Origin of the sequence: Streptomyces sp. NPDC001717, assembly GCF_042892775.1 — a bacterium.
Taxonomy (GTDB): Bacteria; Actinomycetota; Actinomycetes; order Streptomycetales; family Streptomycetaceae; genus Streptomyces.
The window spans coordinates 169394-211625 of sequence record NZ_JBIAUK010000014.1 but is presented as its reverse complement, the minus strand read 5'-3'; the positions used below and the strand labels follow the sequence as shown (position 1 = coordinate 211625).

Here is a 42232-nt window from a genome sequence, read left to right as displayed (position 1 = left end):
TGGCACGCTGTTGAGTTCTCAAGGAACGGACGCTTCCTTTGTACTCACCCTCTCGGGCTTTCCTCCGGGCTTCTGTTCTGCTGTCTTGCGTTTCCGACTCTATCAGACTCTTTTGTGTCCGACTTCCTCGGTGCTTTCCAGGTTCTTCGCTTTCACGCTTTCCCTTTCCGGCGGTTCCGACTCTATCAGACTCTTTTCCGTGTCGTTTCCGACTGGATTGGAATTCCGATGGCCTTCGGAGGGCCTTTCCCTTTCGGGTGGATCAGACTTTATCAGGTCTCCCTGGTCTTGATTCCCACCCGCCCGCACGACGCGACCGGACACACATGTGTGCCCGGTTGTCTCGCGGGGTGGAGACGTAAACGTACTGGAGCGGGGCCCCCGGATGCAAATCCGGTTGCCCCGCTCCGGTGACGTCGCTACGGCGAGGGTCAGACCTCGACGACGACGGGGAGGATCATCGGGCGGCGGCGGTAGCTGTCCGAGACCCACTTGCCCATCGTGCGGCGGATGAGCTGCTGGATCTGGTGCGGCTCGGCCACTCCGTCGGAGGCCGCGCGGGCGATGGCCTCTTCGATCTTGGTGACCACCGGGGCGAAGGCGGAGTCCTCGATACCGGAGCCGCGGGCCTGGATGTTCGGGCCGCTCACGACCTTGCCCGTGGTGCTGTCCACCACGACGTAGACCGAGATGATGCCCTCGTCGCCGAGGATCTTGCGGTCCTTGAGGTGGACCTCCGTGACGTCGCCGACCGAGAGGCCGTCCACGTACACGTAGCCGGCCTGGACCTTGCCGGAGATCCGGGCCTTGCCGTCGATCAGGTCGACGACCACGCCGTCCTCGGCGATGACGATGCGGTCCTTCGGGACACCCGTCATGGCACCGAGCTCGGCGTTGGCGCGCAGGTGGCGCCATTCGCCGTGGACCGGCATCAGGTTCCGCGGCTTGCAGATGTTGTAGAAGTACAGCAGCTCGCCGGCGGAGGCGTGGCCCGAGACGTGGACCTTGGCGTTGCCCTTGTGGACGACGTTGGCGCCCCAGCGGGTCAGGCCGTTGATCACGCGGTAGACCGCGTTCTCGTTGCCCGGGATCAGGGACGACGCGAGGATGACCGTGTCACCCGGGACGATGCGGATCTGGTGGTCCCGGTTCGCCATGCGGGACAGGGCCGCCATCGGCTCGCCCTGGGAACCCGTGCAGACCAGGACGACCTCGTGGGCCGGCAGGTCGTCGAGGGTCTTCACGTCCACGACGAGACCGGCGGGGACCCGCAGGTAACCGAGGTCGCGGGCGATGCCCATGTTGCGGACCATCGAACGGCCGACGAACGCGACCCGGCGGCCGTACTCGTGAGCGGCGTCGAGGATCTGCTGGATGCGGTGCACGTGGCTGGCGAAGCTGGCCACGATGATCCGGTTGTGGGCGTTCGCGAAGACGTTCCGCAGGACGTTGGAGATCTCGCGCTCGGGCGGTACGAAGCCCGGGACCTCGGCGTTCGTCGAGTCGGAGAGGAGGAGGTCGATGCCCTCCTCGCTCAGACGCGCGAAGGCGTGCAGGTCGGTGAGGCGCCTGTCCAGCGGGAGCTGGTCCATCTTGAAGTCGCCGGTGGCGACGACCATGCCCGCGGGCGTGCGGATCGCGACGGCCAGGGCGTCCGGGATGGAGTGGTTGACCGCGATGAACTCGCAGTCGAAGGGGCCGAGGGCCTCGCGCTCGCCTTCCTTCACCTCGAGGGTGTAGGGGCGGATGCGGTGCTCCTGGAGCTTCGCCTCGATGAGGGCCAGCGTCAGCTTGGAGCCGATCAGCGGGATGTCCGGCTTCTCGCGGAGGAGGTACGGGACGGCGCCGATGTGGTCTTCGTGACCGTGCGTGAGGACGATGCCCTCGATGTCGTCGAGGCGATCCCGGATGGACGTGAAGTCCGGAAGGATCAGGTCGATGCCGGGCTGCTCCTCCTCGGGGAAGAGCACGCCGCAGTCGACGATCAGCAGGCGGCCGTCGAACTCGAAGACGGTCATGTTCCGGCCGATCTCACCGAGACCGCCCAGGGGGGTGACCCGGAGGCCGCCCTTGGGGAGCTTCGGCGGCGGGCCCAGTTCAGGGTGCGGATGGCTCAAAAGTTTCTCCTTCACCACACACGCCACGTACCCCTTAAGGCACGTGGCGCGCATGTCATTCGTGCACTTGCTGTTGTGTGTTTTGGTCTTGCCTATTCAGTTGTGAAGTCTGTTGTCAGAGCTGTACCCCGCCCGCGGCAAGATCGATCTTGAGCTGAGCAGTCTCTTCGTCGGTCAGCCCGATCAGCGGGAGTCGCAGCGGGCCGGCGGGCAGGCCCTGCAGGGCCAGTGCGGCCTTCGTGGTCATCACGCCCTGGGTGCGGAACATGCCGGTGAAGATCGGGAGCAGCTTCTGGTGGATCTCGGCGGCCTTCTGGACGTCCCCGCCCAGGTGGGCCTCCAGCATGGCGCGCAGGTCGGGGCTGACCACGTGGCCGACCACGGAGACGAAGCCGACCGCACCCACCGACAGGAGGGGCAGGTTCAGCATGTCGTCGCCCGAGTACCAGGCCAGGCCGCTCCGCGCGATGGCCCAGCTCGCCTTGCCGAGGTCGCCCTTGGCGTCCTTGTTGGCCACGATACGGGGGTGCTCGGCCAGTCGGACGAGGGTTTCCGTCTCGATCGGGACACCGCTGCGGCCGGGGATGTCGTAGAGCATGACCGGCAGCTCGGTGGCGTCGGCGATCGCCGTGAAGTGCCGGAAGAGGCCCTCCTGCGGCGGCTTGCTGTAGTACGGGGTGACGGCGAGCAGGCCGTGGGCGCCCGTGCGCTCGGCCTGGCGGGCCAGTTCCAGGGTGTGGCGGGTGTCGTTGGTGCCGATGCCGGCGACCACGTGGGCGCGGTCTCCGACGGCTTCGAGGACGGCTCGTACGAGGTCGTTTTTCTCCGCGTCGGTGGTGGTCGGCGACTCACCGGTGGTGCCGTTGATGATCAGGCCGTCGTTGCCTGCGTCCACCAAGTGGACGGCGAGCTGCTGCGCGCCGTCGAGGTCGAGGTCGCCATTCGCCGTAAACGGCGTGATCATGGCGGTGAGGACCCGCCCGAAGGGGGTCTGCGGAGTCGAGATCGGAGCCATGGGTAACACGCTACTCGCTGCCACGCTCGCGGTGTCCCCTCGGGGGACGTCAACAGGGTGTTGGAGCCCGGCACTGCCTGCTCGGGGGTTCAGGCAGTGCCGGATCCGTTTGATCAGCCTAGATGAACTTTCCGAAACGTCGCAATACGGACACTTCGGACTTGCCGCAGCACATCTGTGCGTGCGGCTCGAAGCAGACCTTACGGGGCAACCCGGCCGTTGTCGTTGAAGGCCGCGTACGTGAGCGGCATGAGCTTCGCCCAGTGCCGCTCCATCTTCTCGCCGACCATCTCGATCTCCCTCTGCGGGAAGGACGGCACCGTGGCCAGCTCGTGCTGGGTGCGCAGGCCGAGGAAGTGCATCAGCGAGCGGGCGTTGCAGGTGGCGTACATCGACGAGAAGAGACCCACCGGCAGGACCGAACGGGCCACCTCGCGGGCGACACCGGCGGCCAGCATCTCCCGGTACGCCTCGTAGGCATGGACGTACGAGTCCTCCATGACCCGGGCGGTCAGCTCCTGCTGCGCCTCGGTGCCCTCGACGAAGACGTACCTGCCCGGGCGACCCTCCTGGACGAGCTTGCGCTCGGAGTCCGGGACGTAGAAGACGGGCTCCAGCTCCCTGTAGCGGCCCGATTCCTCGTTGTAGGACCAGCCCACCCGGTGACGCATGAACTCTCGGAAGACGAAGATCGGGGCGCTGATGAAGAAGGTCATCGAGTTGTGCTCGAAGGGGCTGCCGTGGCGGTCGCGCATCAGGTAGTTGACGAGGCCCTTGGAGCGCTCCGGGTCCTTCTGCAGCTCGTCGAGGGACTGTTCGCCGGCGGTGGAGACCCGGGCGGCCCACAGCACGTCGGAGTCGGCGGCGGAGTGCTTCACCAGCTCCACCGTCACATCGCTGCGGAAGCTGGGTTTCAGGTCTGAAGCGGGGGTCTCGCTCACCGGGGTCCTTCCGAACGCGCATTCCTGGGGCGCGCCCAACTCTATGTCGGAGCCCGTCGACGCCCGCGCAAGCGCGGACGCGGGCCGGACACCCGGACAGCTGACGCGGCGACACCAAATCCGGTGAATGTCCCGAAATCCGGCACCGATTGACCGGCTCGTACGTCTATCCAGGAGAACCCGCAGAACGCCCGCCACCCACTGTCGAGGAGATGCCCCTGATGTTTCGCCGGCGCGAACCCGTCCCGTTCGCCTTCGTCGCCGAGGCCGACCGTTTCCGCAGCAACGTCACTCCGCCGCCGCGCGAGAGTCTGAGCAAGAGCCAGTTGGCCGCCCGTAGTCTGGTCGGTCTGACCGTGGTGGCGGGGCTCGTCGGCTCGCTGCTCTTCGGCATGCCGGCACTCCAGCCGAGCAAGGCTCCCGAGAAGTCGCAGCAGTCGGAGGCGTCCGAAGGGCGGTAGCCTCACGGGCACAGCCCAACCGAACGTGCATGTGAGTGAGGTCCAGCCGTGCCCCTGCCCTTCCTGACGGCCGACGGCGTGTCCGATGCGGACGACGACGACGCGGTACTGGCCCATGTCGACCACGACCGCTGGCGGCGGCCCTACCGGCCGGGCCCCTGGCGGGTGGCCATCTCCGCCGTGCTGCTCCTGCTGTCCGCCTTCATGCTGCTGGCCACGATGATCGTCGCCTTCGCCGGCGCGTGGGCCGGGGCGGGCGTGTGCCTGCTCGCCGCCCTCTCGGTGGTCGGTTCGGCGCTGCGGATGCTTCAGGTGGGCGTGTGGGTGAGCCGTGCGGGGCTGCGCCGGGTGGGGTTCCTCGGGAGCCGCACCCTCGCGTGGAGCGAGATCGTCGAGCTGCGTACGGTGCAGCAGCCCGTGCGCTGGCTCGGGCTGCCGAGGACCGTGCAGGGGCAGGCCCTGACGGCGACCGTGCGCGACGGTGCGGAGCCGCCGGCGCTGCTGACCGACCACAGCGCCGATTTCCTGTCGCGCTCCGAGGCCTTCGACCGGGCCGCCGACACGGTCGGGGCCTGGGCCGAGGAGTACCGGCCCGTGGCCGCGTGACCTCGGAGGCGTCGTAGGCCTCGTTGGCCGCGCCTCGTTGGCCGCGTGTTTCGAACTCGGACGGGAAGCCCGTACAGGTCAGACCTGTACGGGCTTCTTGTCGTGCAGGGCGATGGCGCGCTGCATCGCCGTGCGGGCGCGCGGGGTGTCGCGGGCGTCGCGGTAGGCGACGGCGAGCCGGAACCAGTTGCGCCAGTCCCCCGGCTCGTCCTCGGTCTCGGCCTTGCGGCGTGCGAAGACCTCGTCGGCGGAATCACGCAGGATCCGGCCGTACTGGTCCCGTTCGAGTTCGTCGACGGGCAGGCCGCCCTCGGCCTCCAGCTCGATCGCGAGCTGGTTGGCCTTGGTGACGAACTGCGTGTTCTTCCAGAGGAACCAGACGCCGATGACCGGCAGGATCAACACGGCCGCCCCGAGGGTGACGGTGATCCAGGTGCCGTGCCGGATCAGCATCAGGCCCCGGCTGCCGGCCAGGACGAAGTAGACGACCAGAACGGCGGCCGTGAGGAAGTACGTGATCTTCGCGCGCATCGTGAAATCAGTCCGGTCAGCCCAGGTCGAGGAAGTTTTCCAGGCCGAAGGTGAGGCCCGGGGTCTGCGTCACGCGGCGCGCGCCGAGCAGGATGCCCGGCATGAAGCTGCTGTGGTGCAGGGAGTCGTGACGGATGGTCAGGGTCTCGCCCTCGCTGCCGAGGAGCACCTCCTGGTGGGCCAGCAGGCCCCGCAGGCGGACGGCGTGCACCGGTACCCCGTCGACGTCCGCGCCGCGCGCGCCGTCGAGGGCGGTGGCGGTGGCGTCGGGCTGGGCGCCGAGGCCGGCCTCGGCGCGGGCGGCCGCGATGAGCTGCGCCGTACGGGTCGCGGTGCCGGAGGGGGCGTCGACCTTGTTCGGGTGGTGCAGCTCGACGACCTCGACGGATTCGAAGTAGCGGGCGGCCTGGGCGGCGAACTTCATGGTGAGGACGGCACCGATGGAGAAGTTCGGGGCGATGAGCACACCGGTCGCCGGGGAGCCGGCGAGCCAGGTGTTCAGCTGGGCGAGACGGTCCTCGGTCCAGCCGGTGGTGCCCACCACCGCGTGGATGCCGTGGCGGACGAGGAAGTCCAGGTTCCCCATGACCGAGGCCGGGGTGGTCAGCTCGACGGCGACCTGGGCGCCGGCGTCCGCCAGCGTCTCCAGCTTGTCGCCGCGGCCGAGGGCGGCCACCAGCTCCATGTCGTCGGCGGCCTCGACCGCCTTGACCGCTTCGGAGCCGATCCGGCCCTGAGCCCCGAGGACCGCCACGCGCAGCTTGCTCATATTGCTTCCCTTGCATCCGTACGAAACTAGGCGACCGCTTCGTCGAGGCGCGCCGCCTGCTTCTCCTTCAGGGGGCCGATCACCGCGAGCGAGGGCCGCTGGGCCAGTACATCCTGTGCGACCGAACGGACGTCGTCCGGGGTCACCGCGGCGATGCGGGCCAGCATGTCGTCGACCGACATCTGGTCGCCCCAGCACAGCTCGCTCTTGCCGATGCGGTTCATGATCGCGCCGGTGTCCTCCAGGCCGAGGACGGTCGAGCCCGAGAGCTGCCCTATCGCCCGCTTGATCTCGTCGTCGGCGAGGCCCTCGGAGGCCACCTTGTCGAGCTCGTCGCGGCAGATCCGCAGTACGTCGTGGACCTGGTTGGGGCGGCAGCCCGCGTACACGCCGAAGAGGCCCGTGTCGGCGAAGCCCGAGGTGTACGAGTACACGCTGTAGGCCAGGCCGCGCTTCTCCCGCACCTCCTGGAAGAGGCGGGAGGACATGCCGCCGCCGAGTGCCGTGTTCAGCACGCCGAGCGCCCAGCGGCGCTCGTCGGTGCGGGCGAGACCCGGCATGCCGAGGACCACGTGGGCCTGCTCGGTCTTGCGGCCGACCAGGTCGACGCGGCCCGCGGTGCGGATGCGCTTGGTGCCGCCGCGCGGGCCGATCGGCTCGGCGTCGGTGTGCTTCAGCGCGCCGGCCTGCTCGAAGGCCGCGCGGACCTGACGCACGACCTTGTTGTGGTCGACGTTGCCGGCCGCGGCGACCACCAGGTGGCGGGGGTCGTAGTGCTTCTTGTAGAAGCGGCGGATCCGGTCGGCGCCGAGGGCGTTGATCGTGTCGACGGTGCCGAGCACGGGGCGGCCCAGGGGGGTGTCCCCGTACATGGTGTGCGCGAACAGGTCGTGCACGCAGTCGCCCGGGTCGTCCTCGGTCATCGCGATCTCTTCGAGGATCACGCCGCGCTCGGCGTCGACGTCCTCCTCGCGGATCAGCGAGCCGGTGAGCATGTCGCAGACGACGTCGATCGCCAGCGGCAGGTCGGTGTCGAGCACCCGTGCGTAGTAGCAGGTGTACTCCTTCGCCGTGAAGGCGTTCATCTCGCCGCCGACCGCGTCGATCGCGGAGGAGATGTCGAGGGCGCTGCGTCGTCGCGTGCCCTTGAAGAGGAGGTGCTCCAGGTAGTGCGTGCTGCCGGCCAGCGACGGGGTCTCGTCGCGGGAGCCCACGTGGGCCCAGATGCCGAAGGTGGCGGAGCGGACCGAGGGCAGCGTCTCGGTGACGACGCGCAGGCCGCCGGGGAGGACGGTGCGTCGGACGGTGCCGATGCCGTTGCTGCCCTTGAGGAGGGTTTGGGTACGGGCGACGGCCCGCCCCTCCGAAGAGGGGCGGGCCGTCACACGGGAACTACGCGACATCACTTGTCGGAGTCGTCCTTGTCGGCCTCGTCGCCGGCGGCCTCGCCGTCGATCACGGGGATCAGGGAGAGCTTGCCGCGCTGGTCGATCTCGGCGATCTCCACCTGGACCTTGGTGCCGACCGCGAGCACGTCCTCGACGTTCTCCACGCGCTTGCCACCGGCGAGCTTGCGGATCTGCGAGATGTGCAGCAGGCCGTCCTTGCCCGGGAGCAGGGACACGAACGCACCGAAGGTGGTGGTCTTGACGACCGTACCCAGGTAGCGCTCGCCGACCTCCGGCATGGTCGGGTTGGCGATGCCGTTGATCGTGGCGCGGGCGGCCTCGGCGGCCGGGCCGTCGGCGGCACCGATGTAGATGGTGCCGTCGTCCTCGATCGTGATCTCGGCGCCGGTGTCCTCCTGGATCTGGTTGATCATCTTGCCCTTGGGGCCGATGACCTCACCGATCTTGTCCACCGGGATCTTGACGGTGATGATCCGCGGGGCGTTCGGGGACATCTCGTCCGGCGTGTCGATCGCTTCCATCATCACGTCGAGGATGTGGAGGCGGGCGTCGCGGGCCTGCTTGAGGGCCGCGGCCAGGACGGAGGCCGGGATGCCGTCCAGCTTGGTGTCGAGCTGGAGGGCGGTGACGAACTCCTTGGTGCCGGCGACCTTGAAGTCCATGTCGCCGAAGGCGTCCTCCGCACCGAGGATGTCGGTGAGGGCGACGTAGTGGGTCTTGCCGTCGATCTCCTGGGAGATCAGGCCCATGGCGATACCGGCGACGGGGGCCTTGAGCGGCACACCGGCGTTCAGCAGCGACATGGTGGAGGCGCAGACCGAGCCCATGGACGTCGAACCGTTGGAGCCGAGGGCCTCGGACACCTGGCGGATCGCGTAGGGGAACTCCTCGCGGGTCGGCAGGACCGGCACGATCGCGCGCTCGGCGAGCGCGCCGTGGCCGATCTCGCGGCGCTTCGGCGAACCGACGCGGCCGGTCTCGCCGACGGAGTACGGCGGGAAGTTGTAGTTGTGCATGTAGCGCTTGCGGGTCACCGGGGAGAGGGTGTCCAGCTGCTGCTCCATGCGGAGCATGTTGAGGGTGGTGACGCCCAGGATCTGGGTCTCGCCACGCTCGAACAGCGCCGAGCCGTGCACGCGCGGGATGGCCTCGACCTCGGCGGCGAGGGTACGGATGTCCGTGATCCCGCGGCCGTCGATGCGGACCTTGTCCTTGATGACGCGCTCGCGCACCAGGGCCTTGGTCAGGCTGCGGTAGGCGGCGGAGATCTCCTTCTCGCGACCCTCGAAGGCCGGGAGGAGCTTCTCGGCGGCGATCTCCTTGACGCGGTCCAGCTCGGCCTCGCGGTCCTGCTTGCCCGCGATGGTCAGCGCCTGGGAGAGCTCGCCCTTGACGGCGGCCGCGAGGGCCTCGTACACGTCGTCCTGGTAGTCCAGGAAGACCGGGAACTCGCCCTCGGGCTTGGCGGCCTTGGCGGCCAGGTCGGCCTGGGCCTTGCAGAGGACCTTGATGAACGGCTTCGCGGCCTCGAGGCCCGCGGCGACGATCTCCTCGGTCGGCGCCTCGGCGCCGCCCTTGACGAGGGCGATGGTCTGCTCGGTGGCCTCGGCCTCGACCATCATGATCGCGACGTCGCCGTCCTCGAGGGTGCGACCGGCGACGACCATGTCGAAGACGGCGTCCTCGAGCTCGGTGTGCGTCGGGAAGGCAACCCACTGGCCGCGGATCAGCGCGACGCGGACGCCGCCGATCGGGCCGGAGAAGGGCAGGCCGGCCAGCTGCGTGGACGCGGACGCGGCGTTGATCGCGATGACGTCGTACAGGTGGTCGGGGTTGAGCGCCATGACCGTGGCGACGACCTGGATCTCGTTGCGCAGGCCCTTCTTGAAGGAGGGGCGCAGCGGGCGGTCGATCAGGCGACAGGTGAGGATCGCGTCCTCGGAGGGGCGGCCCTCACGGCGGAAGAACGAGCCGGGGATCTTGCCGGCCGCGTACTGGCGCTCCTCGACGTCCACCGTCAGGGGGAAGAAGTCGAGCTGGTCCTTGGGCTTCTTCGACGCGGTGGTCGCGGAAAGCACCATCGTGTCGTCGTCCAGGTAGGCAACGGCGGAGCCGGCGGCCTGGCGGGCCAGACGGCCCGTCTCGAAGCGGATGGTGCGGGTGCCGAAGGAACCGTTGTCGATCACGGCTTCGGCGTAGTGGGTCTCGTTCTCCACTAGCGTTTTCTCCATTTTCGTCGTCTCCGTCCGCCGCCCGTGTGGCGGTGGACGGTTGCGGAGAAGCGCGCCTGGCCTGAGGCCGGTCTTCGATCGAAGCACCCGGGTCCGGCGCCCGTGCGGGCATTCCGGGTGCCACTACCGAGGACCGGCGGCGTAGGGAGGGCGCTCCTCCTCTTCAGTTGTGCGCGTCTTCGTCAGGCGCGCACGGCGTCCGTTCCAGACTACAAAGGGTCCGGTCCGGTGCGCACGTACAGCAAAGGGAGCGGCCCCCGGAAGTGGGAACCGCTCCCTCCACGACGCTTTACTTGGCGCCGGCCGCACCGCGGCGGATGCCGAGGCGCTCGACCAGCGTACGGAAGCGCTGGATGTCCTTCTTGGCCAGGTACTGCAGCAGGCGGCGACGCTGGCCGACCAGGATCAGCAGACCACGACGGGAGTGGTGGTCGTGCTTGTGGGCCTTGAGGTGCTCGGTCAGGTCCGAGATGCGGCGGGACAGCATGGCGACCTGGACCTCGGGGGAGCCGGTGTCGCCCTCCTTGGCACCAAACTCTGCGATGATCTGCTTCTTCGTAGCGGCGTCGAGCGGCACGCGTACTCCTCGTATGGGTCTTCGTAGCCACCGAGTGCCCCAGGTCTGAATCTCTGGGGAGCTTCCGTAACTCGGGAGGCGGGGCTCGCTGAGCGCAGTCCACAGACCCTCTCGTCGAGGAATCCGGGGGACGCGTACACAAACGGCCGTCACACAGCGTACCAGGCTGCCGGGTCGCGACGTCTCAGCTGGTGAGAGAGCGGGCCCGGGAGTAGACGTCCAGCACGGCCAGGGCCAGGGGGACCAGGCTGAGCAGGACCGCCGCCTCGGTGAGGTCGAGCAGCCTTCCCCAGAAGGGTGACAGGCCCTTGCGGGGGATGACAAGCGCAATTCCCGCGAGGAGGGCCGCGCCGCCCGCGACCGCGGCGGTCAGCCAGATCGTACGGATGGCCATGCCGCTGTGGTCCTGCTTGGCCAGGGCTTCGAGGAGCTCGACCGGCGGGTGCAGGGCCAGGCCCAGGATCAGCAGCGCGATGGCGATCAGGCCGGCGGCCAGGGCGCAGACCACCTGCGAGGTGTAGCGGAAGAGCCGGGCGCGCAGCAGCATGGCGAGGCCGGTGGCGAGTGCCAGCAGGCGGCCCCAGGTGTTGTCGGAGAAACCGAGGACGGCGGCGGAGCCGACGGCGACCGCGGCGCAGCCGGCGACGAGACCGAGCAGCATCTCGTGGCCGCGGCGGGCTTGGGCGGCGATGGCCTCGGCGTCGAGCGGGGCGCCCTGGTCGGAGCCGTCGGCGGCGGACTGGTCACCGTACGGCTCGGTGTCGTAGCGGTCCGGGGTCCCCGCGTAGTCGACGTACTCGTCGGTGGCGCTCTGCGGCGCGGCGTAGCCGATGGGCAGCCGGGCGACGCGGGCGGAGAGGCTGGGCAGGAAGGCGACGAGGCCGATGGCGACGGGGGCGCAGGCGGCCGCGGTGTAGGTGGCGGAGGCCTCGGTGGCGATGGCGGCGAAGGTGGCGAGGGTGCCGGTGGCGGCCACGAAGGTGGCCGCGACGAAGGGGGCGTCCCCGCTGGGGGTGAGCGCGACGAGGGCGACCGAGGCGACGAGGACGCAGACGCAGCCGAGGAGGAACTGGAGGCGGCCGGGTCCCTCACCGGCGGCGGGGGCGATGATCCCGGAGCCGGCGATCAGCAGGAGCGGGAGGGAGCTGAGGCCGAGCGCGACGGCGGAGCCCCGGTCGCGGTAGACGCGTGCGCGGACCCCGGCCAGGGCGGTGAGCAGGAGGCCGACGGCGCCGGCGATGATGCCGGGCAGTCCGTGCATGTCGTGGCGGATCGGGTCGGCGTACCAGAGGACGAAGCCCAGCATCACGAGGAGCACGCCGGCACCGGCCAGGCCCGCGCCGCGCAGCATGTCGTCGCTCCAGCGGTGCCGGTCGCGCACGACGGCGGAGGCGACGGCGTCGGAGACGTCGTCGAAGACGGCCGGCGGCAGGGACTCGGCGAAGGGGCGCAGGCTGAGCACCTCGCCGTCGAGGACCTGCTGGGCGGCGAGGGTCCGCGCGCCGTCGAGGACGGTGCCGGAGCGTCGCACGAGGTGGAAGCCGGTGGGGGCGCCCACGGGCTGGGTCTGACCGGTGAGGCGCAGCAGTTCGGGGTAGACGTCGGCGACGGCGATGTCCTCGGGGAGGGCGACGTCGATGCGGCTGTCCGGGGCCACGACGGTGACCCTGCAGAAGCCCGTCGTTGCGGCCGTACTCACCTGTGTGACCCCCGTTGTCGGTGCCCGCGTCGGCGGACGATTCGCGGATGCGTATGCCGGGCCCCGTACGGGCGGTCTCCGCGGGTCGGCCCGCGGCCGCCGGCGCGGTCCGTCGCGCGGCGGGGCGTCGCAGCTCGTACTCGTACGGTACGTGCGCGACGGGACGACGCAGCGAGGTGCCCGTGCCGGGCGTCGCGGGCCGACCCGCGGGGATCGCCCGGACAGGGCCCAGGCGGGCCACCCTACCGGGCATATGGCGGACTGTCGGCAAGTAGGATCACGGTCGCGCGGAGGAGACCCCCTCCACGCCCGGGACTTGGGGGCGCCGGTTGCGGCGTCCCGTCCGTTTTCGAGGGGATGCTCCGGTGAGCCAGATCGTCGTCAAACGCCCGCCGCGGTCCCTGCCGCCCGAAGTCCCGTCGGACGAGCTGAGGCTGGAGGCCCCTCCGGAACTCCCGCGCGGTCAGCAAGAGGGCATGCTGATGCAGGTCCTGCCGATGCTGGGCATGGGCTCGTCGGTCGTGTTCTTCTTCATGACCCCGAATCCGATCATGCGGATCATGGGCACGCTGATGCTGGTGTCCACCCTGGGCATGATCGTCGCCCAGTTGGTGCGCTACCGGCGCGGTACGCAGGGGCAAATGGCCGATGTGCGCCGGGACTACCTGAAGTACCTCGCGCAGACCCGCCGTCAGGTGCGTCGCACCGCGCGGACCCAGCGTGACGCGCAGTTGTACCTGCACCCGGCTCCCGAGCAGCTGTGGTCGGTGGTGGCGGAGGGCTCCCGGCTGTGGGAACGGCGGGTCGGGGACGCGGACTTCGGGCAGGCCCGGCTCGGACTCGGCGCGCAGCGGCTGGCGACGCCGCTGGTGGCGCCGGACACCGCCCCGGTGGACGAGCTGGAGCCGTTGACGGCGGGCGCGATGCAGCGCTTCCTGAAGGTGCACTCCTCGCTGGACGGGCTGCCGGTGGCGGTCTCGATCCGGGCCTTCTACCACGTGACGGTGTCCGGTGAGCCGGAGTCGGCGCGCGGTACGGCGCGGGCGCTGGTGGCGCAGCTGGCGACGTTGCACTCCCCCGAGGACCTGGTGGTGGCCGTGGTGGCGTCCCCGGGTGCGGTGCCGGCGTGGGACTGGACGAAGTGGCTGCCGCACACGCAGGTGCCGGGTCAGGTCGACGGGGCCGGTACGAAGCGGTTGTTCGGCGACGACCTCGCCGAGTTGGAGGGGTTGCTGGGGTCCCGGCTGGAGGGGCGGCCGCGGTTCAGCCGCGAGGTGTCCCCGGTGCTGGACCAGCCGCACCTGGTGGTGGTGCTGGACGGCGGGATGGTGCCGCCGGATTCGGTGTTCGCCGCGGCCGAGGGCCTTCAGGGCGTGACCATCGTCGAGGTGGTCCCCGGCGATCTGGACGAGTTGCGCGGCGGGCTGTCGGTCGTGGTGCGGCCGGGCCGGCTGCGACTGGAATCGGGCGGCGGGGTCGCCTACGAAGGCGTCCCGGACACCCTGTCGCTGCCGGCTGCGGAGGCCCTGGCCCGGCAGCTCGCGCCGATGCGCACCGGTGGCGGGGACGAGGACGAGCCGCTGTTGGCGAACCTGGACTTCACCGACCTGCTGAACCTGGGCGACGCCGCCTCCGTCGACGTGGCGCGGACCTGGCGGCCGCGGTCGGCCGGTGAACGGCTGCGCGTGCCGATCGGTGTCGGCGAGGACGGCGCCCCGGTCATGCTGGACCTGAAGGAGGCGGCGCAGGAGGGCATGGGCCCGCACGGCCTGTGCGTGGGCGCCACCGGTTCCGGCAAGTCGGAGCTGCTGCGCACGCTGGTGCTGGGTCTGGCCGTCACGCACACCTCGGAGACGCTGAACTTCGTACTGGCCGACTTCAAGGGTGGTGCGACCTTCACGGGCATGGGGCAGATGCCGCACGTGGCGGCGGTCATCACCAACCTGGCGGACGACCTCACGCTCGTGGACCGCATGGGCGACTCGATCCGCGGTGAGCTGCAGCGCCGGCAGGAACTGCTGCGCGCGGCGGGCAACTACGCGAACATCCACGACTACGAGAAGGCCCGTGCGGCCGGCGCGCCGCTGGAGCCGTTGGCCTCGCTGGTGCTGGTGATCGACGAGTTCAGCGAGCTGCTGACGGCGAAGCCCGACTTCATCGACATGTTCATCCAGATCGGCCGCATCGGCCGTTCGCTGGGCGTGCACCTGCTGCTGGCCTCGCAGCGGCTGGAGGAGGGCAAGCTGCGCGGCCTGGACACGTACCTGTCGTACCGGATCGGTCTGCGGACCTTCTCGGCGGCGGAGTCGCGGACCGCGATCGGTGTGCCGGACGCCTACCACCTGCCGTCGGTGCCCGGTTCGGGCTACCTGAAGTTCGGTACGGACGAGATGACGCGTTTCAAGGCGGCGTACGTCTCGGGCACCTATCGTTCGGGCGGGCCGGACCTGTCGGTGGGCCTGTTCCCGGTGGAGCGGCGGCCCGCGCTGTTCACGGCGGCTCCGGTGCCGGTGGTGTACGCGGCCCCGGACCCGGCGTACCTGGCGGCGCAGTCCTCGCGGGAGGACGACGCCCTCGCGGACACGGTGCTGGACGTGATCGTGGGCCGGCTGGAGGGTCAGGGCGTGCCGGCGCACCAGGTGTGGCTGCCGCCGCTCGACCAGGCGCCGCCGCTGGACCAGCTGCTGCCGGCGCTCGCGCCGAGCGCGGAGCGCGGGCTGCACGCGGACGGGTACACGCGCCCGGGCGGGCTGGTCGTCCCGCTGGGCCTCATCGACAAGCCGTTCGAGCAGCGGCGCGAGGTGCTGTACCGGGACTTCTCGGGTGCGGCGGGCCACATGATGGTGGTCGGCGGTCCGCAGTCGGGCAAGTCGACGCTGATGCGGACGCTGATCTCCTCGTTCGCGCTCACGCACACCCCGCGCGAAGTGCAGTTCTACGGACTGGACTTCGGTGGTGGCAGCCTGTCGGCGGTCGCCGAGCTGCCGCACGTGGGTGGGATCGCCTCGCGTCTGGATCCGGAGCGGGTGCGGCGCACGGTCTCGGAGGTGGCGGGCATCCTCAACCGCCGCGAGGAGTTCTTCCGCTCCAACAACATCGACTCGATCACCACCTACCGGCGTCGGCGCGCGGCGGGTGACCTGCCGGGCGAGGCGTGGGGCGACGTCTTCCTCGTCATCGACGGCTGGGGCAACTTCCGGGGCGAGTACGAGGGCCTGGAGCAGGTCGTCAACGACATCGCGGCTCGTGGTCTGGGCTACGGCATCCACGTGGTGATCACCGCGGCGCGGTACATGGAGGTGCGGGCCGCGCTCAAGGACCAGATGCTGAGCCGGCTGGAGCTGCGGCTCGGCGACGTCATGGACTCCGAGTTCGACCGGAAGGTCGCGGCGAACGTCCCCGCGGGGATGCCGGGCCGCGGTCAGGTGGCGGAGAAGCTGCACTTCCTGGGTGCGCTGCCGCGGATCGACGGCTCGCACGACGCGGGCGACCTGTCGGAGGCCACCGCGGCCTTCGTGGAGGCCGTCAAGCAGAACTGGACGGGGCCCGCGGCTCCCGGCGTACGGCTGCTGCCGCGGCTGCTCCACGCCGACCAGCTGCCCAAGGGCGGGGAGCACCCGGGCCGCGGGATCGCGATCGGCATCGACGAGACCGATCTGGAGCCGGTGTTCGTCGACTTCGAGTCCGACCCCTTCCTGCTGGTGTTCGGTGAGAGCGAGTCGGGCAAGACGAACCTGCTGCGGCTCATCGCGCGGCAGATCGCCGAGCGCTACACCCCCGACCAGGCCCGTCTGGTCGTGGGCGACTACCGGCGGGGCCTGCTGGGGGCGCTGCCGGAGGAGCATCTGCTGGAGTACGCGCCGATGGCGAGCTCCCTGCAGATGCACATGGAGGCGCTGGGCGGGGTGTTCTCGCGCCGGCAGCCGCCGACCGACGTCACTCCGCAGCAGTTGCGGGACCGCAGCTGGTGGACGGGTCCGGACGTCTTCATCATCATCGACGACTTCGATCTGGTGGCCACGAGCCAGGGCAATCCGCTGGCGCCGCTGGTGGAGTTCCTGCCCTTCGCCCGGGACACGGGCGTGCGCTTCGTCATCGCGCGCAACTCGGCGGGTGCCTCGCGCTCCCTGTACGACCCGTTCATGCAGCGGATCAAGGAGCTCGGCGCGCAGGGCGTCCTGCTGTCCGGCGACCCGTCCGAGGGCGACCTGGTCGGCAACGTCCGGCCGCGTCCGATGCCTCCGGGCCGGGCCTTCTACGCCTCGCGCCGGCGGGGCACGTCGCTGGTGCAGCTCGGGCGGATGCCGGGCATGTGAGCCGGTGATGTGGGGAAACCCGTCCCCTCGGGCGGCGCAGCGCCGATAATCGGCGGTGAAGACCGCGCCACCGAGGGGAAAGGCCGCACATGGGCACCCAGCAGGAGAAGGACGAGCTGTACGCGCTCGACATCAGCGGCGTGGAGTGGGAGGGCCCGCCCGGGACCAGCCCGGACGAGGAGCGGGTCGAGATCGCCCGGTTGCCCGAGGGCGCGGTGGCCATGCGGTCCTCGCTGGACCGGGAGACGGTGCTGCGGTACACGGCGGCCGAGTGGGAGGCCTTCGTACTGGGCGCCCGGGACGGCGAGTTCGACCTGGACCGCCATCACCCCTGAGCGGCCGCGGACATGCGGAAGGGGCGCACCCCGGGCGGGCGCGCCCCTTCTCGCACACCTGGCTCAGAAGGCCTCGGTGAACAGGCGCGAGGCCTTGACGTCGGTGGCGCGGTAGTCGTCCTTGCCGCGCTCGATGGTCTGGGCGACCTGCTCGAGCTGGTTCTTCATGTGCTCGGCCTGGCCCTTGTACTTGGCCTGGAGCTGGACGTAGGCGGCGTGGGCCTCACCGTCCCAGGTGTCCGTGACGACCTTGAGCGCCTGGTCCATAGCGGCCAGGTCGTCGACGATCTTCTTCGAGACCGTGCGGATGCGGTTGGCCATCTGCTGGACGGACTCGTATGTGACCTTGGTGTGGCCGTCAGTGGCAGCCATGTTCTTCTCCTTAGCGCTGAGCGGGGCTTACCGGAATACGACGTGCGTCAGATCGAGTTGAGGCCCGAGGTGTTGCCGCCCGCGTTGGACTGGACGGCGTTGAAGGCCGCTCGCACGTCGTCGTCCTGGGCGTTGCTCAGGTTCTTGGTCTGGGCGACCGCGTTGTGCAGCACGCCGAGCAGCCGACGGATCTGGTCGTGGTCCTCGTTCACCACCGTCTGGGCGTTGACGAACCCCTGGGCACCCACACCGGTCCAGCCCGCGCTCACGGTGGCGAGGATGTCGGCCAGCTCACGGGCCTGGGTGGTGACGGCATCGGCCGTTTCGGAGATCTTGTTCTTGGCCTGGACGATGGGATCGTCTGCAAGTCCGAAATTGTTGCTCATCCGAAGCTCCTCACTTCTCAATTCGCCGGCAGGAACGGCGGATTACGTGGCGGAGCGGACACTTCCGGCGCGGATTTCGGCCACACGCTCTGGAGATCCCCCTCCGCTTCACGAGAATCCCCCGATCACAGTCGTGAAGCCTGTTGTCACTCTAGTCAGTTCGGCTGCCCTGCCCAACACCAGCGGTCCGCTTCTGTTGATGAACCGTGACCGTTCACTGCAAACGGCGTCTGCGGTTCCTTGTGTCCCGTGCGACGGTCGCGGTGCCCGCGATGACGGCGATGAGGACGGCGCCGATGCCGAGAGCGTACGTGCCCAGGCGCTCCTGGCGCTCCTGCGGCGTCTCGGCCGGCGGCAGCTCGGCCGCCTCCGGGGCGGCGGCGGGCGGTGGTCCGGGGTCGGGGACGGGGGCCTTGGGCGGCTCTCGGTCCTGGGTGAGGGCGCGCACCGGGTCGACGACGCCCCAACCGACATAGTCGTCACGTCCCTTGACGGAACGTTCGGCGGTGTTCTGGATCTGCCAGACGATCTGCTGCACGCTCCAGTCCTCGTGCTTGGCGCGCAGCAGGGCCGCGACCCCGGCGACGTACGGGGCGGAGAAGCTGGTGCCGTTGTCGATGCACTGGCCGAAGCCGGGGACGGTGGAGACCATGTCGACGCCGGGGGCCGCGACGCCGATGAAGTCGCCGGGCTGGGAGAAGGCGGAGCGCTCGTTGTTGCGGTCGGAGGCGCCGACGGCGAGCACGTCGGGGAAGGCGGCCGGGTAGGTCTTGCGCTTCTCGCCGCTCATGCCGTCGTTGCCGGCGGAGGCCACGACGACGACCTTGGCGTCGATGGCCCGCTTGACCGCCTTGCCGAGCTCGGAGTCGGGGGGCATCGGGACGTCGGTGTCCTGCGAGATGTTGATGACCTGGGCGCCCTTGGCCACGGCGTGGTCGATGGCCTGGCTCAGGGACAGGGCGTCGCCCTTGCCCTGACCGTCGTTCTGCCGGATCGGGATGATCGTGGCCTCCGGGGCCAGGCCGACGAAACCGGTGCCCTCCTGCTTGCGGGCCGCGATCAGTCCGGCGACCTTGGTGCCGTGGCCGACGGTGTCGGTGGTGCCGTTGCCCTTCGGGTCGAGGAAGTCCTTGCCGGCGCCGGCGTCGACGGCGTCGGCGAGTTGCGGGTTCGCCTTGTCCACTCCGGTGTCGATGACGGCGACCCGGACGCTGTTGCCTTTCTTGTCCTTGCCCTTGGTCTGCGCCCAGAGCTCGTCGAGGAGCAGGCGCTGCAGGGCCCAGGGGCGGTCGGCGATCTGCTTCTTCATGGGGAAGGTGCACTCGCCGGATCCGTCGAGGCGGAAGGCGTACGGAGGGTGGGGCGCGGCCGCGGCCGGCGTGGCGCAGGCGCCGAGGAGGACGAGGGAGGCGGTGAGGAGTCGCGCGCGGCGGTCACGGATGTGACGGCGACTGCGGCTGCGGGGCTGGGGCTTCGGCGGCATCGACGGTCTCCTCACGAACCCTGCGGCTGGCGGGCGGAGTTGGTGTCCAGGCGCGGCCCCTTGGAGAGGAACTCCGACCATGCGATGGGCACCAGGGACGGGGTCACGCTCCCGTAGCCGAGCCGGATCTGTGCCTGGCTGGCCTCGGGGCGGACGTCCGTGGAGCCCTTCGCCTGCGGGTCGGCGGCGCCGATCTTCGACGTCTCGCTGTCGCTGTCGCCGTTGGCCTGCACGGCGTAGCGCAGGCCGGTGTCGGTGACGAGGAAGAGGGTGCCGCCCGCGGTGGTCTGCTTGCCCTGGACCTGGGTGTAGAGCAGTCCGGAGCCGGGGGTGACGTAGGAGCTGGTGCCGCTGGCCGTGATGTCGACGGGGAACGCGGTGCCCGCCCACGTGCTCAGGGTCTGGGCGCCCTGGGCGTCGACGGAGTGCAGGACGTTGCAGACGGTGTCGCGGCCGCCGTGGGCGGAGCCCGCCGGCTGGCCGCCCGCGGCCTGGGCCGTGTCGTTGATCCGCTCGGACTTCTTCTGCGGCCACTTGGCGTCGTTCGAGAACCAGGTCGCCTCCGGGTGCAGCGTCTGCAGGTCGACCTCGCGGGCCTTGCCGTGCATGTTGAGGCCGTCGGTGGCGGGGGCCGAGATCAGCAGCCACGCGACGAACTCGGAGACCGGCGCGACCTTCCCCGGCAGCACCACGTAGTTCTGGGTGCCCGCGCCGGTCTGTGCCGTGAGCACCATGCCGACCTTGTTGTCGGCGGCGCCCAGGCCCTTGACGTCGGCGTTGGTCGCGGCCTTCGCGGGCAGCTGCGGGAAGGCCAGGTCGTCGCCGGAGTTGAGGGTGGCCAGCCACTGCTCGGTGACCTGCTGCGGGGTCGCACTGGTACCGACCAGGGCGTTGGTCATCGTCCCGGCGGCAGGAGTCCCCTCCGGGAACTTGTACTTCGTGCCCGAACCGTCGACGAGGTAGCGCTCCTTGCCCGCGCCGGTGCTCTGCACGTACAGCACCTGGGCGTCGGTGAGCTTGCGCTGGTCGTCCATGCGGGCGGCCTCGCGGTCGGCGAGGACGAAGGTCGCCGTCTGCACGCCCTTGCCGTTGCCGCCCGGCTGCTGGCAGACGGCCCACCGCTTGGCCTTGCCGGCGTCGTCCTTGGAGGGAAGCCGGTCGGGGGCGTAGGGGATGCCGATGATGGGTCCGCGCGGAACCTTGCCGCCGTCGAGGACGCTGTCGGCGACGGTGACGACCTTGCCGGACTTGGCCGGTTCGAGCAGGAGTCGGGCCGATGCGAGGTTCAGCACCGGGTGCAGCCTCTTCTGCTCCTTGCCGTCCACCTTCGTCGTCAGGACCACGTACCGCGTCGTCGACTCCTTGCCGACGATGACCTGGACCCCGGGAGCGTCCCACCCCTTGGGGGCGGTCGGCTTGAACATGCCCCACGCGCCGAAGCCCGCGATCACCAGCGCCCCCGTGATCAGCCCCGGCAGCACGGCGCGCAGCGGGCGCGGTGCGCCCTCCTCGGTTCCCGTGGCGGAAGGCTGGAGGAACGCGGCCACCGTGCGCCGCTTCGCAAAGGTGTACGCGTTGAGCTCATCACGTCGTGATGCCATGACCGCTTGCTTCTCCCCGCACGGCCCGGCCGGTGAGACTCCCCCAGCTACCGCTGGGCGGTGCCCCCGTCCCCGGGCCTCGATAGTCGGACCGGGCACCTACTATGCCTCTTGACGGACCGTATGCAGGGGCCGGGTAGGGTGAGGCAGCCGCTCGGCGCCTTCCGGACCGCAGCATTCAGGATCATCGGGGCATCAGGGCTCGTTGGGGTGGATTGGGGAGATTCCGGTGGTCGGGCGGCAGGTGCCGCGCAGGGCCGGAATTCATGGGGCCCGGCCCCGGAAAGGGGAGCTGCGCGAGTGATGGCCACCGCGACGCGGCCACGGACTGGCACGGACGCACCCGTACGGGGCGCAGTGGCGCCGCATCCGAAGTCGAGCCCCGGCCGCTTCGGCCCGTTCCGACTGCAACAGCTCGTACTCCTCCAGGCCGCCGCGGCCGCCCTGCTGGTGGCGTGGGTGGTGGATCCGGTGCTGCTGGTCCCCGCCGGTGTCCTCGCGCTCGCCCTGGTGGTGCTCGCGGTCGTACGCCGTCACCAGCGGTCCCTGCCGGAGTGGCTCGGCGGCGCCCTCGCGCTGCGCGCGCGCAAGCGGCGCTCCGCTTCCCTGGCGGTGCCCGCCGGTACCGAGCCCGGCCTGGCGCCGCTCGTCGAGGCGGATCCGGCGCTGCGGACGCTCGCCTTCGGCGACCGCGACCGGCGGCCCGTCGGGATGGTCGGCGACGGCACCTTCCTGACCGCGGTCGTCCAGGTGGACACGGACGCCACCGCGCTGCGGCCCGACCGGTCGGAGCGGCCGCTGCCGCTGGGACTCGTGCGGGACATCCTCGAAGTGGACGGCATCCGGCTGGAGTCCGCGCAGCTGGTGCAGCACACCCAGCCGGCCCCCGCCCCGCACCTGCCGGCCCAGTCGATGGCCACGCGCAACTACGCCCCGCTGCAGGCCCGTACCGGCACGCCGGCGGTGCGCCTGACGTGGATCGCCCTCAAACTCGATCCGGAGCTGTGCCCCGAGGCGGTCACCGCGCGCGGCGGTGGGCTGGCGGGCGCGCAGCGGTGCGTGGTGCGGGCGGCGGACCAGTTGGCGAGCCGGCTGACCGGCGCCGGGTTCAAGGCCACCGTGCTGACCGAGCAGGAGTTGACGGCGGCGCTGGCCACCTCCTCGTGCGCGAACCCGATGGCGATCACCCAGGCGGGCCGGTCCGCCAGTACGGGGCGGCGCACCGAGGAGACCCCGCGGACCTGGCGCTGCGACGACCGGCGGCACACGACGTACTGGATCGCGCGCTGGCCGCTGCTGGGCGGCTCGGGGGCGGCACTGCCGCAGTTCGTGGCGCTGCTGACCTCGCTGCCCGCGCTGGCGACCAACTTCAGCCTCACGATGTCCTCCGCCGAGCGACAGGGCGTCACCCTGACGGGACACGTTCGGGTGACGGGGCGCAGTGACGAGGAACTGGTGGCGGCGCGGCGCGAGTTGGAGCGGACGGCGCGCGGTGTGAAGGCCGGGCTCGTGCGTCTCGACCGGGAACAGGTGCCGGGGCTGTTGGCTTCGCTTCCGCTGGGAGGGGCCCGATGAGGGGTGGCTTCGGGCTGGTCGGCCCGCGCCGGGAGCGGCACGTGGTGTCGGCCTCGGATCTGGACGCGCTGGCGCTGCCGGTCGGGGACGACGGGGTCGTCATCGGCGTGGACGCCGAGGGCAGGCCGGCGGTGCTCGGCATCAACCGGCCGACGCCGTACGAGGTGACGCTGATCGGCGGTCTGTGGACGGCGCAGGTGCTGGCGCTGCGCGCGGCGGCCACGGGTGCGCGGGTCGCGGTGGAGACCGGGCGCGCGCAGGTGTGGTCCGGGTTGGCCCAGGCGGCGGGTGGCGGGCAGCAGTGCGTGACCCTGCACGAGGTGGGCCGGGTCCCGCCGCAGGGCGCGTCCGCGGGCAGCCCGGTGCTGGTGATCCGCGACTGCGGGATGCGGCCGCCGCGCGGGCGCGTGGTGGCCGGGCCCTGGCAGTCGGTGCTGACCCTGCTGCCGTATCTGAGCCCGACGGCGCCGCGACTGCTGCAGCAGTCCGCGCTGGTGGGCGTGCAGCGGGTGTCGCCGGACGAGGCGGAGCAGGTCGGGAGGCTGATGAACCTGTCACGGCGGGCGGTGGATTCGCTGCCGACGCTGGGTGACGGGGTGACGCTGTGGTGCACGCCACGGGACCGGCAGTTCGTCATGACCCAGGGGACGGAAGCGGAGACGGGCCTGCTGGGGACGGCCCGGCGCATCGACTGACGGTCGACTGACCATCGACCGGGCCCGGTTGGCCTTCGGCCGACCGGGGAGGGTGGCGCCCCGCCCCGCGCACGGGCGCGCGGGGCGGGGTAGACGGGGGCGGACACGGGCGGCGGGCCGCGATTAGGCTGGGCGCGGGCGCGCGTCGAGGTGGGCGCCGGACCAGTGTTCGACAGACCAGGAGGACCAGTGAGCGGCGATCGGAACGAGAGGCGCGGCGGGACGTGGGACGTCCCGACGGACGATCAGTCCGACGCGGAGCCCGAGATGACGGGCGAGTTCACCATCGACTACACCCCGCCCGCCTGGTACACGCAGGGCGCGAGCCCGGCCGCGGTGCCGGGGCTGCCCGAGGGCAGCGGCTTCGAGCCCCACCGCCCGTCGGAGCTCGACTCGCCCCGGACGATGCGGGTGGGCCCGCCGGCCCAGCGGCCGTCGCCGGACGGGACGGCCGGACCGTCGGCTGCTCCTGTCGGCACGCCTCCGGCGCCGGAGGCCCCCACCGCCCCGTCGGAGGCCCTCCCGCCCTACCCGGCCCCGGCCTTCCCCACGGGCGGCGCACCCGCCGCTGCCCCGGCGTTCCCCGCGGGCGGCGCACCCGCCGAAATCCCGGCCTTCCCCTCGAACCCGACCGGCGGCACGCCCGACGGGGCGCCCGCCTTCCCGTCCAACCCGACCGGCGGCGCACCCGTCGCGGCGCCCGCGTTCCCCCCGAACCCGACCGGCGGCATGCCCGACTCCGCGCCGCCGTACCCGGCGCCGGCGTTCCCCTCGAACCCCGTGGCCGGCGCGCCCGGGTCCGACATGACCCCGCCCCACCCGGCGCCGCCGTCCCCCCCGGTCTCCGGCGAACCCGGCCCGGACGCGGCCCCGCCCTACCCCGTACCGGCGTTCCCTTCGGCTCCCGTCGGCGGCGCGCCCGCGCTCGACGCGGTCCCGCCGTACCCGGCGCCCGCGTCGGCCCCGGTCGCCGACGCACCCGGACGGGACGCGGCCCCGGCCCTCCCCGCGCCGGCGCCGTCGTCGACCCCCGTCGGCGGTACGCCCGCGCTCGACGCCGCCCCCTCGTCCGGCCCCGGCGGGGACATGCCCGCCCCCGCCGCCCTGGCACTGCCTCCGGCGGTCGACGCCGGTGTCGCGCCGTTCACTCCCCCGGGCGAGCCGCTTCCGCCGTTCCCCGTTCCGGCGCCGGGCCTTCCGGCGGCTCCCGTCGGCGCTGCTCCCTCGCCCGACGCTCCCACCGCCCCGGCCGAGGCGCTCCCGCCGTTCCCGGCCCCGGCACCGGCGCTGCCGCCGGCGGGCGGCTTCGCGGTCTCGCCCGACGCGCCCACCGCGCCCACCGAAGCGCTCAGCGGGCGCCACGACACCCCGGCCGACGGGGTTCCCGTACTGTCGGCCGCTCCCGGGGACGGCCCGGCCGGTGAACTGCCGCCGCAGCCCCCCGCCTTCGGCGCCGAGGACGGTGGATATTCCTTCGCCCCGCCGCAGCCCCAGCCGCCTCAGGCACCGCAGCCCCAGCCCCAGGCTCAGCCCCAGGCCCCCGCACCGCAGCCGACCCCGCAGTACGACCCCCGCTCCGGCGGCCAGTGGCCCGCGCCGCAGCACCAGTTGCCGCCGCAGCCGCAGGACCCCCGCTACGCCTCCGGTCCGACCACCGGCGGGGCGCCGCTCGGCTACACCGCCGCCGTCGAGCTGTCGTCCGACCGGCTGCTGCGCAACAAGCAGAAGCCGAAGAGCAACAACAACGCCGCCGCCGGGGGCCGTTTCCGCTTCGGCGGCAAGGCGGCCGAAGCAGAGCGTCGGCGCAAGCTGGAGCTGATCCGCACCCCGGTGATGTCCTGCTACCGCATCGCCGTCATCAGCCTCAAGGGCGGCGTCGGCAAGACCACGACCACCACCGCCCTCGGCGCCACCCTCGCCACCGAGCGCCAGGACAAGATCCTGGCCATCGACGCGAACCCCGACGCCGGCACCCTCGGGCGCCGCGTCCGCCGCGAGACCGGCGCCACGATCCGGGACCTGGTCCAGGCGATCCCGTACCTGAACTCGTACATGGACATCCGCCGGTTCACCTCGCAGGCGCCCTCCGGTCTGGAGATCATCGCCAACGACGTCGACCCGGCCGTCTCGACGACCTTCAACGACGAGGACTACCGCCGCGTCATCGAGACGCTGGGCCGCCAGTACCCGATCATCCTGACCGACTCGGGCACCGGGCTCCTCTACTCCGCCATGCGCGGGGTCCTGGACCTGGCCGATCAGCTGATCATCATCTCGACCCCGTCGGTGGACGGCGCGAGCAGCGCCAGCACCACCCTCGACTGGCTCTCCGCCCACGGTTACGCCGATCTCGTCTCGCGCTCCATCACCGTCATCTCGGGGGTCCGGGAAACGGCCAAGATGATCAAGATCGAGGACATCGTCCAGCACTTCGAGACCCGCTGCCGCGGGGTCGTCGTGGTGCCGTTCGACGAGCACCTCGCGGCCGGCGCGGAAGTCGACCTCGACATGATGCGACCCAAGACGCGCGAGGCGTACTTCAACCTCTCCGCGCTCGTGGCGGAGGACTTCGTACGGGCCCAGCAGCAGACGGCCCACGGCCACTGGGGTGCCCAGCAGCCGCACCAGCCCCAGCCGCACCAGCAGCCCCCGTACGGCCGGCCTCAGGGCCAGCCCCAGTACCAGCAGCAGCCGCCGCAGCCGCAGCCCCAGCCGCCCTACGGCCGGCCCTACCCGCAGCCCGGCCAGCCCTGGCAGCAGCCCCCGGCGCCGCAGCAGCCGCACCCGCCGCAGAACCCCCAGCAGCAACAGCCCCCGCGCGACCCGCGCCTCGGCTGAGAACGACCGAGGGCCCGTACCACCACCGGTACGGGCCCTCGGTCGTCGTTGTCAGCGCTTCAGCGCGTCAGGTCGTACGCGTCCGTCAGCACCCGCGCCCGCTTCACGTCGTCCGCGATCGCCTCCAGCAGCCCGTCGAGCGACTCGAACTTCGCCATCCCGCGCACGTACGCGAGGAAGTCCACCGCCACGTGCATCCCGTACAGGTCCAGGCCGATCCGGTCGATCGCGTACGCCTCCACGGTCCGCTCGGTCGCGTCGAACTGCACGTTCGTCCCCACCGAGATCGCCGCGGGCATCCGCTCGCCGGCCGCCGTCAGCCAGCCCGCGTACACCCCGTCCGCCGGGATCGCGGTGTGCGGTGCCGTCTCGACGTTCGCCGTCGGGTAGCCGAGCTCGCGTCCGCGCTGCGCACCGCGCACCACCACGCCCTCGACCCGGTGCGGGCGGCCCAGGATCTCGGCCGCACCGTCCATGTCGCCCTCGGCGACGAGCCTGCGCGCCAGCGTCGAGGAGAACGGCACGCCGCCGCCCGCCTCGCCCCGCTCGACCAGGTCCACGACCTCGACCGTGTAGTCGTAGGTGGAGCCCAGCTCGCGCAGGAAGTCGACGTTCCCGGCGGCCCGGTGGCCGAAGCGGAAGTTCGGTCCCTCGATCACGGCCCGGGCGTGCAGCTTGTCGACGAGCACCTTCACGATGAAGTCGGCCGGGGACAGCTGCGAGAACTCCGCCGTGAACGGCAGGATCAGCAGCGCGTCGACGCCCAGCCCCGCCATCAGTTCGGCGCGCCGGTCGTAGGGGGCCAGGATCGGCGGGTGGCTGCCGGGGCGGACGACCTCGCTCGGGTGCGGGTCGAAGGTGACCACGACCGACGGGACGCCGAGCTCGCGCGCCTTCGCCACGGCCTGTCCGATGATCAGCTGATGACCTCGGTGCACGCCGTCGTAGGAGCCGATGGTGACGACGCTGCGTCCCCAGTCCTGGGGGATGTCCTCCAAGCCACGCCAGCGCTGCACTGTGACCGCTCCTCGCCCGAACCCGTTTAGGCCTTGTATTTGAATGCCGATTACAGGTCTAAGACTGCCATGCCGTCGCCCGGTGCCGAGCATCGGCGTCTGAGTGCGACAACTGCCGTGTCAGATCGTCACGTCACATCCTGCGCGGCCCGGCTGAGTGTCTCCACCGTCCGCCGCGCGCTCGGCCCCAGCAGGGCCGCCGCCTCGGCTCGCGCCTCCGCCAGCCAGCGGGCGACGAGCGCCCCGAACGCCGGTGCGGTCCGGGCCAGCTCCACCGTCCGCCGCTCGAAGACCGCCGCCCCGCCGGGGGCCCGCAGCAGCTGCCGCCCGGTCCGGCGCAGCAACTCCCGCGTACGGTCCTCCGGGCGGGTGGCGGCCCCCGCCGCGAGGGAGCCGAGGAAGGCGTCGAGCACCAGCGGGTCGGTCTCCTCGCGCAGCAGTACGTCGGCCAGCTCGCGCCGCAGCGCGTACGCGGGCTCCTCCCCACCCGGCGCGGCCAGTACGGCGGCCAGCTCGCACCGCACCCCGGCCGGCGAGCCGCGCAGCAGGTCCAGCACCAGCGGGCGGACGACGGGTCCGGCGGTCGGGCCCTGTTCCAGGCGCAGGCCCACGAAGGCGGCGGCGTGCGGTGCGTCCTCGGGGCGGCGCGCCAGGTGCTCCCGTACGAGCTCGGCGGCGCGGCGGGCCAGCCCCGGCGTGGTCAGCGCGGCCAGGGCCCGCACCACCTCCCCGTCGGCGCGGGCCCGCAGGGCGGCGAACACCGCGTCCGGGTCGGGCAGCACCGGAAGGGCCGCGACCAGCGCGGAGGCGGGCAGCCGGGTGCCGTGCTCCGGGTCCCGGAAGCAGGCGAGGGCGTCGGGCAGGTAGCGGCCGCGGGTCTGCGGATCGCGGAGCAGGGTGGCCAGCGCGCTGCCGTGCAGGGCGGCGTCGGCCGGGCGGGCGAGCAGCGCCTGGGCGGCGTAGCGCAGCAGCTCGCGGTCGGCGGGGGTGCGGACGTGGGGGGCGGTGGCGAGCCCGTACGCGGCGGCCGCGACCCGGCGCCCGGGCCGTTCGTCGTGGGCCCAGCGGTCCACGGCCCGGCACATGGCGGAGGGCTCCTCCTCGGCGAGCACGGCGAGGAGCTCGTCGGCACGGGGGTGCGCGGCGGCGACGAGCTGCTCGGTCAGGTCGTCGACGGCGAGCCGGCGGTGGGTGTGCAGCAGGGCCTGCGCCGCGCCGGCGACGGTGGCGCCGGGGCGGCCGCGCAGGCGGCGGCCGTCGCCGAACCAGGCGCAGAGCAGCGGCTGCACGGTCTGGGGGTCGCGGGCGAGGCGGCGGGCGGCGGCGTCGAGGTAGCGGTCGCCGGGGACCGCCTCGGCGGGGTCTGCGGGCAGCAGGCGGCGCAGCAGGTCGAGCCGCTCGGGCTCGGGCAGCCGCAGCCGGTTCCAGAACCACCCGCCGAACTCGCCGGGCCCGGTGCGGGCGACGTGCTCGGCGAGGGCGTGCAGGACGGGGAGGTACGGGTGGGCGTCGGCGGCGGTCAGGAGGGTCTCCCGGAGCAGCCGGGCCGCCCACCAGGCGGGGTCGGTTCCGTTCGGCGACGTCTCCGCGAAGGTGTTCAGGGCTTGGACCAGGCGGGTGAGCTCGGTGCGGAGACCGTCCGGGGGAAGCTTGCGCAGGGCCTCCAGGACGGGGCCGATGCGGTGCCGGGGCACGGGCGGGCCGGATGCGGAGGGGGCGTGGACGAGCGAGCGGACGGCCGCCGGGACGTCCAGGTGGCAGGCCTGGAGCCAGTCCGACAGCTCCTCGTGGGCGAACCGGTACCCGGGCCCGGCGGGCACCAGCAGTCCCTCGGTGAGCACGGCGGAGGCCCAGCCGGTGCGCCACGGGAACAGCTCCTCGAACGAGGCCCGGTCCAGCTGTCCCTGCCCGGGCCCCAGGCAGCGGCGGGCGGCCTCGTGCACCCGGCCGGCCACGCGGGCCGCGAGCCGCCTGACCCCGGGGCCGTGGACTCCGCCGTCGCGGCCGGGCGGCCCACCGGCCGCGGCGGCGATCCGGACGGCCGCCCGCAGGGCCACCAGGTCCAGGTGGGCGGCGAAGACCTCGTCGCGGCCGGGTCGCCCGGCGGTCACCTCGGCGGCGCGGACGCCGGCGAGGAGGCGCAGGGTGAGCGGGTGGCGGGCATCGGCCTCCCGGACCGCTTCGGCCGGGAGGCCGAGACGGGCCCGGGCGGCCTCGGCCTCGGCGGGGGTGAGGTCGCCGAGCGGGAGTGCGGCCGGCAGGCGGCGGGCCGGGCGGGCGGGCGTGTGCAGTACCTCGGGCGGGTAGAGCGCGCCGGCCCGCTCCCAGTACTCGGGCCGCGCCGCCACCACGAGGCGGGTGCCGGTGCCCCGGAGCCAGGCGGCGGTCGCCTCGGTCCAGGGGGCGAGGCGGTGCGTGAGTTCGGGCGGCATCTCCTCGGGCGCGTCGAGCACGACGAGCAGCCCCCGTCCCGCGGCCGCGGCGGCGCGCGCCACGTCCTCGGCGATGCCGGGTGGCTGCGCCGCCCGGGCAGGCTCGGGGGCCCTGCCAAGGCCGCCGGTCTGCGCCGCCCGGGCTGTTCCCGGAGCCCCGCCGGGGCCGCTCGGGTGCGCTGCCCGGGCCACCTCCGGGGTTCCGCCGGGCGTCGTGATGATGCGGGCCGCGGCCTCCAGCGCACGCGTGACGGCCGTGGACAGGTCGGGGTCCTGGGCGTGGAGGTCCGCGCCGCGGAGCCAGAGGGTCGGGGACGGGTGGGGGCCTCGGGAGCGGCGCGCCGCGAGGGCGGCCAGGGCCGTGGTGCGGCCCGTGCCCGGGTGTCCGATCAGGGCCAGGACCGGTGCGTCGGCCGTCGTGAAGGCGTCCAGGTCGGCCGCGACGGCCGGTCGGTCGACGGTCTCTTCGAGCGGGAGGGCGCAGCCCAGGGTGGTGCCCGTCAGTTCCAGGGCTCCGGCCAGGTTCAGGTCCGCGCCGTACGCCGGTACCGTCGCCGCGTTGCGGTCCAGCAGCTCGGCCAGGGTGGGGTCGGCCGCGGCCGCCGCGCGCAGCGGCACCGCGCCGCCGCCCGCCAGGACCGCCAGCACCGCTCCGGTCTCGGCGTCGATGACGGGCCCCCCACAGGCCTCCCCGCCCATGCGCAGGGCGTCCCGCCCGTCGGTGCCGATCGCCAGGTCCACGCTCAGGGCGTCCGCCCCCAGCACCCGTGCCTGGCGCCAGCCTCGCGCGGGCACCCGTACGTACGTGCCCTGCGGGATCGCCTCGCGGATCGTCACCGGCAGGGGCCGTACGGGGAGCCCGTCCGCCCGTACGAGCGCCACGTCGGCCCGCGGCAGGGCCGTGACGTCGGCCAGGCAGCTCCACCCGGCCGGTCCGTGCAGGAGCACCCTGGTCAGCCCGTCGACGGCCTCGTGGCTGGTGACCACCGTGCCGCGGTCGTCGGCGACGAACCCGCTGCCGCGCGGCTGCCCGGCCGGATCACAGATCGTGACGAGCTCCGCCATGGCCGCACCACTCCCCCGCAACTGCCCTTTGTCACGAACGGTAGGCAGGTGAAGATCAGCACGAAAAGCACGCGAGGCGAAAGCGCCCCCTTACGCTCCCTCCATTCACTCCGAGCGCCTGCTCGGACGGGTGAATAGCGGGGTCCGGGTGGATAGAGACCTACCCGAGGGGGGTCGTGGAGCGGTGAGCGTCGGATGATCGGCGCTCACCGCTCCACGTCAGACGAAGCGTCAGACGAAGACCGCGAGGGACTTGGCCTTGCCGCCCTTGCTCTCCACGAGCCCGAGCAGCGTTCCCTCCGGTCCGAAGACCGCGACGGTCTGGCCGGCCGCGTAGGCGTCCGGCATCTCGATCCGCACGCCGTTGGCGAGCAGCGAGGCGCGCCGGGCGTCCAGGTCCCAGCGCGGGAAGGCCGCGGCGGCGGCCTCGCCGATCGGCATGACGGTCAGCTCCTCCTGGAGCTGGTCCAGCGTCCGCGCCCGGTCGAGCTTGTACGGGCCGACGCGGGTGCGCCGCAGCGCGGTCAGGTGGCCGCCGACGCCGAGGTCGGCGCCGAGGTCCCGGGCCAGGGCACGGATGTACGTACCGCTGGAGCAGACGACGGAGACGACGAGGTCGACGACCTTGGTGCCGTCCTCGGCCTCGGCCTCGCGCATGTCGTACACCTGGAAGGAGGAGATCGTGACCGGTCGGGCCGGGATCTCGAAGTCCTCGCCGTCGCGGGCCCGCTTGTAGGACCGCACGCCCTTGATCTTGATGGCGCTGACCTTGGACGGGACCTGCATGATCTCGCCGGTGAGCTTGGCGATGCCCGCGTCCACGCCGTCCCGGGTGACCCCGGAGGCGTCCGCGGAGGAGGTGATCTCGCCCTCGGCGTCGTCCGTCAGGGTGTTCTGGCCCAGACGGATCGTCCCGAGGTACTCCTTCTCGGTGAGCGCGAGGTGGCCGAGGAGCTTGGTGGCCTTCTCGACACCGAGGACGAGGACGCCCGTCGCCATCGGGTCCAGTGTGCCTGCGTGGCCGACGCGGCGGGTCTTGGCCATCCCGCGCATCTTGGCGACCACGTCGTGCGAAGTGAAGCCGGACGGCTTGTCGACGATGACAAGGCCGTCCGGCGTCTTCCCTGCGTTGCTCATTCGGCGGCTGCGTCCTCGTCGTCGCCCGGCTTCTTGTACGGGTCGGCGTCGCCGGCGTACTGGGCGCCGGAGGAGACCTCGCGCACCTGGGCGTCGGAGGCGCGCGCCTTGTCGAGGAGGTCCTCGATGGTCTTGGCGGTCTCCGGGAGGGCGTCCGCGACGAAGGTCAGGGTGGGCGTGAACTTGGTGCCCGCCGCCCGACCGACCGCGGAGCGCAGTACGCCCTTGGCGCTCTCCAGGCCCGCTGCCGCGCTGGCCCGGTCCTCGTCGTCGCCGTAGACCGTGTAGAAGACCGTGGCCTCCCGCAGATCGCCGGTGACCCGGGTGTCCGTGATGGTCACGTGCGTACCGAGGCGGGGGTCCTTGACGCCGCGCTGCAGCTTCTCGGCCACCACCTCCCGGATGAGGTCCGCCAGCTTCTTCGCCCGCGCATTGTCGGCCACTGGTCCGTCTCCTTCTTATGTCTTGCTATCAGTCTTCATCACCGTGGAGGCGCCGTCGTACGGACAGCAGCTCCACTTCCGGACGCGCCGCGACCAGCCGCTCGCAGCGGTCCAGTACGTCCGAGAGGAACCCCGCGTCCCCACTCACCAGAGCGACCCCTATACGGGCCCTGCGGTGCAGGTCCTGATCGCCCACTTCGGCCGCGCTCACGGAGAACTTTCGTTGGAGCTCGGCCACGATGGGCCGGACCACGGAGCGTTTCTCCTTGAGCGAGTGGACGTCGCCGAGGAGCAGATCGAAGGACAGAGTCCCCACGTACATGCAGTTCCGGATATCCCGCCGGTGCGGGTTCGGTGGCCTGCCGGCCGTCGCTCGGCAGGGTCACCAGAACCGTACACGCAACGGCCGGGGCCGATCGACGGATATTCCGTCGACCGGCCCCGGTGTCAAACCGCCTGGCGCTTACGCGCGGGGCTTCTCGCGCATCTCGTACGTCGCGATGACGTCGTCGATCTTGATGTCGTTGTAGCTGCCGAGGTTGATACCGCCCTCGAAGCCTTCGCGAATCTCGGTGACGTCGTCCTTGAAGCGGCGCAGACCGGAGATGGTGAGGTTCTCCGCGATGACCTTGCCATCGCGCAGGAGCCGCGCCTTGGTGTTGCGCTTGACCTCGCCCGACCGGATGAGGACACCGGCGATGTTGCCCAGCTTGGACGAACGGAAGACCTCGCGGACCTCCGCCGTACCGAGCTCGACCTCTTCGTACTCGGGCTTGAGGAGACCCTTCAGGGCCGCCTCGATCTCCTCGATGGCCTGGTAGATCACCGAGTAGTAGCGGACGTCGACGCCCTCGCGGTCCGCCATCTGCGCGGCACGACCGACGGCACGGACGTTGTAACCGATGACGATGGCGTCGGAGCCCATCGCCAGCGAGATGTCCGACTCGGTGACCGCACCCACACCGCGGTGCAGGACGCGGATGTCGACCTCTTCGCCGACGTCGAGCTGGAGCAGCGAGGACTCGAGGGCCTCGACCGCACCGGACGAGTCGCCCTTGATGATGAGGTTGAGTTCCTGGACCAGACCGGCCTTGAGGACCGAGTCGAGGTCTTCCAGGGACACCCGGCGGACGCGCTTGGCGAAGTTGGCGTTGCGCTCGCGCGCAGCACGCTTCTCGGCGATCTGACGGGCGGTGCGGTCCTCGTCGACGACGAGGAAGTTGTCGCCGGCGCCGGGGACGTTGGTGAGACCCAGGACCAGGACGGGGGTCGCGGGACCCGCTTCCTCGATGTTGTTGCCCTTGTCGTCGAGCATGGCGCGCACGCGGCCGTAGGCGTCGCCCACGACCATCGTGTCGCCGACGCGGAGGGTACCGCGCTGGACGAGGACGGTGGCGACGGCACCGCGGCCACGGTCGAGGTGGGACTCGATCGCAATACCCTGAGCGTCCTGCTCCGGGTTGGCGCGCAGGTCGAGCGAGGCGTCGGCGGTGAGGACGACGGCCTCCAGCAGGGAGTCGATGTGCAGACCCTGCTTGGCGGAGATGTCGACGAACATCGTGTCGCCGCCGTACTCCTCGGCGACCAGGCCGAACTCGGTGAGCTGACCGCGCACCTTGACCGGGTCGGCACCCTCGACGTCGATCTTGTTGACCGCGACGACGATCGGGACGCCGGCGGCCTTGGCGTGGTTCAGCGCCTCGATCGTCTGCGGCATGACGCCGTCGTTGGCCGCGACCACGAGGATCGCGATGTCGGTCGACTTCGCACCACGGGCACGCATGGCGGTGAACGCCTCGTGACCCGGGGTGTCGATGAAGGTGATCTTGCGGTCTTCACCGTTGACCTCGGTGCCCACCTGGTAGGCGCCGATGCCCTGGGTGATGCCGCCGGCCTCGCCCGCGACGACGTTCGTCTTGCGGATGGCGTCGAGGAGGCGGGTCTTACCGTGGTCGACGTGACCCATGACGGTGACGACCGGCGGACGCGGCATGAGGAATTCCTCGCCGCCCTCGTCCTCGCCGAACTCGATGTCGAAGCCCTCGAGGAGCTCGCGGTCCTCTTCCTCCGGGCTGACGATCTGAACGACGTAGTTCATCTCGTCGGCGAGGAGCTGGAGGGTCTCGTCGGACACGGACTGCGTGGCCGTGACCATCTCGCCGAGGTTCATCATCACGGCGACGAGCGACGCCGGGTTGGCGTTGATCTTCTCCGCGAAGTCGGTGAGGGAGGCACCGCGCGACAGGCGCACGGTCTCGCCGCCACCGCGCGGCAGCATCACGCCGCCGACCGACGGGGCCTGCATGGCCTCGTACTCCTGGCGACGCTGGCGCTTGGACTTGCGACCACGACGGGCCGGACCACCGGGACGACCGAAGGCGCCCTGCGTGCCACCACGGGCACCGGGACCACCGGGACGACCACCGAAGCCGGGACGACCGCCGCCACCGGCACCGGCCGGACCGCCGCCGAAGCCGCCGCCACCCGGACGGGGACCGCCGAAGCCGCCACCCGCGGGACGCGAGCCCGGACCGGCCGGACGGCCGGCGAAGCCGCCGCCACCGGGACGACCGGCGCCACCGGGACGCGGGCCACCGGCACCGGGACCACGGCCACCGGGGCCGCCACCGGGACGGGGACCGGGACCACCGGCAGCGGGACGCTGCGGCATCATGCCCGGGTTCGGACGGTTACCGCCGGGAGCACCACCGGGACGCGGGGCGCCGCCCTGCGGACGGGGCATGCCGCCCGGGGTCGGACGGGCGCCGCCGGGACCCTGCGGACGCGGAGCGCCGCCGGGACCACCCTGCGGGCGGGGAGCACCCTGGCCGCCACCGGCGCCGGGGGCACCGGGACGGGGAGCACCGGCCGGACGGGGCGCCTGCGGGCGCGCCATGCCGGTCGAGCCGCCGGAGGTGAAGGGGTTGTTGCCCGGACGGGGACCGGCCGGACGGGCGCCACCGGGGCGCGGGGCCTGGGCGCCGCCCGCGGGGCGGGGAGCCTGGGCGCCGGGCGTGGCACCGGCCGGGCGCGGGGCGCCGGGACGGGCGCCGGGCTGGCCGGGGGCGGCCGGACGCTGCTGCGTCGGACGGGGACCCGGGGCCGCGGCGGGACGCTCGGTGCGCGCCGGGGCGGCCGGGGCCGCCGGAGGCGCGGAGAACTCGGTCGCCACGGGAGCCGCCGGAGCGGGCTTCGGGGCGGCCGGAGCCTTCGGGCCGGGACGCGGGCCGGGGGCGGCCGGGGTCACCGGTGCGGGCGCCGCGGGGGCCGGAGCCTCCGCCGCGACCGGCTTGGGGGCCGGTGCGCCGGGCTTCGGCGCAGCGGGACGGGCGGGACCCGGAGTCGGAGCCCCGGGCTTGGCGGGGGCAGCCTTGCGGGGCGCACCCGGCTTTGCAGCGGACTTGCCGGCGTTGCCGCCGGGGCCCTGCAGTGCGTCGGTCAACTTGCGCACAACCGGCGCCTCGATCGTCGAGGACGCCGAACGGACGAACTCACCGAGTTCCTGGAGCTTGGCCATGACGACCTTGCTCTCAACTCCGAACTCCTTGGCGAGTTCGTATACCCGGACCTTAGCCACTTCGCTCCTTTTAGGTCCGGGTTACGCCGGACCGTCGCTACTTCATGGGCGTACTCATCGCGTACTCATCGAGTGCTCATCGCAATCTCGACCTACTTCCAACTCGCGAGGTACCTGACCGCACGGGGCTCCGTGCCGTACTACTTCTTACGGTGTGACCACGGCCTCACCGGCCATGGCTTTGCGCAGCTCCGCCGTGTCGAGCGCCCCGGTGGACCTGAGGGCCCGGGGGAACGCGCGGCGGCGAACCGCCTGGTCGAGGCAGACCACGACCGGGTGCACATAGGCACCCCGGCCGGGCAGCGTACCGCGATGATCGGGGACGCATTCGTCTCCGATCGCCACGATGCGCAGCAGATCGCTCTTGGCCGCTCGCTCCCGACACCCCACACAGGTGCGTTCGGGGCATGCGCGGGCTTGCGTCCGGCCAGACACGCCTAAGTCTACCTCCCCGTACCGACCTCACCCCTTCAGGCGAAAAATCGAACGGACGTTGTCGTGTTATTCCCTGTCTACCGTCCGGGAAGCCCCGGCCGGTACCGGTTTATTCCCCGTCGCGGTCCTGGTCACGGTCCCGGTCGCGGTCCGCGTCCCGGTCCGGCTCGGTGTCCGGGCGGATGTCGATGCGCCAGCCGGTGAGGCGGGCGGCGAGGCGGGCGTTCTGGCCCTCCTTGCCGATGGCCAGCGACAGCTGGTAGTCGGGCACGGTCACCCGCGCGGAGCGGGAGTCCCAGTCGACGACCTCGACCTTGCTCACCCGGGCGGGTGACAGCGCGTTCGCGACCATCTCCGCCGGGTCGTCCGACCAGTCGACGATGTCGATCTTCTCGCCGTGGAGCTCGGCCATCACGTTGCGCACGCGGCTGCCCATCGGGCCGATGCAGGCGCCCTTCGGGTTCAGGCCCGAGCGGGTGGAGCGCACGGCGATCTTGGTGCGGTGACCGGCCTCGCGGGCGATCGCCGAGATCTCGACGCTGCCGTCGGCGATCTCCGGGACCTCCAGCGAGAAGAGCTTCTTCACCAGGTTGGGGTGGGTGCGCGAGAGGGTCACGGACGGACCGCGGACGCCCTTCGCCACGCGCACGACGTACGCCTTCAGGCGCAGACCGTGCGTGTACTCCTCGCCGGGGACCTGCTCCTGCACCGGCAGGATGGCCTCCAGCTTGCCGATGTCGACGAGGACGTTCTTGGGGTCCTTGCCCTGCTGCACGACGCCGGTGATGACGTCGCCCTCGCGGCCGGCGAACTCGCCGAAGGTCAGGTCGTCCTCGGCGTCGCGCAGACGCTGGAGGATCACCTGCTTGGCGGTCGTCGCGGCGATCCGGCCGAAGTCCGACGGAGTGTCGTCGAACTCCTTCGGCTCCTGCCCCTCTTCGAGGTCCCTCGGGTCTTCCGTCGCCCACACGACCACGTGACCGTTGGTGCGGTCCAGCACGACGCGGGCGCGGCGGAAGCTCCCCTCGGTCCGGTGGTACGCGATGAGGAGGGCCGACTCGATCGCCTCGACGAGCAGGTCGAAGGAGATCTCCTTCTCCCGGACCAGACCCCGCAGGGCACTCATGTCGATGTCCACGGCTACGCCTCCTCTTCCTTCTTGTCCTTGCGGTTGAACTCGATCTCGACACGCGCCTTGGCGATGTCGGTGAAAGCAATGCGGCGGGCGGTCGCCTTGCGGCCCTTCACGCCCGGGACCTCCAGGTCCATTCCCTCGTCGTCCACGTCGAGGATGCGGGCGATCAGTTCCCCGCCCTCGACGAGCTGGAACTTCACGAGGCGGTCGATCGCCCGGACGTAGTGACGGTGCTCGGTCAGCGGGCGGTCCGCGCCCGGGGAGCTCACTTCGAGGACGTACTCGTCCTCGCCCATCACGTCGGATTCGTCGAGCTTGTCGGAGACCTCACGGCTCAGCTCGGCGCACGCGTCCAGCTCCACGCCCTCGTCGGAGTCCACGATGATCCGCAGCATCCGGCGCTTGCCCGCCTTGGACATCTCGATCTCCTCGAGGTCCAGGCCCTTGGCGGCGACGAGCGGCTCCAGCAGTCCGCGCAGCCTGTCGCTCTGGGTGGTGCTCATCCGGGTGACTCCTCGGCCGCGTGTGCTGTTGTGGTTTCCGTCGTGCGTCAGGTCAAAGGGTATCCGGTCGCGGAGGGTGTTGCCGTCCGCCCTGTGGACAGGGCCCCGGGTACCGTGATCACACCCTGCCCCGCCCATCACCCCCGAGGACGTCCCCGTGCCCTGGACCTTGCCTTTCAGGCCCTCGCGAAGGAGCCTGCTCGCCGGCGCCGCCGGTGCGGCGGGCGCCGCGCTGCTCACCGGGTGCTCCGGCGGCCCCTCCCCCGAGGAGGAAGCACGGATTCCACTCGAACGGCGGATGCGGGAAGCGGCCGTTCGTGAGAGCGAGCGACTGCTGGAACGTTACGACGCCACCCGCGCGGCCCACCCCGATCTGGACGGGCAGCTCGCTCCGCTGCGCGCCGCCGTCGCCGCGCACGCGGCGGCCCTCGCCCCGGCCGCCGCGGGCTCCCGCTCCCCCCGCCCCGCCTCCCCGTCCGGTGCCGTGGGCGCCGCCGCTCCCACGGGCAGCGCCGAGCCGGTGCCGCCGAAGCCCGCCGAGGCCCTGACCGCCCTCGCGGACGCGGAGCGCAAGCTGTCCGAGGCCCGCATCATCGACCTCGCCGGAGCCCCCGGGGAGCTGGCGCGGCTGCTCGCCTCGCTGGCCGCCTGCGGAGCCGTCCACGTCCACCTGCTGACCTCGAACCCCGGAGCCGCGTCGTGAGCGACGGTCCCTCCCCCGAGGGGAACCCCCTGCCGGCCGCCCAGGCCGCCCTCGCCGCCGAGCACGCGGCGGCGTACGGCTACGGCGTCATCGGCGCGCGCACCACCGGTGCCCGCGCGACCCAGGCCCGGGAGGCCTACGGCGGCCACCTCGCCCGCCGCGACTCGCTCGCCCGTACCGTGCGGGAGCTGGGCGGCACGCCGCGGGCGGCGGAGGCCGCGTACGCCCTGCCCTTCGAGGTGCGCACGCCCGCCGAAGCGGAGCGGCTGGCCGCCGAGATCGAGGACCGGGTGGCGGGCGCGTACTCCGACCTGGTGCGCGCCTCACAGGGCAAGCTGCGCCGCGAGGCGGCCGACGCGCTGAGCGCCGCGGCCGTGCGCGCGGCACGCTGGCGCGGTGTCGGCGTAGCCTTCCCTGGGCTCCCGGAACGATCGGATCGAGCCAAGCAAAGCTGAAAGGGACCACGCACGCATGGCTTTCGAACCGCCGCAGCGGCTTGTGAGGGCGCTCGGCGAGATGCCGCGGACGGAGCAGGACGCGACGTGGCTGGGGCAACTGCCCGGGCTCGCCGCCGTCGCGCTGTCCCGGCGCGGGCTGCAGGCCCAGCGGGTGCAGGCCCCGGGCGGCCGCAGCAGTCTGGTCGTCCTCGTCCGGTACTCCGACGGAACCCCGGCCGCACTGAAGATGGCGCCCCCGTACGCCCGCCCCGACCTGGAACTGGCCGCGCTGGCGCACTGGGGCGGCTTCGGGGCCGTACGGGTGCTCGACACGCGGTACCACGAGGAGGACGGCGCGCTGCTGCTGGAGCGGCTGCACGCGGAGGTCTCGCTGCGGTCGCTGCCCGAGGCGAAGGCACTGCTGGAGGCCGGCGGCACGCTGCGCCGGCTGTGGGTCACCCCGCCGGCCGGGCACGGATTCGAGTCGGTGGCGTCGCGCACGAAGCGGCAGTCCGAGGCGCTGCGGGCGGCTCCGCCGGAGGTCCGGGCGCTGGCGGACACGGCGCTCGCGGTGCGCGAGGAGCTCGTCGCCCTTCCCTCGGAGGAGCTGCTGCTGCACGGCAACTTCCGCCAGGGCAAGGTCCTGGCGGGCGACCGGGCGCCGTGGCTGACGGTGGGTCCCGAGCCGCTGATCGGCGAGCGGGCGTACGACCTGGCGCGGCTGGCCCGGGACCGGCTGGAGGACCAGGTGGCCTCCTCCACGGGCGCGGCGGGTGCCCGCCGGCGGGTGCAGCGGCTGGCGGACGCCCTGGAGGTGGACCGGGAGCGGCTGCGGGGCTGGACCCTGTTCCGGGCGGTGGAATCGGGCAACCGCGCGCTGGCCGCCGGGCGGCACCGGGACGCGGAGCAGCTGCTGGAGTTCGCGGCCTGGTTGTAGGGCATACCGTGAATAGGTAGGCATGTCCGGTATCTGACACACGTCAGGCGACATGCGTTCTGCGGCATGCACAGCAGGGGGCCGTCATGGTCGAACAGCTGCTGACGGCGGCGATCGCCGCCGGTGTGGGCATCGTGGTCTACATGGGCGCGGCGGCCCGCGTGGTGAAGCAGTACGAGCGGGGCGTGGTCTTCCGCTTCGGCCGGCTGCGCGACGAGATACGGCCGCCCGGCTTCGCGGCGATCGTTCCCGGGATCGATCGCATGCGGAAGGTGAACATGCAGATCGTGACCCTCCCGGTGCCGGCGCAGGAGGGCATCACACGGGACAACGTCACGGTGCGGGTGGACGCGGTCGTGTACTTCAAGGTCGTCGACCCGGCCAACGCGATCGTGGCCGTGGAGGACTACCGCTTCGCCGTCTCGCAGATGGCGCAGACCTCGCTGCGGTCGATCATCGGCAAGTCCGACTTGGACGACCTGCTCTCCAACCGGGAGATGCTGAACCAGGGCCTGGAGCTGATGATCGACAGTCCGGCGGTGGGCTGGGGCGTGCAGATCGACCGGGTCGAGATCAAGGACGTGTCCCTGCCGGAGACGATGAAGCGGTCGATGGCACGGCAGGCGGAGGCGGACCGGGAGCGGCGGGCGCGCGTGATCAACGCGGACGCGGAGCTCCAGGCCTCGCACAAGCTCGCCGAGGCGGCGGGGGTGATGTCGGACCAGCCGGCGGCGCTGCAGTTGCGGCTGTTGCAGACGGTGGTGGCGGTGGCGGCGGAGAAGAACTCCACCCTGGTGCTCCCGTTCCCGGTGGAACTCCTCCGCTTCCTCGAACGCGCGGCCCCGCCTGCGGCGACGCCCCCGGACCCGGAGCCGGCGGCCGCCGACGCGGAGCCGCCCCCCGGCCTGGAGCCAGTGGTTCCGGCCCCCGGCCCGGAAGGTCCGGCACCGACTGCCGACCCCGGGGCGGGCCCCGGGGTCGTGAACGGGTCTCCTCCTGCGGACGGCGGTGACGGGCCGGTTCTGCCGCGCTCGGCGGCGGACGGGGCCCCGGGGTAGCCGCTGCGCGGAGCCGTCCCCGACCCGCCCTCCCACCGTTCCCCGGGCTCCGCCCCGGACCCCGCGCCTCAAACGCCGGCGGGGCTGGATGCTTCAGCCCGTCCGGCGTGTGAGGACCGGGGTCCGGGGGCGGAGCCCCGGTTCCGGGAAGGGGCGGGGTGGGGAAACGGCTCCGCGCAGCGGCACCCGGCACCCGGCACCCGCGTCGCCCCGAGGGGTTACGTCAGGCGGGACAGGGCTTCGGTCAAGGGGAGTTCCTCCCGCTCGCCCGTGCGGCGGTTCTGGAGTTCGACCACCGACTCCGCCGCCCGGCGGCCCGCCACCAGGATCCACGGGACCCCGATCAGCTCCGCGTCGGTGAGCTTCACCCCGGGCGACAGGCCCGCGCGGTCGTCCAGGAGGACCCGCAGGCCGGCCCGCGCCAGGGCCTCCGCGGCCGAGGCGGCCAGTTCCTGCTGGGCCGCCTTGCCCGCGGCCACCACGTGGACGTCCGCCGGGGCGACCTCCGTCGGCCAGCACAGCCCGCGCTCGTCCGCCGACTGCTCGGCCAGCGCCGCCACCGCCCGGGAAACGCCGATGCCGTACGAGCCCATGGTGACCCGTACCGGCTTGCCCTCCTTCCCCAGGACGTCGAGGCCGAACGCGTCCGCGTACTTGCGGCCGAGCTGGAAGATGTGGCCGATCTCGATGGCCCGGTCGAGCCGCAGCCCGGCCCCGCAGTTCGGGCAGGGGTCGCCGGGTTGCACGACCACCACGTCGAGGTACCGGTCGACTTCGAAGTCGCGGCCGCAGACCACGTTCCGGGTGTGGGTGTCGACCCGGTTCGCGCCGGTGACCCACGACGTGCCCGGTGCCACCCGCGGGTCGGCGAGGTAGCGGACCTTGTCCAGGCCCTGCGGGCCCACGTAGCCGCGTACGAGGTCGGGGCGGTCGGCGAAGTCCTCCGCCGTCACGAGCTCGACGACGGCGGGCGCCAGGTGCTCGCCCAGCTTGCCGAGGTCCACCTCGCGGTCCCCCGGCACGCCGACGGCCACGATCTCGCCGTCGACCTTCACCAGGAGGTTCTTCAGCGTCGCCGAGGCCGGCACGCCCAGCTGGGCGGCCAGGGTCTCGATCGTCGGGGTGTCGGGGGTGTCCACGTCCTCGGGCGCGGGGTGCTCCCCGGCGACCGGCGCCAGGGCGAAGGTGACCGCCTCCGTGTTCGCCGCGTAGCCGCAGGACGGGCAGTCCACGAAGGTGTCCTCGCCCGCCGCCGCGGGGGCCAGGAACTCCTCGGACGCCGAGCCGCCCATCGCCCCGGACACCGCCGACACGATCCGGTGGTCCAGACCGAGGCGGGTGAAGATGCGGATGTACGCCTCGCGGTGCAGTCGGTAGGACTCCGCCAGGCCCTCGTC

At 72.2% G+C, this 42232-nt stretch carries 34 protein-coding genes (1 of these 34 only partly in view); 11 read left to right on the top strand and 23 right to left on the bottom strand.

From position 1 onward, the window contains the following. Positions 1 to 431: 431 nt before the first annotated feature. From ACFYZL_RS23285 to thyX, 3 genes are all read right to left on the bottom strand, one after another. Complete coding sequence (locus ACFYZL_RS23285; protein ID WP_384748860.1) at positions 432 to 2117, bottom strand: ribonuclease J; 1686 nt, start codon at positions 2115 to 2117, stop codon at positions 432 to 434. Between the two features lie 115 nt (positions 2118 to 2232). After that, positions 2233 to 3132, bottom strand: coding sequence for a 4-hydroxy-tetrahydrodipicolinate synthase (gene dapA, locus ACFYZL_RS23280; RefSeq protein WP_384748862.1), 900 nt, complete (start codon positions 3130 to 3132; stop codon positions 2233 to 2235). A gap of 200 nt (positions 3133 to 3332) precedes the next feature. Next, positions 3333 to 4073, bottom strand: a complete 741-nt coding sequence (thyX, locus tag ACFYZL_RS23275; protein WP_384748865.1) for an FAD-dependent thymidylate synthase — start codon at positions 4071 to 4073, stop codon at positions 3333 to 3335. A gap of 221 nt (positions 4074 to 4294) precedes the next feature. Here thyX and ACFYZL_RS23270 point away from each other — a divergent pair, with 221 nt between their 5' ends. Both ACFYZL_RS23270 and ACFYZL_RS23265 read left to right on the top strand, forming a co-directional pair. Beyond that, positions 4295 to 4534, top strand: a complete 240-nt coding sequence (locus ACFYZL_RS23270; RefSeq protein WP_329378611.1) for a hypothetical protein — start codon at positions 4295 to 4297, stop codon at positions 4532 to 4534. A 48-nt stretch (positions 4535 to 4582) separates the two neighbouring features. Further along, a complete protein-coding gene (locus tag ACFYZL_RS23265) occupies positions 4583 to 5140 on the top strand; it encodes a PH domain-containing protein (protein ID WP_384748868.1) in 558 nt (185 codons plus the stop codon). A gap of 78 nt (positions 5141 to 5218) precedes the next feature. On the opposite strand, the gene ACFYZL_RS23260 is transcribed toward ACFYZL_RS23265, so the two are convergent. From ACFYZL_RS23260 to eccD, 6 genes are all read right to left on the bottom strand, one after another. After that, positions 5219 to 5671, bottom strand: a complete 453-nt coding sequence (locus ACFYZL_RS23260; RefSeq protein WP_384748871.1) for a hypothetical protein — start codon at positions 5669 to 5671, stop codon at positions 5219 to 5221. A gap of 16 nt (positions 5672 to 5687) precedes the next feature. Beyond that, the gene (dapB, locus tag ACFYZL_RS23255; RefSeq protein ID WP_384748874.1) at positions 5688 to 6440 is read right to left on the bottom strand and encodes a 4-hydroxy-tetrahydrodipicolinate reductase; all 753 of its coding nucleotides are present in this window, start codon (positions 6438 to 6440) and stop codon (positions 5688 to 5690) included. 26 nt (positions 6441 to 6466) lie between these two features. Then, on the bottom strand, positions 6467 to 7846 hold the full coding sequence (locus ACFYZL_RS23250; RefSeq protein ID WP_384748877.1) for a M16 family metallopeptidase: 1380 nt from the start codon (positions 7844 to 7846) through the stop codon (positions 6467 to 6469). Continuing rightward, complete coding sequence (locus ACFYZL_RS23245) at positions 7843 to 10065, bottom strand: polyribonucleotide nucleotidyltransferase (RefSeq protein ID WP_384748914.1); 2223 nt, start codon at positions 10063 to 10065, stop codon at positions 7843 to 7845. Before ACFYZL_RS23245 ends, ACFYZL_RS23250 begins: the two co-directional genes overlap by 4 nt. Positions 10066 to 10369: 304 nt before the next feature. Then, positions 10370 to 10657: a 30S ribosomal protein S15 gene (rpsO, locus tag ACFYZL_RS23240; RefSeq protein ID WP_030227598.1), complete on the bottom strand. Its 288-nt coding sequence runs from the start codon at positions 10655 to 10657 to the stop codon at positions 10370 to 10372. A gap of 184 nt (positions 10658 to 10841) precedes the next feature. After that, entirely contained in the window at positions 10842 to 12356 is a 1515-nt protein-coding gene (gene eccD, locus ACFYZL_RS23235) for a type VII secretion integral membrane protein EccD (protein WP_384748880.1), read from the bottom strand. Positions 12357 to 12721: 365 nt separating this feature from the next. On the opposite strand from eccD, the gene eccCa reads away from it, so the two are divergent. Both eccCa and ACFYZL_RS23225 read left to right on the top strand, forming a co-directional pair. Further along, positions 12722 to 16672 carry a type VII secretion protein EccCa gene (eccCa, locus tag ACFYZL_RS23230; RefSeq protein ID WP_384748882.1) on the top strand — a complete coding sequence of 1317 codons (3951 nt, stop codon included), beginning with the start codon at positions 12722 to 12724 and terminating at the stop codon, positions 16670 to 16672. An 89-nt stretch (positions 16673 to 16761) separates the two neighbouring features. Further along, positions 16762 to 17007: a DUF397 domain-containing protein gene (locus ACFYZL_RS23225; RefSeq protein WP_384586890.1), complete on the top strand. Its 246-nt coding sequence runs from the start codon at positions 16762 to 16764 to the stop codon at positions 17005 to 17007. 63 nt (positions 17008 to 17070) lie between these two features. On the opposite strand, the gene ACFYZL_RS23220 is transcribed toward ACFYZL_RS23225, so the two are convergent. From ACFYZL_RS23220 to eccB, 4 genes are all read right to left on the bottom strand, one after another. Next, on the bottom strand, positions 17071 to 17379 hold the full coding sequence (locus ACFYZL_RS23220; RefSeq protein ID WP_384586892.1) for a WXG100 family type VII secretion target: 309 nt from the start codon (positions 17377 to 17379) through the stop codon (positions 17071 to 17073). 47 nt (positions 17380 to 17426) lie between these two features. After that, positions 17427 to 17765 (bottom strand): WXG100 family type VII secretion target, encoded by a 339-nt coding sequence (locus tag ACFYZL_RS23215; protein ID WP_384748886.1) that lies wholly within the window; start codon positions 17763 to 17765, stop codon positions 17427 to 17429. A gap of 214 nt (positions 17766 to 17979) precedes the next feature. Then, positions 17980 to 19248, bottom strand: coding sequence for a type VII secretion-associated serine protease mycosin (gene mycP / locus ACFYZL_RS23210; RefSeq protein WP_384748889.1), 1269 nt, complete (start codon positions 19246 to 19248; stop codon positions 17980 to 17982). A gap of 11 nt (positions 19249 to 19259) precedes the next feature. After that, complete coding sequence (gene eccB / locus ACFYZL_RS23205; RefSeq protein ID WP_384748891.1) at positions 19260 to 20849, bottom strand: type VII secretion protein EccB; 1590 nt, start codon at positions 20847 to 20849, stop codon at positions 19260 to 19262. Positions 20850 to 21149: 300 nt separating this feature from the next. Between eccB and eccE the strand changes: the two genes are divergently transcribed. From eccE to ACFYZL_RS23190, 3 genes are all read left to right on the top strand, one after another. Then, on the top strand, positions 21150 to 22424 hold the full coding sequence (gene eccE / locus ACFYZL_RS23200; protein WP_384748893.1) for a type VII secretion protein EccE: 1275 nt from the start codon (positions 21150 to 21152) through the stop codon (positions 22422 to 22424). After that, the gene (locus ACFYZL_RS23195; RefSeq protein WP_384748896.1) at positions 22421 to 23119 is read left to right on the top strand and encodes a hypothetical protein; all 699 of its coding nucleotides are present in this window, start codon (positions 22421 to 22423) and stop codon (positions 23117 to 23119) included. The genes eccE and ACFYZL_RS23195 overlap by 4 nt, the downstream gene beginning before the upstream one ends. A 189-nt stretch (positions 23120 to 23308) precedes the next feature. Then, positions 23309 to 25957 carry an SCO5717 family growth-regulating ATPase gene (locus tag ACFYZL_RS23190; protein WP_388681344.1) on the top strand — a complete coding sequence of 883 codons (2649 nt, stop codon included), beginning with the start codon at positions 23309 to 23311 and terminating at the stop codon, positions 25955 to 25957. 59 nt (positions 25958 to 26016) lie between these two features. Here ACFYZL_RS23190 and ACFYZL_RS23185 read toward each other — a convergent pair whose 3' ends face one another. The 9 genes from ACFYZL_RS23185 to rimP all read right to left on the bottom strand — a co-directional run bounded on the left by ACFYZL_RS23185 (position 26017) and on the right by rimP (position 37700). Next, positions 26017 to 26973, bottom strand: a complete 957-nt coding sequence (locus tag ACFYZL_RS23185; RefSeq protein WP_384748902.1) for a bifunctional riboflavin kinase/FAD synthetase — start codon at positions 26971 to 26973, stop codon at positions 26017 to 26019. 128 nt (positions 26974 to 27101) lie between these two features. Next, positions 27102 to 30470 (bottom strand): trypsin-like peptidase domain-containing protein, encoded by a 3369-nt coding sequence (locus tag ACFYZL_RS23180; RefSeq protein ID WP_388681340.1) that lies wholly within the window; start codon positions 30468 to 30470, stop codon positions 27102 to 27104. Positions 30471 to 30701: 231 nt separating this feature from the next. Beyond that, the gene (gene truB / locus ACFYZL_RS23175) at positions 30702 to 31607 is read right to left on the bottom strand and encodes a tRNA pseudouridine(55) synthase TruB (RefSeq protein WP_384748907.1); all 906 of its coding nucleotides are present in this window, start codon (positions 31605 to 31607) and stop codon (positions 30702 to 30704) included. After that, positions 31604 to 32050, bottom strand: a complete 447-nt coding sequence (gene rbfA / locus ACFYZL_RS23170) for a 30S ribosome-binding factor RbfA (RefSeq protein ID WP_384748910.1) — start codon at positions 32048 to 32050, stop codon at positions 31604 to 31606. Before rbfA ends, truB begins: the two co-directional genes overlap by 4 nt. 28 nt (positions 32051 to 32078) lie before the next feature. Then, the gene (locus tag ACFYZL_RS23165; protein ID WP_030651158.1) at positions 32079 to 32372 is read right to left on the bottom strand and encodes a DUF503 domain-containing protein; all 294 of its coding nucleotides are present in this window, start codon (positions 32370 to 32372) and stop codon (positions 32079 to 32081) included. Between the two features lie 141 nt (positions 32373 to 32513). Further along, the gene (gene infB, locus ACFYZL_RS23160) at positions 32514 to 35627 is read right to left on the bottom strand and encodes a translation initiation factor IF-2 (protein WP_388681336.1); all 3114 of its coding nucleotides are present in this window, start codon (positions 35625 to 35627) and stop codon (positions 32514 to 32516) included. 147 nt (positions 35628 to 35774) lie between these two features. Further along, positions 35775 to 36062 carry a YlxR family protein gene (locus ACFYZL_RS23155; protein WP_384758485.1) on the bottom strand — a complete coding sequence of 96 codons (288 nt, stop codon included), beginning with the start codon at positions 36060 to 36062 and terminating at the stop codon, positions 35775 to 35777. A 109-nt stretch (positions 36063 to 36171) separates the two neighbouring features. Then, positions 36172 to 37200, bottom strand: coding sequence for a transcription termination factor NusA (gene nusA, locus ACFYZL_RS23150; protein WP_384758481.1), 1029 nt, complete (start codon positions 37198 to 37200; stop codon positions 36172 to 36174). Between the two features lie 2 nt (positions 37201 to 37202). After that, entirely contained in the window at positions 37203 to 37700 is a 498-nt protein-coding gene (gene rimP / locus ACFYZL_RS23145; protein WP_384758478.1) for a ribosome maturation factor RimP, read from the bottom strand. 157 nt (positions 37701 to 37857) lie between these two features. Here rimP and ACFYZL_RS23140 point away from each other — a divergent pair, with 157 nt between their 5' ends. The 4 genes from ACFYZL_RS23140 (at position 37858) to ACFYZL_RS23125 (ending at position 40835) form a co-directional block, all read left to right on the top strand. Beyond that, positions 37858 to 38403 (top strand): hypothetical protein, encoded by a 546-nt coding sequence (locus ACFYZL_RS23140; protein ID WP_384758475.1) that lies wholly within the window; start codon positions 37858 to 37860, stop codon positions 38401 to 38403. Continuing rightward, positions 38400 to 38858, top strand: a complete 459-nt coding sequence (locus tag ACFYZL_RS23135) for a ferritin-like domain-containing protein (RefSeq protein ID WP_388681331.1) — start codon at positions 38400 to 38402, stop codon at positions 38856 to 38858. The genes ACFYZL_RS23140 and ACFYZL_RS23135 overlap by 4 nt, the downstream gene beginning before the upstream one ends. Positions 38859 to 38874: 16 nt before the next feature. After that, positions 38875 to 39777, top strand: a complete 903-nt coding sequence (locus ACFYZL_RS23130) for an aminoglycoside phosphotransferase family protein (protein WP_384758469.1) — start codon at positions 38875 to 38877, stop codon at positions 39775 to 39777. Between the two features lie 86 nt (positions 39778 to 39863). After that, complete coding sequence (locus tag ACFYZL_RS23125; RefSeq protein WP_388681328.1) at positions 39864 to 40835, top strand: slipin family protein; 972 nt, start codon at positions 39864 to 39866, stop codon at positions 40833 to 40835. A gap of 218 nt (positions 40836 to 41053) precedes the next feature. Here ACFYZL_RS23125 and ACFYZL_RS23120 read toward each other — a convergent pair whose 3' ends face one another. Then, positions 41054 to 42232, bottom strand: partial view of a proline--tRNA ligase gene (locus ACFYZL_RS23120; RefSeq protein ID WP_388681325.1) — the 3' portion only. It continues 528 nt past the right edge of the window; only the last 1179 of its 1707 coding nucleotides appear in the window; its start codon lies beyond the right edge, outside the window; it ends in the stop codon at positions 41054 to 41056.

Excerpts from the sequence above, each read along its gene's own strand:
- ACFYZL_RS23215 (WP_384748886.1), bottom strand. The coding sequence starts at position 17,765 with ATGAGCAACAATTTCGGACTTGCAGACGATCCCATCGTCCAGGCCAAG.
- truB (WP_384748907.1), bottom strand. The coding sequence starts at position 31,607 with ATGAGCAACGCAGGGAAGACGCCGGACGGCCTTGTCATCGTCGACAAG.
- ACFYZL_RS23225 (WP_384586890.1), top strand. The coding sequence starts at position 16,762 with ATGGGCACCCAGCAGGAGAAGGACGAGCTGTACGCGCTCGACATCAGC.
- ACFYZL_RS23260 (WP_384748871.1), bottom strand. The coding sequence starts at position 5,671 with ATGCGCGCGAAGATCACGTACTTCCTCACGGCCGCCGTTCTGGTCGTC.
- ACFYZL_RS23270 (WP_329378611.1), top strand. The coding sequence starts at position 4,295 with ATGTTTCGCCGGCGCGAACCCGTCCCGTTCGCCTTCGTCGCCGAGGCC.
- dapA (WP_384748862.1), bottom strand. The coding sequence starts at position 3,132 with ATGGCTCCGATCTCGACTCCGCAGACCCCCTTCGGGCGGGTCCTCACC.
- rimP (WP_384758478.1), bottom strand. The coding sequence starts at position 37,700 with ATGAGCACCACCCAGAGCGACAGGCTGCGCGGACTGCTGGAGCCGCTC.
- ACFYZL_RS23180 (WP_388681340.1), bottom strand. The coding sequence starts at position 30,470 with ATGGCGGAGCTCGTCACGATCTGTGATCCGGCCGGGCAGCCGCGCGGC.
- eccB (WP_384748891.1), bottom strand. The coding sequence starts at position 20,849 with ATGGCATCACGACGTGATGAGCTCAACGCGTACACCTTTGCGAAGCGG.
- ACFYZL_RS23130 (WP_384758469.1), top strand. The coding sequence starts at position 38,875 with ATGGCTTTCGAACCGCCGCAGCGGCTTGTGAGGGCGCTCGGCGAGATG.
- dapB (WP_384748874.1), bottom strand. The coding sequence starts at position 6,440 with ATGAGCAAGCTGCGCGTGGCGGTCCTCGGGGCTCAGGGCCGGATCGGC.
- ACFYZL_RS23165 (WP_030651158.1), bottom strand. The coding sequence starts at position 32,372 with ATGTACGTGGGGACTCTGTCCTTCGATCTGCTCCTCGGCGACGTCCAC.
- ACFYZL_RS23125 (WP_388681328.1), top strand. The coding sequence starts at position 39,864 with ATGGTCGAACAGCTGCTGACGGCGGCGATCGCCGCCGGTGTGGGCATC.
- ACFYZL_RS23195 (WP_384748896.1), top strand. The coding sequence starts at position 22,421 with ATGAGGGGTGGCTTCGGGCTGGTCGGCCCGCGCCGGGAGCGGCACGTG.
- ACFYZL_RS23220 (WP_384586892.1), bottom strand. The coding sequence starts at position 17,379 with ATGGCTGCCACTGACGGCCACACCAAGGTCACATACGAGTCCGTCCAG.
- mycP (WP_384748889.1), bottom strand. The coding sequence starts at position 19,248 with ATGCCGCCGAAGCCCCAGCCCCGCAGCCGCAGTCGCCGTCACATCCGT.